The organism is Streptomyces sp. NPDC047971 (assembly GCF_040653355.1).
Lineage (GTDB): Bacteria > Actinomycetota > Actinomycetes > Streptomycetales > Streptomycetaceae > Streptomyces.
Window position 1 is genome coordinate 340,527 of record NZ_JBEZNW010000002.1, and the last position, 44,020, is coordinate 384,546.

Consider the following 44,020-nt stretch of genomic DNA (forward strand, 5'->3'; position numbering starts at 1 on the left):
GGCTGGCCGAGGGTGAGGTAGCCCAGGCCGACGTCGGAGAGGCGTTCGAGGATCTTGTGCGCCGCGGGGGTGCGGGCCTCTCCCGCTCCGAAGAACTCCTCGGCCTCGTCCACGGACATCGCGAGCACCTCGCTGATGTCGCGTCCGCCGAGGCGGTACTCCAGCACGGACGCCTGGAACCGCTTGCCCTCGCAGTCCTCGCAGGTGGTGGCGACACCGGCCATCATGGCCAGGTCGGTGTAGATGACACCGGCGCCGTTGCAGGTGGGACAGGCGCCCTCGGAGTTGGCGCTGAACAGCGCCGGCTTCACGTCGTTGGCCTTCGCGAACGCCTTGCGGATCGGTTCGAGCAGTCCGGTGTAGGTCGCGGGGTTGCTGCGCCGCGAGCCGCGGATCGGGCTCTGGTCGACCGCGACCACGTCCTCGCCCGCCGGGATGGATCCGTGGACCAGGGAGCTCTTGCCAGAGCCGGCGACGCCGGTGACGACGACGAGCACGCCGAGCGGGATGTCGACGTCGACCTTCCGCAGGTTGTTCGCCGTCGCTCCGCGGATCTCCAGGGCGCCGGTGGGCCGGCGCACCGTCTCCTTGACGGTGGCCCGGTCGTCGAGGTGGCGGCCGGTGACGGTGTCCCCGGCGCGCAGTTCCTCCACGGTCCCCTGGAAGCAGACGGTGCCGCCCGCCGTGCCGGCGCCGGGGCCGAGGTCGACGACGTGGTCGGCGATCGCGATCGCCTCCGGCTTGTGCTCCACGACGAGGACGGTGTTGCCCTTGTCGCGCAGCCGCAGCAGCAGGTCGTTCATGCGCTGGATGTCGTGCGGGTGCAGTCCGATCGTCGGCTCGTCGAAGACGTACGTGACGTCGGTGAGCGCGGACCCGAGGTGGCGGATCATCTTGACGCGCTGCGCCTCGCCACCGGACAGCGTGCCCGCCGGCCGGTCGAGCGAGAGGTAGCCGAGCCCGATCTCGACGAAGGAGTCGAGGGTGTGGCGCAACGCGGCGAGCAGGGGTGCCACCGACGGCTCCTTGAGACCTCGGACCCATTCGGCCAGGTCGCTGATCTGCATCGCGCAGGCGTCGGCGATGCTGATCCGCTTGATCTTCGACGAGCGGGCGCCCTCGGCGAGCCGCGTGCCGTCGCACTCCGGGCAGGTGGTGAAGGTGACGGCCCGCTCCACGAACTCGCGGATGTGGGGCTGCATCCCCTCCTTGTCCTTGGCGAGCATCGACTTCTGGATCCGCGGGATCAGACCCTCGTAGGTCATGTTGATGCCCGCGATCTTCATCCGGGTCGGCTCGTGGTGCAGGAAGGCGTGCAGCTCACGCTTGGTGAACCGGCGGATGGGCTTGTCGGGGGCGAAGAGGCCCGACTCGCTGTACAGCCGGTAGTTCCATCCGCCCTGCTTGTAGCCGGGGATGGTCAGCGCGCCCTCGTCGAGCGACTTGGAGTCGTCGTAGAGCTGGGCGAGGTCGAGGTCGGTGACGGAGCCGCGGCCCTCGCAGCGCGGGCACATGCCGCCGGTTCGGCTGAAGGTCGCCTTCACCGCCTTGCGTTCGCCGCGCTCGACGGTGATGGCACCGGCGGCCCGGACCGTGGGCACGTTGAAGGCGTAGGCGCTGGGCGGGCCGATGTGCGGCTTGCCGAGGCGGCTGAAGAGGATGCGCAGCATCGCGTTGGCGTCGGTCGCGGTGCCGACCGTGGAGCGGGGGTCGGCCCCCATCCGCTGCTGGTCGACGCTGATGGCGGTCGTCAGCCCTTCGAGGACGTCGACGTCGGGCCGCGCGAGGGTCGGCATGAAGCCCTGGACGAAGGCGCTGTACGTCTCGTTGATCAGCCGCTGGGACTCCGCGGCGATCGTGTCGAAGACCAGCGAACTCTTGCCGGAGCCCGAGACACCCGTGAACACCGTCAGCCGACGCTTCGGGATCTCGACGCTGACGTCCTTGAGGTTGTTCTCGCGGGCGCCGAGCACACGGATCACGTCGTGGCTGTCGGTGCCGCGCGGCGCGGGCGGCTGCGTGTTCGTCCTCTTGGCCATGCTCTTCGTGTCTCCATCTGTTGGGCGGGCCGCCTCGGGGCCTCGGCCGGCGTCGCCCGGCTCGCGTGGACGGTGCCGTCTCCGTACGGGTCACGCTAGTGGCGGTGCGGGGTCCACGCTTCTCGATTCCTGATCGGTCGCGCTCCGCCGGTCGCGCCTGCCCGGACGACGGCGAACCGGTCGGGCGCCACGACCTCCGGCACGGCGGCCCCGCCGACGAGCGCCTCTCCGCCCGTGCGTGCAGAGTGATGATCACGCAGCAGGACGCCGACCACGGGAGACCGCCATGACGGCATGGACCGATGCCGAACTCGACCGCATCGGGGCGGCCGAGGAGATCGAGCTCGAGTCGGAGCGCGGCGACGGATCGCTGCGCGCCCCGGTCACCATGTGGATGGTGCGGGACGGCGACCTGGTCTACGTGCGGTCCGTCAAGGGCCGCGAGGGTCCGTGGTTCCGCGGCACCCGGACGCGGTACCGAGGGCGCGTCAGCGCGGGCGGCATCACCAAGGACGTCACCTTCCAGGACGCCGACCCCTCGACGTACGAGCGCGTCGACGCGGCCTACCGGGCGAAGTACGGGCACTACACCGGCATCGTCGACACCGTCCTGACCCCGCTGTCCCGCGCCGCCACCCTGCGGCTCGTACCCCGCTGACCCGATCGAGGCGTGACGCGGCGCGACCGGGTCGCCGCTCGCGCGGCGCCGCGGCCGTCCGGAGGGGCCTCGGGGGTGCGCGGCGCGGCCGGGCGGCGGGGGACGATGGCGCGTGCCAGGGTAGGGACATATGCGCTGCGAAAGGACATTTTCATGATCACCACCGACTTCGTCCCCGGCTCCCCCTGCTGGATCGACCTCGGCGCCCCCGACGTCCCGGCCGCCGCCGCCTTCTACGGCGCCGTGCTGGGGTGGGACTACGAGCCCATGGAGGGTGCGGAGGACATGGAGGGCGGGGAGGACATGGAAGGCGGGATGTTCCGGAAGGACGGCAAGATCGTCGCCGGCCTCGGCAAGCTCACCGAGGAGGGCGCCCGCTCGGCCTGGATGATCTACTACGACGTCGCCGACGCGGACGCCACGACGCAAGCGGTCGAGCGGGCCGGCGGCACGGTGCGGGTGGCGCCGAGGGACCTCGGCGAGTGGGGCCGGATGGCTCAGTACAGCGATCCGCTGGGAGGCCAGTTCGCCGTCTGGCAGCCCGGATCGGACACGGGAGTCGAGCTCATGGACGAGCCGGGCTCCCTGTCCTGGACCGAGCTGTACACGACGGACGCCGCGGCCGCCAAGGAGTTCTACGGCGGGGTGCTCGGCTGGCAGTTCGGTGACATGGAACTGCCGGGCGGCGGAGGGACCTACAGCCTCATCACCCCCGCCGGACTGCCCGAGGAGCGGATGCACGGCGGGCTCATGGAGATGCCCGCCGAGGCGCTCACGCTGGCCGGCGGACGGCCGTACTGGCACCCGGTCTTCAACGTCACGGACTGCGACGCCGCCGTCGCCAGGGTCACCCAGAACGGCGGCACCCTCCAGATGGGACCGGACGACGCGGAGGGCGTCGGGCGGCTGGCCGTCTGCGTCGACCCGGCCGGCGCGGACTTCGTCGTCCTGACGCCTCCCCCGAGCGAGTCCTAGGGAGTGTCCGGAAGGTATCGCCGTCCGCCCGCGTGGGCGGGGCTCGACGGCGAGTCGGGCGAGACCTTCCGTAACGACCCAGGGAGCGTCCGGTGGGCCGGACCGGGGAGCGGCGCCGGGCGCCGTGGTGAGGCCGCGGACCGGCCCGCGTCAACGCGCGGCCTCGCGCTCCCTCGGGAGAGTGCGTCCGGTTGCCGCCGAGATCTGCCGCGCCCTAGGGTTCTGACCTGCTGTGACACCCCATGCCCCGACGACGGGGCCGGTCGACCGCACCCTCACGTGCGGCCCGGACAGAAGGACGCCCTTGGCCGCCGACCGGCCCGACGACGAGGATCCGGCCCGCGCCCTGGGCCGGGCGCTGCGCGAGCTGCAGCGGCGCTCCGGATGCACCTTGCGTTCCCTCGAAACGAGTGTCCGCATCAGTGACTCGTCGCTGTCCCGGTACTTCCGCGGCACCACCGTTCCCCCGTGGGCGACGGTCCGCGACCTGTGCAAGGCGCTCGACGGCGACCCCGCCGACCTCCGCCTCCTGTGGGAGGCCGCGGACCGGAGCCAGCGCGGACAGACACACGGCCCCGGTCCGCGTGAGGCGGACACCGCGAAGACCGGCGACGGCGCGCCGCCCGGCGCGCCGCGACGCCGGCTCCCCGTCCTGGGCGGGCGCACCGCCTGGGCGCTGGCCGGCACCGTGCTCGGGCTCGTCCTGGGAGCCGGGAGCGCCGCACTCGTGGAGTGGCGGTCCCCCACACCCGGTGAGGGCGCGCTCCCGGCCGCGCACGGCGCGTCGGCCTCGTCGGACGCTCCCCGGATCTTCGTGAGCCGCGCGACGGGGGCCTGCCTCGACGACAGCCTCGACATGGGCACCCGGTCCTACGCCTGCAACGGGATGTCGTACCAGCGCTGGACCGTCCGCCCGACGACGGACGGCAGCGTGCAGCTGAGGAACCACGCGACGGGCGAGTGCCTGGACCACCATCCCGACGGACTGCGCACCGTGCCCTGCGGCCCGTCCGCGTCCCAGCGGTGGACCGTCAGCGCCGGGGACGACGAGGCGGTCGAGGTCAGGAACACCACGACCCGGCGCTGCCTGGACGACAGCGCCGGAGGCGTCCAGGTCCTGGCATGCGACCGGACGCCCCGTCAGAAGTGGGCCTGACGCCCGGCCTCCTCGCGGTGACGCGGGACGGGGCTACGCCACCTCCACCGCGTCCAGCTCCGTGTGGCGCTCCCCCTTCGCGAGGCGCACGGTGTTCCACCCCGCGCGCAGCTCCTCCGGCACCTCCCGCGCCGTCCACGCGTCCCAGCCCGTGTACGGGTAGGCGACGACCCCGGAGTCCGCACCGTTGACCGTCAGCGCGTGCGTCGCCGCCGCGGGTGCGCCGGAGCCGTCGAGCGAGCCGTTTCCGTACCGCACGGTCAGGGTGTGCGGCCCGGAGGAGGCGGCGAAGACACGGAACTCCACGAAGCTGTCGGGATGGTCGATGTACCCGACGGCCCGGCCGCCCCAGGCGTCCTTCGCCTCGCGGACGGTCGCCCGGTGCACACGGGCGAGCTCGGCCTCGTGGGGGACCTTGCTGCCGCGCACGACCGGACGGCCGTCCGCGAACCCCAGGTCGGCGATGTGGAGCACGCGTCGTGAGCGGTCGGTGCCGTAGCCGTGGAAGAGGATCCGGTCCCTGCCGTCCGGGCCGGTCACGACGTCCTGTCCGCCCGGTCCGCCGATCGCTCCCGAGAAGGACGTCGTGGTCATCAGCGGCAGGTCCCCCTTCACATACGGCCCGGTGAGGGTGTCGGCGGTCGCCCAGCCCGTCGCGTACGCGTCGGTGCGGTAGTCGCCCGCCGAATAGAGGAGCACATAGCGGCCGCCCCGCTTGACGAGCGTGGGCGCCTCGACGAGGCCGCCCTCCCAGAGGCGGTCCTGCCTGATCAGCCGGACCGGATCGCCGGTGACGCGGGTGCCGTCCCACGAGACGGGCTGGACATGGAGCCAGGTGTCCTGCCCGCAGCAGTTCCCGTCGCTCTTCCAGAGCAGGTGGCGGGCGCCGTTCTCGGTGTAGCTCGACGCGTCGATCGACCCGCCCTGGTCGGGCGTGCAGACCAGGGGGCCGTCGCCGACCGGCCGGAACGGTCCGTCGGGGGAGGGGGCCACGGCGGTGCCGATGCACTGACGGCCGCCCGCACGGTCGCGGGCCGTGTACTGGAGCGTGAACCCGTCGCCGTTGTCGAAGACTTCCGGCGCCCATACGTGGTTCGGGGGATCGAGCGTGACCCACGCGCCGACCTCGGGCAGCACGTCCTCCGCGTCGACGGTCCAGTGGACCAGGTCGGTGGAGGTGGCGTGCTGGATGTTCCTGCCGTGGGCGTTGGTGGCGTAGGCGTGGAAGACCGCGCCGACCTTCACGACGTCCGGGTCGGCGAAGTCCTGGTCCAGGACGGGGGTGATGGGGGGCCTCGGGGCGGGCGCGGCGAGTCCGCTCGGCGCCCCGGACGTCGCCGGAGCCGCGGTGGTCACGGCGCCGGCGGGCATCGCGGCGAGACAGGCCACCGCTCCCACCACCAGGACCGCCACCATCCCCTTGCGGCGCGCGGCGGACGCCTGGCCCGACGCCACGAGCACCCGACGCGACGCGGCTGACCCCGGGCGGGCCGCGTCGGTCGCCCGGCGGCGCGCCGCCCGTAGCCGGCCGATCAGGTCATGTGCGGGACGGCGCGGTCCGCCTCCTCGCCCGTTCCGGTGGTCCACGCGTCGACTCCCTCGGCTCCGGTCGTACCGCGCTCGCGGACGACGTCATCGGCGACGCACCCCGCCTTCTGGGCACGCGGGGCACACCACGAGAACGACCCGGACACCGCCGCGTTGCGCGTGGGGCGAGGGCGGACGGAGCATCGGCGCAGCTGCGGGCCCCGACGTCCCGTCCCGGCTCCGCCCCCGTCCCGGGACAGCAGCGTCCACGCAGGTCAGCGGGGTGGGAATCCCGACTTCACCGAAGCGCCCGGGACACGCTTGCGGCCCTCTCCCCGCCCGGCACAGACTTCGGTTGTCCGGCCGCGGCAGAGCCCTCGACCGGATGTCCCGCCCCCGGCGGACGAGCGCCCCACGAGGGCGCACGGGCCTCTTCCCCTCCCCACGCCGACAGCCGGCCGGCGCCCTTCCGCGACAGCTCGCCCCTCAAGGGCGGTGCTCGTCACACTCCCTCACCGACCACCGCAGGAGGTCCCCCATGCCCCGGAACACCCGTGCCCGCCGCCCGCTCGTCGCCACCACCCTGGCGGTCACCGGTGCCGCCGTCGCACTCGTCGCGACGCTGCTGACCGGCCAGGGCGGACCGTCCGCAGGCGAGCGGACAGCCGGCGAACGGGCCTCCCCGGCGTACCCCGGCGGCCTGCCGGGGCGGGTCACCGAGGACGACCGCCTCCTACACGACGCCGAACAGCACCTGCTGCGCGACTGCATGCGCCGACACGGATTCACCTACCGGGTCTTCCCGCTCGACGAGGACCAGGGGGTGGACGCGTTCGTGTACGTCCTCGACGACACGGCCTGGGCCCGACAGCACGGCTACGGCTCCGCACTGCGTCGCGAACGGACCGCCCGCGCCCGGAGCGACCCGAACCGCGCCTACTTCGCGGCGCTGCCGGCGGACCGCAAGGCCCGGGCACTGGTCGCCGCCAACGGACCCTCGCCCGACGGCCTGCGCGTGACCCTCCCCGGCGGCGGCACCGTGCGGCGCAGCGATCGCGGCTGTGTCGCGGAGTCCCAGCGGCGGCTCTACGGGGACCTCGGCGCCTGGTTCGGCGCCTCCACCCGTGTGGAGGCCCTGCGACAGATCCGCCGGAGCCGCGTCATGGCCGAAGGGGACTACACGGCGGCGCTCGGCGACTGGCGGCTCTGCATGCGACGCGCCGGACACCCGTTCGCCACTCCCGCGGCCGCCCGGGCCGCCGCGCTCTCCGCCGCGCACCCCCTCGGCAAGGCCCGCGAGGTCGGCCTCGCCCTTGCTGAGGTGCGGTGCGCCGGGGAGTCGGAACTCGGCCGCACGGCCCGGCGCCTCGACGACCACCACGGCCGCCTCCTGGCGCGCGAACACCGCGCGGACGTGGAGGCGCGGGACCGGCTGAGGGCGGCCGCGCTGCCTCGTGCCCGTCTGCTCCTCGGCGACGGCCCGCAGGGCTGACCGGCCGGCCACCGGACTTTCCCGAACCTCCTGGCCGGCGGGCCTCGTCGCCCGCCCCCGACTCCGCCGCGGGCCCATGGCACCAGCGGCGGCCCAACGGCCGCGCCGCGACACGGCGGTGCGGCCACCACCCGAGAAATGGAGACACAACCATGCGAACCACACGCGCCCTCCTGACGGCACTCGGCGTCGCCGCCCTCACCCTGCTGACCGCGCCGGTGGCCGACGCCCGCGTCACCGAACCCGCGGCGGCCCCGCCCGTGTCGGTCACGGCACCGGGCGCCGTCTCCCCGGCGGCCGTACCCGCACCGGACGGGTTCCTGTACGCCTGGGAACACGCCCACGCGGGCGGCTTCCACTGCCGGTGGAACGGGGAGAACGCCAACTGGGCCGGCTGCCGCAACAAGGTCTCGGACGTCTGGAACAACGGATTCCCGGGACGTGCCGAGGACGTCCAGCTCTTCTACGGTCTCGACTGGACCGGCTCGTGGGTCTGCCTCCACCAGGGCCACTCGATTCCCGACCTCGGTCTCTCCGGGCTGAGGTTCTTCGGCCCCGGTGCGGGCAAGGGCCAGTTCGTCAACGACAACGTCTCCTCGCACCGCTGGGTCGACGCCTGCTGAAGTCCCCCTCGCTCGGAGCCGGTTCGACGGGCCGCCGCCCGCCGAACCGGCTCACCCATGGTGCCGAAGCGCACGCCGCGGCGCGAGCCGCGGCGAGGCGGCACCCGAGCGGACCCCCGCCCCGACGTCCGCCGGCTACCCCGGCCGGTCCACGCCCAGGGCCTCCGGAGCGCGGCCGGGCCGGGGCGGGAGCGCCCCCAGGACGAGGCGGGCGGCGGCCGACCAGGTGACGCCGGCGGCGAGGCGGCCGCGGACGACGTGCATGCGCTCGAACGCCTCCTCGCGGCCGGCCAGGCACTTCTCGATCCGCGCGGCCCATTCCTCGGCGTCGGCGTCGAAGTCGCCGGTGACGGGGACGATCAGATGGTCCGCGTCCGCGCCGAGGTGCTCGCGCAGCAGCTGCGCCAGTCCGCTCCGGTCGCTCACCAGCACCGGCACCCCGCGCAGGATCGCCTCCTGTCCGACCAGGCCGAACCCCTCCGAACGCGAGGGCATCACGACCAGCCCGGCGCGCAGGATGTCGGACTCCAGCTTGCGCGGGTCGGCCGAGTAGGGGCGAACCACCACGGACAGGCCGGGGTTGCCCGACCACGTCTGGATGAGCCGCTGCTGTTCGTCGGCCAGCTCCGGCGGCGCTCCGCGGACGAACAGCTCGATCTGCTCCCCCGCCGTCCGGGCCCGCAGCTCGTGCACCAGCCCGCAGGCCCGCGCGGCCAGATCGACGCCCTTCAGCCGGACGTCCTCGGTCCGGCCGACGAACAGCACCTTGTGCAGGCCGTCGGGAGGGGGCATGCGCCGCGCGGAGGTGTCCACCGGCCCCTCGGGCCCGGCCGCACCGGTGAACGTCGCCGCGTCGAAGCCCGGGTCGAGGCGGAGGGGTTCGAGGGCTCCGGAACCCCAGAGCTCGTTGGTGAAGCGGCGCGTCAGCGCCGGGCCGACGGCGACGACCCGGTGGGCGGTGGCGCCCAGTTCGCGCTCGATCTCGGTACGTTCCTCCGCCTGTCGGGCGCGTCCCCCGCTGTCGCCGAGCTTGTGCCACTCGATCTCGTCCGGTGCCATGTGGACGAAATGCAGCCGCCGCGCCCGTGGGAAGTAGTCCTCCGTCAGGTGGGCGGCCGCCGGCCCGGTGATGCGGGCGTGCCCGATCACCAGGTCGGGCTCCGTGCCCTCCGGGAGCGCCGGCCTGCGCGTCAGCCGGCCGTAGTCGGGTGCACCCGGCGCGCCGGCGTGGGTGAGGAGGGTGACGCCCTTCTCCTTGGCGTCGGTCACCTCGGAGGAGTCGGCTTCGAGCACGACGCAGAAGACCTGGGCACCCGCGGCCGCCAGCGCCACGCACAGGTGCCGGTTGAAGGTGCTCAGTCCGCCGCTTCCCGAGGACCATTCCGTGGCGACGACCAGCACGCAGGGCCGCGCCGAGAGCACGCGGGCGGCTGCGCGTTCGGTGTCCGTCACCTCGACGGCCGCCGGTCCCGGGACCGTTCCGGGACGCGTGTCGGCGCCGTCCGGCGCGGGCCCGGTGCCGGGCGAGGAGCCGGTCGAACCGATCATCTCGCTGTCGCGCAGAGCCCGGAGCAGGGACTCCGGCTCCGCGTGACTCGCATAGGCGCCGTCCCGCAGCATCTCGCCGAGGATCCGGCCGGCCGCCGCGTGCGTGGCGAGGTGTTCGAGGATGTACGGGTCGGCGGCGTCCCAGTCGCGTTCACCGGACTCCTTGAGCGGCACGCGGCGGACCAGTCCGCGGGCCATGGACCGCTGCTGTTCCCGGACGTCGCCGGGCGTCCTGAGGTATTCGGCCAGTTCCAGGTGGAAGAGCCGGTGGACGGTGGTGCCGTCACGCCGGGTCCTGTCGACCACAAGCCCGCCGGCCTGTTCACGGAAGCGCCGCAGGTCGTCGAGGGTGCAGGGATCGCCCGTCAGCTCCTCGACCAGGGGTGCCCACAGGTGGTCCGGCAGGCCCGCCCCGTAGGCGTGGGCGAGCGGGCACAGGACGCGCGCCGCCCGCGCCTCGCCGATGCCGATTCCCCGCAGCAGGCTCCGGAACAGCGACGGCAGGTCCTCGTAGCGGGGCGGATCGCTCTCCGCCGTCAGGGCACGGGCCGCCAGGTGCACCATCAGGAAGGAGTGTCCCGCCCTGCGGGCGAGGTCGTCCGCGTCCACCTCCGTGCGCGCGGCGGGGGAATCGCCCGGAGCGTGGGTCAGCAGCCGCTGGGCGACCTGTCGCACGGCGTCCTCGTCCCGGAATTCCGGAGCGTCCAGATCGAGGACCTCGAAGTCCTCTCCGAGCGAGCCGAGATGGCTCCGGCGCGCTCCGACGAGCAGGCGCACCGCGGGCGTCCTGCCGAGCGCCCGGACGAAGTCGACGAGCTCGCGGTCGTACGCGGACGGGGCGATCTCGTCGAGTCCGTCGAGGACGACGACGACCGGGTCGGTGCGAGCACCGAGCGCCGCCCGCACCCGCCGCGGGGGTGTGTCCACGGGGAGCCCGAGCGCGGTCGCCAGGTCGGCGGCGAGGGAGTGCAGTCCCTTGACGACGCGCCCGGTGAGCGGGATGACGGTGAGCCCCGGCGGTGGCAGGGTCTGGGGTGCGGTGTTCAGCCGGGCCGGGCTGTCGGGGTCGGTGAGGGCCAGGAAGCGTCCGAGGAGGGCGGTCTTCCCGGAACCCGGGTCACCGGTGACGGCGATCGGCCGCGCCGCCCCGTCCGGGGACCGTACCCAGTCCGCCAGCCGGGCCAGGGCGCTCGTCCGCCCGACGAAGAAGTCGCCCGGCTCGGCGCCGTGCGCCACGCCACGGCTGCGCGCGTCGAAGTGGTCGCGGTGCTCGTGCCGCAGCCGGGCCACACCCATCGGGTCGAGGGAGCCGCGGGGCGGGTCCGGCACGTACCGGGGGTTGGGGAAGAACGTCTCCGTCTCCCCCTGGCTGAAACCGTAGTACGAGGGCCCCCGCCCGGCTTCCCGGTTCCAGAAGTGCCTGCGGATGTCCTCCATCACGTCGGCGAGGGCGAGGAAGCGCTGCCGCGGCCCGGGGGACGGACCGGTGAGCACGTCCTCCCACGCGTCCGCGAGAGACGAGGAGTCGCCGTCGCCGAACCTCCTGATGTGCGCGACGAGGTGCAACGAGGTGCCGTTGGGCCGCTCGACGCCGTCCGGGACGGACGCCCGCACGTCCGCCTGGTCGCGGTGGCCCGTGCCGCACACGTCGAGGAGGGCGAGGGCCCCTCCGGCGTTGCTGTCGGCGAGCATTCCGACGAGGTCGTGGGCGGCCACGGACGTGTAGGGGACGCCCGCCTCGCTGTCCGAGCCGAACAGGCGGAGTCGCTGTCCGTCGACCGAGCCGTAGCCGGCGTAGTACACGACGAGCACGTCGTCGGGCCCGAGCCGGGACTCCCGGATCCACCGCAGGACCGCGGACCGCAGATCGTCGGCCTGGGGGGAGGCTCCCAGGTCCATGAGGACGCGCTCGTAGCCGAACTCCGCGAACAGCTCGGCCATGCGGTCCGCGTCCCGGCCGGCCTCCGGAAGGTCCGGAAGGCGTGACGAACGGTAGCGGTCGACCCCGATGGCGATCAGAAAGCGCCGCCCCGCACCCGCACCACGGCGGCCCGTGCCGGTCCCGTTCACGCCCGTCCCCCTTGCTCCGGCAGGCGGTCGGACCCCTCGTCGCGCCCTGCCGTTCCCCGCCCGCTCCCCGCGGGCCCGGCGCCGGTACGCCGTACCCCCGACCTTAGGACAGCGGGGCCCGCCGCAGGGAGCTCCATCGGCAACTCGCCCCGAACGGGATGATGTTCAGCCCCTCCTCCACCACCCCGTTCTCGCGCCCTCGGTGGACGCCGTCGTGCTCTTCGTTCCGTTCAGTGGGCCATCACCGTGCTCGGCACCCTCAGGCTGCTGCGGAGCCGGTCGGCGGATTCGGCGGTGACCAGGAGTTCGACCAGTCCGGAGATCTGGCCGGGGGCGTGGTCGATGAAGACGTCCTCGATGTTGACGCCCGCCGCGCCCACGTCGGTGAAGAGGCGGGCCAGTTCGCCGGGCTGGTCGCCGATCAGGACGGAGACGGTGACGTAGCTGCCCCGGGGTGCGCCGCGCTTCTGGGGCAGTCGACCGTGGCCGGCGCATCCCCGGTTCAGCAGGCCGGTCAGTGCTTCGGCGCCGGCGGCGCGGCCGGTCTCGTCCTCGGCGGTCACGGCGCGCAGCGCCGCGATGGCCTCGCCAAGGTCCTGGGCCAGTGCGTCCAGGACGTCGGCGACGCTGTCGGCGTTGGCGGAGAGGATCCCGAGCCAGAGCCCGGGGTCACCGCCCGCGATGCGCGTGACGTCTCGTACGCCCTGGCCGGACAGACCCACCTCGGCGTCGGTCGCGTGTTGCAGGCGGGCCGCCATGAGGCTGGCGACCAGGTGGGGGGTGTGGGAGACGAGCGCGACGGCCCGGTCGTGTCCCTGCGAGTCCATGACCAGCGGGGTCGCGCCGCACAGGTCGAGCATGCTCCGCACGGTCCGCCAGGTCTCCACGGAGGTGGTCCCGGTCGGTACGAGCGCCCACACACGTCCTTCGAAGAGGTCGGCTCGGGCGGCCAGCGGGCCCGCCCGTTCCCCTCCCGCCATGGGGTGGCCGCCCAGGAAGGTGCGCGTGTCGCAGCCGGCCGCCTCGATGGCGTCGAGTACCTGGGCCTTGACGCTGGCCACATCGGTGTAGGAACGGGCGACGCCGCGGCGCTGGGCGTCGGCGAGGGTGGTCGCGATGTCCGCCGGAGGGACGGCGAGTATCGCCAGGTCGACGGTGTCGGGGGGTTCTGCGGCGTGGCCGGCCCCGAGTGCGGCGGCCGTCAGGGCCGCCATGGGTTCCCTGTCGCTCAGGTAGACGGTGACGCCCTTGGCCGTCAGGGACAGGGCGATGGACGTGCCGATCAGGCCGGCGCCGACGACGACGACGGTGCGCAACATGGTGTGCCTCATCTGTTCCTCGTCGGCAAGGACGCGACCGTCCGGTCGCATGGGTGTCCCTGGGACGGTGGGGGTGGGGAGGTGACTGCTTCACGCCGCCGCGACGCCGGAGCCCGGGTACGGGCGCTATTCGGGCGACGGGTGGTTCGTGAGGTCTTCCGCGAACATCTCCCAGATCTCGGCGTAGCCGTGGACGAGCTCCGACATCTGCGCCTTGCAGTGGGCGGGGACACTCTCCACGAACCGCTGGCGGTCGCGGGCCACCTGGGCGGCGGCGTCCAGCATCCGCAGGATGTGACGGCCCATCTCGTTGAGCCGCATCGAAGGGTCACGGCGCAGGATGTCGAAGATCGACCCCAGTTCGGCGGGTGACTTGGTGGCTGCCGGACGGCGCTGCGGCGGCCGGTAGGCCGACTGCTCCTGGGCGCCGGCCACGGCGGCCGCGTGACCGCGCTGGCGGGAGGGGACGGGGTCTTCGCCGCGCATGACCCGGCTGCGGACGTCCGCGACGGTGGCGGGCGAGATGCCTGCCTGGCGGGCTATGGTCCGCAGCGAGGCCGTGGGGTTCTGCTTGACCAGTTCGCCGGCGAGCCTTCTGCCGTGGGTGGAGTCCACGGGTCGGGAGCGGCCGTCGAGCCCGATCCTGCGGTCGGGCTGGAGGAGCGTGCCGGCCGCGTTGTGGCGTATCTCGGCGACCTTGCGGGCGGACAGTCCGGCCACCGAGGCGACGGCCCGGTCCGACCATTCGGGGTGTGAGGCGAAGATGCGTTCGGCGGCGGCGGTGCGGTCCTCCAGGGACAGCGGGCGGCCGTGGGAGACGTTGAGCGCTACGGCGAGCAGATCGGCGTCGGTCGTGTCGCCGTCGAAGTAGCGGACCTTGATGAAGATCTGCCCGTTGGCCTGGGCGGCTCGCAGGCGGTGGACTCCGTCGACGACCCGCATGGTCGGGCGGTGCACGAGGATCGGGGGCAGTTCCGCCTCGACCTCGGCGAGCGTTCTGGTGTATTCGCTGTCCACGCCGCCCATGCGGGGGGTGTGGGTGACGTGCAGTTCGTCCAGGTGGGCGAGTTCTACGGTTCCGTCGTTGAGGCTCTTGTCACGCAGCGCGAGCAGGTATTCCGAACTGCTGCGTGTGCACGGTCTCTCAAGCTGTTCGGCGGTCATGTCGACACTTTCCGGTCGTGCGTGCGTTGCGGGCTGGGGCAGCTGTCCTACTGCCATCCGGAGTCCCGTACGTCGCCGGTGGTCGGGGTGGGGGTCTGCCAGCCGGAGTCGTCGTTGTCGTCGTCGCCCTCGCCATGGGTCGGGATGGGCGTCTGCCAGCCGGAGTCGTCCTTGCTGTCGTCGCCCTCGCCATGGGTCGGGGTGGGGGTCTGCCAGCCGGAGTCGTCGTTGTCGTCGTCGCCCTCGCCGTCGGTCCCGGCGACCTGGGCTCTCTGCGCGTCACCCGCGGTGGCGACGGTCGCGTCGGCGCCGTCCGCGGCCCAGGCGGCCGGTGCGCCCAGAAGGAGGGCACCGGCGGCGACGCTGCTGAGAATGAGCTGACGAATCATGGGGGATTTCCCTGTTCTGCTGGGGGGGCTTGCTGCGATGAACATGAGTGTTCTCCGCGGCCCATCGGGAGCAGAAGGGGCTTCGGGACGGGCAAAGCGGCCTTGGCACATTCAGTCCAGCCCGACCGTTTTTGGAGGCGTCAATTCCGCCCAATTTGCAGTGAAGTTCGCTCGAACGGCGCGGCTATTCGTCCGGGTTGGGACGGAACAGCGGCACCTCTGCGGAGACCAACTCCCACCGCGCGAGGGGCGGATGGGCCACGACGGCGCGCACCCATGCCTGTCGGGCGGCCGCTTCCGCCCGTCCCAGCGTCGGCGCATGCACGTAGACACCGACAACCGGGCAGGGCTCGGCGTCGGCATGCACGCTGACGTGCTCGATTCGGTCCGCGTCGAGGTCTCCGCCCCGCGTCAGCAGGGCCGCGGTGGAGTCGGGGAGCCGTTCGCCTTCGGGGTGCGGGAGAAGGCGGAGGTGGACAAGATACACAGGGGGAACCTTCCCGAGGGAAAGTGGAATCTCACGTACAAAGGGGCGGTAAGGGCGCTGCCGGTGGCGAACCGGGTGTCACCCAAAGGCCGTTCGGTACGCCGGGGCCGGATGGCCGCCAGAGGTCGGTCGCCAGACGCGCAGCCACCGGCGGCCCCGACTCGAGCCAATTCCACGGAGAGGGAACAGGGCGGCCGACAACGCCGTTGGTAGCAACGGGGGGCGAAGGGAAATCCCGGTGCCTTGAACGTTGCCTCTCGGATAGGGTTGGCAAGAACGTCCCTCGAACGCGTGTACGCAACCGTGGTGCGCTCGGTTGCGTCTGCCAGGACTGGAGCACTCAACGGAGATGGAAGCCAGATGCTGATCAACCTCGGGCTCGACGCCGTCGCAGAGACTGTCTACCGAGGGATGCTGGCGAATCCCGGCGACTCCCTCTCCGAGCTGGGCGGCCGGCTGAACATCCCCGAGACCGATCTGCGCGGAGCTCTGGACAAACTCAGTGAGCTCGCCCTGGTGCGGGCCTCCTCGGACAACCCGAGTCAGGTACACGCGGTCGACCCCCACCTCGGCATGGAAATCCTTCTGGCACGCCAGCAGGCCGAGTTAGCAGCCCAGCAGCAGCGCGTCGAATCGAGCCGCGCTGCTGCTGCCCGACTCATCTCCGAGTTCGCACACGAACACTCCTCCCGTTCCAATGCCTCTGTCCGATATCTCGAGGGTGTCGATACCATTCGGGACTACCTCGCAGCCCTGAACAGTCAAGTCGAAAGAGAATTCCTCACCTTCGCCCCTGGGGGCGCTCAGACACCGGCCAACATGCAGGCGTCACGCCCGCTCAACAGACGGTTGCTCGAGCGAGGAATCAGTATGCGCACGATATACCTGGACAGCATTCGCCGCGACCAGCCCAGTGTTGAACACGCAGAATGGCTCACATCCAACGGTGCGCATGTCCGAACGGCACCTTCACTGCCCAACCGGATGATCATTTGCGACCGCCGGGAAGCCATCATCGCCACCGACAGCGACAACACCGAAATGGGCGCGGTCGCCATCAGTTCACCCGGCCTGATCTCCTCCCTGTGCGCACTGTTCGAGAGCGAGTGGCGCTCCGCGCAGCCGCTGGGCGTCCCGCCCGCCCAGCAGCCCGGCGAGCTGACTCCGCAGCAGGTCACGGCGTTGCACCTGCTGGCCCAAGGGGCCACGGACGAATCGATCGCGAAGAAGCTCGGCGTATCTCCCCGTACGGCACGGCGCATTGCCACGGGCCTGCTCACGCACCTCAACGCACGCAGCCGCTTCCAGGCAGGCGTCCACGCCGTGCAGGAGGGCTACCTTCCGTCTTCCCCGGAATAACCGACAGACGAAGAACATCCCCTTGCTCAGGGCTTGTTGACACTCACCGCTTTCGCCCCCTCTCCTGACTCTGACCAGGCCCGGGGCGCATGTGTGGCCGACGTCCGAGGCTGACGGTCGCCTCTCGCGGGCCGACCGCGCCACGACCGGGCACCCGGGCGGCCGCGTGCCCGCCCACGTCCGCCCGAGGACCACGCCCCCCTTCCCACAGCGCTCCCACGTCGCCCCCGGCGTTCGCCCCTCGGCTCCCCCTGTTCCGACGGGCACTCCTCCGCGTCGATCATTCCGCGGTCCGCCGGAATATGGACACGTGCGAGCCACGGAATGCACGCAGTACATTTGGCGGCCCCGGGGCGGACTATTGCCCCGCCAATTCACCGGAACGGCCGACGGACTCGTCCGCCGCTGTCGACCTGTTTCGCTCAGCCGACGCAATTGCCGGCCGCCCGGTGACCCTTCCGCAACGACCCGGTGACACATTCACGAGGGGACACCCATGTCCGATCACAGGAGCGGTCTCGCCGTCGGCACCACCCTGCCGAGGCTCTCCCGCGCCGACGTCGACCGTGCCGCACGACACCTCGCCACAAGGGTGCTGCGCACCCCCGTCATCCGCAGCGACCAGCTGGACGCCCTGTGCGGCGCGCGACTGTGGCTGAAGGCCGAGAACCTCCAGCGCGGCGGGTCCTTCAAGGTCCGCGGCGCGCTGCTCGCCGTCGAGGAGCTGGCCGCCGCCGGCAGCCGGGGCGTGGTGGCCCAGAGCACCGGCAACCACGCGATCGCGGTGTCCCTCGCTGCCCGCGCCCACGCGCTGCCCACCCTGATCGTGCTGCCGTCCGACGCACCCCCCGCCAAGGTCCGGCGGGTCCGGGAGGCCGGTGCTCACGTGGTGTTCGCGGGAACGACGCTCGCCGAGCGCGTGACCGCCGTGGAGGACCTCCGAGACCAGCACGGCTACGACGTCGTCGACCCGTACGAGAACCCGCAGGTCGTCGTCGGCCAGGGAACCGCCACGGCCGAACTGCTCGACCAGGCGGCCGCGGAGGGCGTCCGCCTGGACACCGTCGTCGTCCCGGTCGGCGGGGGCAGCGCCCTCGCGGGCGCCTGCCTCGCCTCGTCCGGGCACGGGGCGGCCGTCGTCGGCGCGGAGCCGGAGGCCGTGCCCGCCTTCACCGCGGCGCTACGCGCGGGCGAGCCGGTCACGGTGGACGCCGCGCACACCATCGCCGACGGGCTGCGCCCCGACCGTATCGGCGCGCTCCCCTTCGCCCTCGCCTCCCCTGTCGCCGAGCGGGTGCTGACCGTCTCCGAGGAGGCCATCACCGATGGTCTGAAGGCCGCGCTGCTCCGGGCCCGGCTGCTCGTCGAGCCGGCGGCCGCGACGGCGCTGGCCGGAGCGATCGCGTTCGCGTCCGGGCCCGGTCGGGGCACCGACATCGGCGTTCTGCTCTCCGGCGGGAACGTCGAGCCGGGCCTGATCTCCGCCGTGCTCGCCGACCCTGCCGGCCTCGAACACCGAGCCGTCGCAAGCTGAGCGCCCTCCACACACACCTCGGCCCGAGGACGGTCGTCACCGTCTTCGGGCCGAGGTGTGTGTGCCGTGATGCCGGACTACTTTCCGGCCATGGCCTCGATCAGGCTCTTGGGGCGCATGTCGGTCCAGGACTTCTCGATGAAGGCGAGGCAGTCCTCCCGGCTCGCCTCGCCGTACACGGAATTCCAGCCCTCGGGCACATCGACGAAGACGGGCCAGAGGGAGTGCTGCCCCTCGTCGTTGACGAGGACCAGGTAGCTGGCATTGGGGTCGTCGAACGGATTCGTCACCACACTGTCCTTTCTCAGGTGAACAACTCTGATCACGCCGGTGACCACACCGGTGGCCCGGGTGCAGGAATTCCACACACACGCGATCCACAATTCAGATCTCGCGGAGCGCCACGGGTCCGCGGCGATTCACTATGACTCGCTTCGCATCGAGCCGACAACACCCCTAGGACTGTGCACCACTTCGGGCGCGCCCAACGGACCGCACAGGACGATCCGGGGTGTTCAACCGCGCCTGCGTATCAGTTGAACACCCCGTGATCTCTTGCCAAAAGGCGCTCCGCCCAGTAGCAGGACCCGTCACGTCGACTGCCGGCCGGCGCCCGGTTCCACAGGGGGAGTATCCACGGAATTCATGGAGACCGGGTCAGGCCGAACGCTGTATGTCAGATTCCCCCTCCTGCTCCTTGAACTGGGTGTGGTACAGCGAAGCGTACTGACCCCCGTGCGCCAGCAATTCCTCGTGCGTGCCCCGTTCACGAATGCGGCCCGCGTCGACGACCAGGATCTGGTCGGCCTCCCGAATGGTGGAGAGACGGTGTGCGATCACCAGCGACGTACGCCCCGTCAGCGCGCTCCTGAGGGCCCGCTGGATCGCGGCCTCGGACTCCGAGTCCAGATGCGCGGTGGCCTCGTCGAGGACCACGATCGGGGGCGATTTGAGCAGCAGCCGCGCCAGGGCGAGCCGCTGCTTCTCACCGCCGGAGAGCCGGTGTCCACGATCACCGACGACGGTGTCCAGACCGTTCGGCAACGCCGAGATCGAACCCCAGATCAGCGCTGCCCTGCACGCCTCGACCACCTCCTCCTCGGTCGCATCGGGGCGCGCGTAGAGGAGGTTGGCGCGGATCGTGTCGTGGAACAGGTGCGTCTCCTGGCTGACCACACCCACCGTCTCGCTCAGGGACTGGAGCGTCACGTCACGCACGTCGTGGCCACCGACCCGGACGGTGCCGGAGGTCGCCTCGTACAGTCGCGGCACCAGCTGGGTGATCGTGGTCTTGCCGGCACCGGAGGGGCCGACGAGTGCCGTCAGCTGTCCGGCAGGAGCGGTGAAGCTCAGTTCCTTGAGGATCCAGGCGCTGTCGCCCCTGTCCTGCTCGCGCAGGGCTATCGGTTCCAGGGAGGCCAACGAGACCTCCTCCGCGGTCGGGTAGCGGAACGACACCCGGTCGAACTCGACCTCCAGACCACCGGCCGTCGCGTCCGCGCTCGCGGCCCGGTCCTCGTCGGCGGAGGGGAGCGCCTGCGCGCCGGGCTTCTCGGCGACGAGCGGCTTCAGGTCCAGGATCTCGAAGATCCGGTCGAAGCTGACGAGCACCGTCAACACCTGAATCTGCAGGCCGGAGAGCTGGTTGATCGGCCCGTACATCCGGAACAGCAGCGTCACCATCGCGACGAGCGTGCCGATCTGGAGCGTTCCGGCGATCACCAGGTTCCCGCCGAAGCCGTACACGATCGCCGTCGTCATCGAGGTGAGCACCGTGATGACGATGAAGAACATCCGACCGTGCACGACGTTCAGGGCGGTGATGTCACGGACGCGGCCCGCCTTCTCCTCGAAGAGCGCCGCCTCCGAGGCGGGCCGGCCGTACAGCTTGGCGAGCTCCGCGCCCGAGACGTTGAAGCGCTCGCTCATCATGGAGCCCATCTCACCGTCGAGGTTCATCCGCTCGCGGGTCAGCCGCTGCAGCTTGCGGCCGATGATGCGGGCCGGGAAGAGGAAGAGCGGCACCATCGCCAGGGCGACAAGGGTGATCTCCCACGACAGATAGATCATCGTGCTGACGACGATGGCCAGGGTCAGGAGCGCCGACACCGCCTGTGTCAGAAGTGAGGTGATCGCCTGCCGGGTCCCGGCGATGTCCGTGTTGAGCCTGCTGACGAGCGCTCCCGTCTGCACCCTCGAGAAGAAGGCGAGCGGTTGCCGCTGCACATGCTCGAAGACCTCGGTCCGCAGGTCGTAGACGAGTCCCTCGCCGATCCTGCCCGAGCAGCGGGCCTCGATGTAGAGGACGAACGACTCCATCAACGCCAGCAGCACGATGCCGAAGGCCAGCATCACGACGATCTCGAACCTCTTCGGCACGATGCCATCGTCGATCATGAACTTCAGCATCAGCGGGCTGGCGGCGGTGATCGCGCCGCAGGCGATGCTCGCGAGGACCAGGACCGCCAGTTGGTTCCGGTAGCGAACAGCGTACGGGACTATGCGCCGCAGCGTGCCCGGCCTGATCTTCTGGCGGCTCATCCTTCCTTTCTCGAGAGTGGTTCCGGAGGTAATTCTTGGGCCGCCTATGAGGGCCATGGAGAAAACTCCTCGCTTGTGGGTGTAAGAGCCCTTTCCGTCCGATCGGAAGGCGGTGCGGCGGCCTGAAGGACGGCCGCTGCCGACGCGTTGCGGTGGAGTGGGGTGCCGTGGAGTGGGTTTCGCCCTGTGCGCACAAGGCGCTCGGGGTCGCCCCGGATGGTGGCGCCGGCCGCATCGGAATGCGGCTCGGCGGGAGTCGGAACGGTCGTGTTCGTCACCATGGGCATGTACGTTCTGCGCTTTCTGTCGCCCGGGGAGGTCTCTTGTGGAGAGGCCCCGGGTCGGTGCGGCGAAAGGCCCGCCCGTCAGCCGTTGTTCTCCGGCTTCGGGGTGTCGTGAGTGAGCTCCTGGGCGTAGAAGTCCTTCACTCGGGAGAGGAATCTGCGGCGGCTCGGCTTGGCGGCCGTGCCGGGCCGCGGCCCCGGGTCAAGGGCGTCGAGGATCACCTTGCGCCGGATCTCGGCGACGGCGACGGCGTCGAGGGCAGGGTCGGCGACCGGCCGCGACGGGGCCTCGCCGTCCGCCGTGGACGGCGTCGCGGCGAGGGCCTCGGGAGCCGGGGCCTCGGCTGGCCGGGCCTCACCGCCGGGCGGGGTGGCGCCGACGCGGCGGTCCGGCTCGGCGGCGGAGGCGGTCGAGGGGGCGGAGGACGGGATCGCGAGAGACATGAGAAGTACGCCTTCTGTCGCCAGGAACGGATGGAAGTGAGGTCGTTGAATCGCCCGCGAACCGAAGTGAGTGGTCTGCCGGCGGCACGGGGTGCGGGCGGACCCGGTGGCCGTGGAGCCGTCGGGGACCGCCGGCCCCGAAGGACCGTGAGCGGCCGGAGGCCGGCGGACCCCAGAGCGCCGTAGAGGCGTCGGAGGCCGTCGGCCCCAGGGGGACCGTGGAGCTGTCGGAGACCGGCGGCCGGCTCCAAGGGCCTCGGAGCGATCGGGGACCGGCGGACCGCCGGGGCCGACCGCCGGGCCGCAGCGGGCCGGGGCGTCGGAGAATCGGGCCGTTGGCTCGTCGGGGAGTCGGGCCATCGGAAAGTCGGGCAGTTGGACCGTCGGGCTGTTGGACCGTCGGCCTGTTCGGGGCTTCGGGCTGTTGGACCGTGGGGCTGTTCGGGGCTTCGGGCTGTTCGGGTCTTCGGTAGACAGGGCCCCTTCGTTCAGGGCCTGCGTCCTCGTGCCTTGCCTGCGCGCGCGGAGACCGCGCTCGTTCCGGGGACGTCGACCGGTGCTCGCACCGGCCGACGCACCCCCTTCGTGCTACCGCTGGGCCAGCCAGGCGGCCACCGCGGTCCATACGTCGGCCAGCGTCTCGGGCTTGGCCATCTCGTAGTGGGTGCACGGAACACCGGTCTCCGTGATCTCACCCGTGATGTAGGGCTTCCAGAGCTCGCCGGTCGCCTCGCCCTCCGGCTTGCTCTGCTCCGCCACGATCAGCAGCGCGTCTCCGTCGAAACGCCCGTGCTCGTGGTCGGCCCGGATGGTCCGGTGGTTCTGGAGGATCCGGGCGAACGTCCGGTACTCCTCCTCGGTTGCCGCGCCGAGGGCGCCTCCCGCTTCCCTGCGCACGACCTCGATCAGCCGGTCGACCTTGGCGTCCAGGTCGACCTCGCTCTCGTCGGCGTGGTCGACGGCCTCGCCGTCCCGACGCTGCCACGGGTACTGGTCGAGGATGACCAGCGCCGAGACCTCGTCCCCCGCCGCCCGCAACTGGACGGCCATCTCGTGGGCGACCGCCCCTCCGTAGGACCAGCCGAGCAGCCGGTAGGGGCCGCTCGCCTGCACCGAGCGGATCCGCTCGATGTACTCCGCCGCCATCTCCGTTACGGAGCAGGCGAGTTCGGAGGTGCCGTCCAGGCCGCGGGACTGCAGACCGTACAGCGGGATCTCCGCCGGTACGTGTCGCGCCATCGGCATGTAGCACCAGCTCAGGCCGCCCGCCGGGTGGATGAAGAAGAACGGCGGCTCGCTGCCCTGCTCCCTGATCGGCAGCAGGACGTCGAGCGCGTCGCGGATCGAGGAGAGGCTCATCCGCTTCATCAGCTCGCCGACGCTCGGCGCCGCGAACAGGTCGCGCACCGCGATCGACACGCCCCGCTCCCGCAGCGCCTCCACCAGCCGCACCGCGAGCAGCGAGTGCCCGCCGAGCGCGAAGAAGTCGTCGTCGACGCCCACGTCGGGCACCCCGAGGACCTGCGCGAACGCCTCGCACATGTTGTCCTCGAACGACGTCACCGCCCAGTTCGCCGCCTCGGCCACCGCGCCGCCCTCCGGGACGGGCAGGGCCTTGCGGTCCAGCTTCCCGTTCGGCATCAGCGGCAGCCGGTCGATGACGACCACCGCCGACGGCACCATGTAGCCGGGCAGCCGGTCCTGGGCCAGGCCGCGCGCCTCCCGGGCGATCCGGTCGGCCGCCGGCTCCGACTCCTCCTGTGCGGCCGCACCTCGGTTCGGCACCACGTACGCCACCAGGCGCTGGTCGCCCGGGGTGTCCTCGCGGACCAGGGCGACGGCCTGGCCGACCGAGGGGTGCGAGGCCAACGCGGCCTCGATCTCGCCCAGTTCGACACGGAAGCCACGGATCTTGACCTGGTCGTCGGAGCGCCCGACGTACTGCAGCTCCCCGTCGGAGGTCCACCGCACCACGTCACCGGTGCGGTAGATCCGCGCCCCGGGCTCCCCGAACGGGCCGGCCACGAAACGGCTCGCCGTCAGGTCCGGACGGCCCAGGTAGCCGCGCGCGACGCTCTTGCCCCCGATGTACAGCTCGCCCGCCACGCCCGGCGGAACCGGGGCGAGGGTGTCGTCGAGCACGTACACCTGGGTGTTGCCGATCGGGCCGCCGATCGACGTCGCGTCGGCCCCCTCCCCCGCCAGCTCCTTGGCGGTCGACCAGACCGTGGTCTCGGTCGGACCGTACAGGTTCGTCAGCGTAGGCGTCCTGGCGAGGAGAGTGCGGGCGAGGTCGCTCGGCAGCGCCTCCGCACCGATCATGGCGCGCACCCCCGACCAGTCGACCGGGTCGTCGGCGTCGGCGATCAGGCCGCGCCACAGACTCGGCGTCGCGTGGACGATGTTGGCGCCGGTGGTACGGATCAGGGAGCGCAGCGCCCACGGGTCGAGCACCTGCTCCTGTGAGGCGAGCACCATCCGTGCCCCGTTGAGGAACGGCAGGTAGAACTCGAAGCCCGCCATGTCGCAGCCGTGGGTGCTGACCGCCAGGAGCCGGTCGTCCGCGCCGAGCGCGAACCGGTCCTGCATCGCGCTCAGGAAGTTCACGATCGCGCGGTGCTCGACGAGCACTCCCTTCGGACGCCCGGTGGACCCGGAGGTGTAGATGACCCACATCGGGTGCTCCGGCCGCAGCGCCGCCGTGCGCTCGCCGTCGGCCAGCGGCCCGTCCGCGATTCCGGCGAGCCCCTCCACGACCTCCGCGCCGTCCAGCAGGAGCACGGGCACCTGCGGACGGTGCCCGGGCTCCGCCGGGCGGGCGTCCAGCTCCTCGCTGGTGAGCACGCACATCGCGCCGGAGTCGGCGGTGACGTACGCGATCCGGTCGGCGGGGTAGGCCGGGTCGATCGGCAGGTACGCGGCGCCCGACTTGATCACGCCGAGGAGGGCGACCACCAGGTCGACCGTCCGCTCGAAGACCGCCGCGACGACCGTCTCCGGGCCGACGCCACGGCCGGCGAGGTAGCGCGCGAGCCGGTTGGCCCTCGCGTCCAGCTCGGCGTAGGTCAGCTCCACGTCGCCGTGGACCAGGGCGACCGCGTCGGGCGTACGGGCGACCTGCGCCTCGAACAGCTCGACGACCGTCGCGTCCGGCACCTCGGCCTCGGTCGCGTTCCACTCGGTGAGCATCCGCGTACGCTCGTCCTCGCCCAGGATGTCCACCTCGCCGAGGCGGATCCCCGGTTCGGCGGCGAGCGTCGCGAGCACCCGGCTCAGCCGCTCGGCGATCCGCTCGACCGACTCGGGGTCGAACAGGTCGGCCGCGGCGACGAGCGAGCCGCGCATCCCCGCCGGGGCGCCTTCGGCGTCGTACAGCTCGGCGACGCTGACGTCCAGGTCGAACTTGACGACCGCCTCGGGACGGGCCGCCACGGTCCGGGCCGCCGGAGCCCCGCGCCGGGCGTCCACGCCCTCCAGGTCGAGCACCGCCTGCTCGTTGTTCTGCAGGAGCAGCATGACCTGGAACAGCGGGTGACGGGCCATCGACCGCGTCGGGGACAGCTCCTCGACCAGCCTCTCGAACGGCACGTCGGGGTGTGCGAACGCTCCGAGACCAGCCTCCCGTACTCGTCCGAGGACCTCCCGGAACGTCGGGTCCCCCGCCAGGTCGGTACGCAGGACGAAGGTGTTGACGAAGTAGCCGATCAGGTCGTCGAGGGCCTCGTCCGTGCGGCCCGCGATCGCGGAGCCGATCGGGACGTCGGTGCCCGCGCCGATCCGCGAGAGCAGGACGGACAGGGCGCCGTGCAGCACCATGAACATCGTCACGCCCTCGGCCCGTGCCAGCTCCGCCAGCCTCGCGTGGACGTCCGCCGGGATGTCGAGCGGCACCCGGTGGCCCCGGTGCGAGGCGATCGCCGGCCGCGTCCGGTCGAACGGCAGCTCCAGCTCCTCCGGCAGCCCGGCCAGTGTCTCTCGCCAGTAGGCGACCTGCTGGGAGATCAGGCTCTGCGGGTCCTGACTGTCCCCGAGCACCTCGCGCTGCCACAGCGCGTAGTCCGCGTACTGGACCGGCAGCGGCTCCCACCCCGGCGCCCGGCCCGCGCTGCGGGCCTCGTAGGCGATGGACACGTCACGGGCGAGCGGCGCCCACGACCAGCCGTCACTGGCGATGTGATGGACCACGACGACCAGGACGTGCTCCTCGGGCCCGGCACGGAACAGCCAGGCACGGACCGGTACTTCGGCCGCGAGGTCGAAGGTGTGCGCCTTCGCCGCCGCCACCGCGTCGGCCAGGGCGTCCGGCTCGACGTCGGCGACGGTCAGCTCCCAGTCCAGGGCGTCGATGTCGACGATCCGCTGGTACGGCTCGCCGTCGGCGACGCCGAAGACGGTCCGCAGCACCTCGTGCCGCCCGAGCAGGTCGCGGAATGCCGCTCCCATCGCGTCGGCGTCCACCGCTCCGGCGAGCCTGGCGGCCACCGGGATGTTGTAGGTGGGACTCGGCCCGTCCATCTGGTTGATGATCCACAGCCGGCGCTGTCCGTACGAGAGCGGAAGCCGCTCGGGACGCTCCATGGCCGTCAGCGCGGCCCGTGCCGCACGGGCTCCCGCCAGCTGCTCGGCAAGGCCCGCGACCGTGGGTGCTTCGAAAAGCGCCCGGATCTCGACCTCGACACCCAGGACCGCACGGATCCGGCTGACCAGACGCACCGCGAGGAGGGAATGCCCGCCCAGCTCGAAGAAGTCGTCGTCGACACCCACCTCGGCAAGACCGAGGACTTCCGCGAACGCCATGCACAGGATCTCCTCCTGCAGCGTGGCCGCACGACGCCCACCGGAGACGAGAGACGAGGAGTAGTCGGGTGCGGGCAGGGCCTTACGGTCCAGCTTCCCGTTGCCGGTCAGCGGCAGCGCGTCCAGGACCACGACCGCCGACGGCACCATGTGCTCCGGCAGCCGCTGCCCCGCGAACTCCCGCAGAGCAGGCACCAACTGCACCTTCTCCTGCGGCTCCAGATCATCCGCCACCACATACGCCACGAGCCTGCGATCACCCGCGACATCCTCGCGGGCGACCACGGCGGCCTGGTCCACCAGCGGATGCCCGGTCAGCACCCCTTGGACCTCACCCGGCTCGATCCGGTAGCCGCGGATCTTGACCTGGTCGTCGGCCCGGCCGGCGAAGACCACCTGGCCGTCAGCCGTCCACTTCGCCCGGTCACCCGTCCGATACATTCGCCGACCCGACTCGAACGGGTTCGCCACGAACCGCTCCGCCGTCAGGTCCTCTCGCCCCACGTAACCGCGTGCCAGGCCGGCACCGGACACGTACAGCTCACCCACGACGCCCGGCACAACCGGGTTCAGGTGCTGGTCGAGCACGTAGAAGCGGGTGTTGGCGACCGGCGATCCGACCGGAACCGCCTCCCCGGCGACCCGCTCCGGGGTCAGCCGGATGGTGGCGACACCGATCGTGGTCTCCGTCGGCCCGTAATGGTTGTGGACCTCCCGGTCGCCCGCAGCGGTGATCAGCTCCCGCAGCCACACCGGAGAGGCCGCCTCACCACCGAGGACGAGAGAGCGCGCCGGCAGCACGCCTTCCATGCCACCGGCCGCCGACAGCGCGGCCAGGTGCGAAGGCACCGCCTTGAAGTGATCGATCCGACGCTCGGCCAGGTACGCCGCGACCGCCTGCGGGTCGGTCACCGCACCCTCATCGAGAATGTGCAGCTCACCACCGGTCGCGAGACTGGCGAACACCACCGTGTTACCAAGGTCGGTCGCCTGCGCCTGCAGCAGCGCATATCGCGCACCAGGCCGGCCGAAACCGACCCGCTCCGGCACGGAACCCACATAGTTCGCCACACCGCCATGAGTCACCGCCACACCCTTGGGCTGACCCGTCGAACCCGACGTGTAGATGACATAGGCCAGCGACTGCGGTGCAACATGACGCTCGGGACGGTCGGTCGACGCCGCCGCGAGCTGCATCCCCACGAACGCGTCATCGATCGCGACGAGCCGCGAACGGCCGGCCGGCAGCTCGTCCAGAATCTCTTCGGTCGTCAGCGCAAGCGCCGCCCGGCTGTCACGCAGCATGTACGCGATCCGGTCCGTCGGCTGCCCCGGATCCACCGGCAGATAGCCCGCACCCGCCTTCCACACACCCAAGATCGCCGCGATCATGTCCACACCACGCGGCAGACACAGACCCACCACCGACTCCGCACCGATCCCCTGACCGATCAGGTAATGCGCGATCCGGTTCGCCCGCACATCCAGCTCCGCGTACGGAAGTTCCACACCTTCGCTGACGATCGCGACGGCCTCGGGGGCTCGCGTCGCCTGCTGCTCGAACAGCTCGTGCACCAGGGCCGGTCGTCCGTCGGTCGCCGTGTCGTTCCAGCCGACCAGCACCCGATGGCGCTCCACCTCGTCGAGTGCCGGGACACCGCTGAGACGGGTCTGCGGGCTGTCGCCGAGCAGGTCGAGCACGCGCACCCAGGACCGGGCGATGCGCTCGGCCCACTCCGCGTCGAAGAGGTCGGCGGCGACCGTGACCGAGCCGCGCAGCCCGGCCGGGGCGCCGTCGACGTCGTACGTCTCCCCCACCATCACGTCGAGGTCGAACTTCGCCGCACGGGTACCGGTGGACATGCCACCGGTCCACACGACCGGTGTGGCCAGCGCGTCGAGACCGGCACTGACGGTGTTCTGCTTCGTCAGGACGACCTGGAAGAGCGGGTGGCGGGCCATGGAGCGGGCCGGGGCCAGCTCCTCGACCAGCCGCTCGAACGGAACGTCCTGGTGGGCGAAGCCGGACAGGCCCGCTTCCCGGACCCGGGCGAGCAGCTCGGTGAAGGCCGGGTCGCCCGAGAGGTCCGCCCGCAGCACCTGGGTGTTGACGAAACAGCCGACCAGATCGTCGAGGGCCTCGTCGCCGCGGCCCGCGTGCGCCGAACCGATCGGGACGTCGGTGCCCGCTCCCAGCTTCGAGAGCAGCGTGGCGAGAGCGGCCTGGAGGACCATGAACACGGTCACGCCCTCGGCGCGCGCCAGCTCCACGAGGCGCGCATGCACCTCCGCGGGTACGTCGAGCCCGACACTGTGCCCCAGGTGCGAGGCGACCGCCGGCCGTGACCGGTCGAAGGGAAGATCCAGCTCTTCCGGAGAGCCTGCCAGCGTCTGTCGCCAGTAGGCGAGCTGACGGGCGATCACACTGTCGGGGTCCGACTCGTCCCCGAGCAGTTCACGCTGCCAGAGCGCGTAGTCGGCGTACTGGACCGGCAGCGGCTCCCACTCCGGGGCGCTGCCCCCGACGCGCGCTGCGTAGGCCGTGGAGAAGTCCCGGGCCAGGGGCGCCCGCGACCAGCCGTCGCTCGCGATGTGGTGGACGAGGACGACGAGGACGCGCTCGCCCTCCCGGGTCTCGAACAGGGTGGCCCGGATCGGTACCTCGACGGCAAGGTCGAAGGCGTACCGCGCGGCTCCGGCGACCGCGTCCTCCAGCCCGGCCGCGTCGACCTCCGCGACATCCAACTCCCATTCGAGAGACTCGATTTCGACGACCTGCTGGTACGGCTCACCGTCCGCGACACCGAAGACGGTCCGCAGGACCTCGTGCCGCCCGATGACGTCCCGCAGCGCCGCGTTCAGGGCCTGCCGGTCGACCTCTCCGGACAGACGGAGGGCGATCGGGCTGTTGTACGTCGAGCTCGGGCCCTCCAACTGGGAGATGAACCAGAGGCGTTGTTGGGCAAAGGAGAGCGGGACGCGTTCCGGTCGTTTCCCTGCGGTGAGTGCGAGGCGGGCCTGTCCGGCACCGGTCAGCCCGGCCGCGAGACCGGCGACGGTCGGGGTCGCGAACAGCGCCCGCAGCGCGACCTCGACCCCCAGGACCGTACGGACCCGACTGATCAGACGCACCGCGAGGAGCGAATGACCGCCCAGAGCGAAGAAGTCGTCGTCCACCCCGACCTCGGGCAGCCCCAGCACCTGGGCGAACACCCCACACAACAGCTCTTCCTGCAGGGTCACAGGGCCTCGACCGCCGGCACCCGTGACGTACTCGGGAGCGGGAAGCGCCTTTCGGTCCAGCTTGCCGTTGACGTTCAGCGGCAGCGCGTCCAAGGGCACGATCGCCGACGGAACCATGTAGGACGGCAGGCGGCGGTCGGCCAGTGCGGTCAGGATCCGGGGCAGCTCATCGGCCACTCCTTCCTCGGCCGGGACCACGTAGGCAACCAGGCGCTTGTCCCCCGGAATGTCCTCGCGGGCAATGACGACCGCCTGCGCAATCAGGGGATGCCCGGCCAGCACCGACTGGACCTCGCCCAGCTCGATACGGAATCCACGGATCTTGACCTGCTCGTCCGCCCGGCCCAGGTACTCGATCTGGCCGTCCGTGTTCCAGCGCACGATGTCACCCGTACGGTAAAGACGACCACCCGCGTTCGAGAACGGGTCGGCGACGAAGCGCTCACCCGTCAGCTCCGGTCGGCCCAGATAACCACGGGCCAGACCCGACCCGGCGATATACAGCTCTCCCGGAACCCCGGCAGGGACGGGGGTCAGCGCGCCGTCCAGGACGTAGACCCGCGCGTTGGAGATCGGCCGGCCGATCGGGACCACGCCTTGCACGTCGGTGTCGGAGTACCAGGCGGTCGTGTAGACCGTGGCCTCCGTCGGCCCGTAGATGTTCGCAACCCGGGCACCGGGAATCGCCGACCGGATACCCGAAACCGCATCCGCCGTCAGCGCCTCACCCGCCAACACCACCGTCCGAGGGCGGGCCTGGATAGCACCGGAGGTCACCATCTGCGCGAACGCCGACGGCACACCACTGACAAGACTCACCTCCCCCACACCAGCATCCGCGTCAGCCAGCGCCAGGAGATCCGGCACCACCTCGACACTGCCGCCCGAAACCAGCGGGCCGAACAGTTCGAAGACCGACACATCGAAATTGAAGGACGTCGACACCAGCACCCGCCGGAAGTCCTCACCCGAGAACTCCGCCGCCGCCCAGCCCAACAGACCCGCCACCGAACGGTGCTCCACCACCACACCCTTCGGGCGACCCGTCGAACCCGACGTATAGATCACATACGCCGGCTGCTCAGGCCGAATCACCGTCCCCAGCCCACTGCTTTCGAAGCCGGCCAGATCCAGACCATCCAGCAGCACCACCGTGGCATCCGACGACACAACCGCCGCAGCCGTGCCCGCCGAAGCCAGCACCACCACCGGGTTCGCATCCGCCAGCATGAACCCGACACGATCCACCGGATAGCCCGGATCAATCGGCAGATACGCACCCCCGGCCTTCAGCACCGCAAGCAGCGCCACCACCGACTCAATGCCCCGCTCCAGACACACACCGACAAACGACTCCGCACCCACCCCCCGACCGACCAGGTAGCGCGCCAGCCGATTCGCACGAGCATCCAGCTCCGCGTACGAAACCTCGACACCACCCGACACCACAGCCACCGACCCCGGCGCCCGCGCCACCTGCGCCTCGAACAACCCCACCACCGTGGCGTCACCCGGCACCACAACCCCGGTGTCGTTCCACTCCGTCAGGACCCGGTGCCGCTCGGTCTCGTCCAGGACCTGGACCGTGCTCAGCGGCAGGTCCAGGCCGGACACCAGGACGGTTTCGAGGGCGGAAACCAGGTTCTGCGCGGCCGTGCGCAGGAAGAGGCCCACCGTCTCGGGGTCGATCGGCGCTACCGCGTGGACGGCCAGCGAGATCCGGTCGCCGTTGTCGTCGACCGAGACCATCAGCGGGTAGTTGGTGCGCTCCTCGAAGAAGACCCTCCTGATCCCGTCGAGCCGCTCGTCGCGGACCTGAGGGGCCTCGGGCTCGGTCGTACCGCCGCCACTGTTGTGGCGATAGTTGAAGAGCGCGGTGAACAGGGGTGCGTCACCCGTCACCCCGCTGGCCTGCTGCGCCACCGTGAGCGGCGCGTGCTCGTGCTCGAGCAGTTCCGCCAGCTGGCCGCGCATCGCGGACACGGCTGTGAGAACTCCGAGTTCGTCGGTGCGCACGCGCACCGGCAGGGTGTTGAGGAAGGGACCCGGCACGCGGTCGGAGCCCGTACCGGCGTTCATGCGACCGAACAGGACCGTGCCGAACACCACGTCCTCCCGACCACTGACCGCGGCCAGCACGCGGGCCCACGCCAGGTGCATCAACGTCGCCGGGCTTGCGCCCAGTCGACGCGAGACGTCGAGCAGGCGCGCGTGCAGCTCGTCGTCGAAGACGACCCGGGAGCGGGTCGTGCCCGTGCCGTCGCCGTGGACGTCGACCAGGCCGAAGGGGGCGGTGGGCTCGGTGACGTCACCGAGGAGTTCGGCGAAGTACCGTTCGTGCTCGCCGGTGGTCACCCCGGCGCGGGCCTGGGCGACGAAGTTGCGGAAGGGCAGCGGCTCCGCGAGGGTGCCGTCGCGTCCGGTGAGGAACGCGTTGACCTCGGCGAGCATGACCTCCAGGGCAGTGTGGTCCTGCACCATGTGGTGGATCCGCACCAGAGCCAGCCACTGGTCGCCGCCGGGCACGCGGCCCGCGAGGACCCGGATCAGCGGGGCCCGGCCCAGGTCCATGGACCCGCCGCCGGCCGCGAGGAGCTGCTGCACCGGGTCGCCGCCCTCGGCGTCCAGAGTGACGAACTCGACCGGCAGGGCCGCCTGCCGCCGCACCACCTGGACCGGCTCGCGCAGACCCTCCCACACGATGGACGTGCGGTAGATGTCATGGCGGTCGACGACGCTCTGGAGTGCCTGGGTGAAGGTGCCGAGACGCTCCCGGGTGTCGAACTCGACGACCGTCGGCATGACGTACGTGTCCTTCCCTCCCTCGTTGAGGAGGTGGTGGAAGAGCAGGCCCTCCTGGAGCGGGGCCAGCGGGTACACGTCCGCGACGTTCGCCGCGCCACCGCCGACAGTGGCGACGACCGTGGCCAGTTCGTCGGTGGTGAGGTCGACGAGCGGCAACATCTCCGGCGTGATCGCGGTCGCGCCGACCGGGATGAGGTTCGCCGGGACGGCCACCGGCTCGGCGCCCGCCGAGGCGGCAAGCCCGGCCGGGGTCGGGGCGTCGAAGAGAGCCCTGATCGAGACGGAGACACCACGCGTACGGAGCAGGGCGACCAGACGGATCGCGAGCAGCGAGTGGCCGCCGAGCCGGAAGAAGTCGTCGTCCACGCCGACCCCGTCGAGGCCCAGGACCTCGGCGAAGGCCGCGCACAGGATCTCCTCGCGGGCGTTGGAAGGCCCGCGGCGGCTGCCGGTGACGTACTCGGGGGCGGGCAGTGACTTGCGGTCCAGCTTGCCGTTGACGTTCAGCGGCAGCGCATCCATGACCACGATCGCGGACGGGACCATGTAGGACGGCAGGCGGTCGCTGACGAACTCACTTATGCGGAGCGACAGTTCAGTTGCTGCTGCCTCCTCCACCGGGACTACGTAGGCGACGAGGCGCTTGTCCCCCGGGGTGTCCTCTCGGGCGATCACGACCGCCTGAGCGACCTCCGGGTGGCCGGCGACCGCGGACTGCACTTCGCCCAGCTCGATGCGGAAGCCACGGATCTTGACCTGCTCGTCAGCACGGCCCAGGTACTCGACCTGACCCTCGGCGTTCCAGCGGACCACATCACCCGTGCGGTAAAGACGACCACCAGTGACGGAGAAGGGGTCGGCGACGAAGCGTTCACCGGTCAGCTCCGGTCGGCCCAGATAGCCACGGGCCAGACCCGCACCCGCGATATACAGCTCACCCGGAACCCCGGCAGGGACCGGGGTCAGCGCCCCGTCCAGAACGTAGACCCGCGCGTTGGAGATCGGCCGGCCGATCGGGACCACGCCTTGCACGTCGGTGTCGGAGTACCAGGCGGTCGTGTAGACCGTGGCCTCGGTCGGCCCGTAGATGTTGGCGACCCGGGCACCGGGAATCGCCGACCGGATACCCGAAACCGCATCAGCCGTCAGCGCTTCACCCGCGAGCACCACGGTCCGCGGGCGTGCCTGGATAGCACCGGAGGTCACCATCTGCGCGAACGCCGACGGCACACCACTGACAAGACTCACATCACCCACACCGGCATCCGCGTCAGCCAGCGCCAGGAGATCCGGCACCACCTCGACACTGCCGCCCGAAACGAGCGGGCCGAACAGTTCGAAGACCGACACATCGAAGTTGAACGACGTCGACACCAGCACCCGCCGGAAGTCCTCACCCGAGAACTCCGCCGCTGCCCAGCCCAGCAGACCCGCCACCGAACGGTGCTCGACCACCACGCCCTTCGGGCGACCCGTCGAACCCGACGTATAGATCACATATGCCGGCTGCTCAGGCCGGATCACCGAACCCAACGGTCCACTCTCGAAACCGGCCAGCTCGGCGTCCTCCAGCAGCACCACCGTGGCATCCGACGACGCAACCGCCGCAGCCGTGCTCGCCGAAGCCAGCACCACCACCGGGTTCGCGTCCGCCAGCATGAACCCGACCCGCTCCACCGGATAGCCCGGATCGATCGGCAGATACGCACCCCCGGCCTTCAGCACTGCCAGCAGCGCCACCACCGCATCGACACCACGCTCCAAGCAGACACCGACGAACGACTCGGCACCCACCCCCCGACCGGCCAGGTAGCGCGCCAGACGATTCGACCTGGCATCCAGCTCCGCGTACGAAACCTCGACACCTCCCGACACCACAGCCACCGACCCCGGCGCCCGCGCCACCTGCGCCTCGAACAACCCCACCACCGTGGCGTCACCCGGCACCACAACCCCGGTGTCGTTCCACTCCGTCAGCACCTGACGCAGCCCCGCCTCGTCCAGCACCTGAACAGAGCCGAGCGGCACGTCCTCGTCGTGGTCGAGGACCGATTCGAGCGCGGAGACCAGGTTCCCGGCCGCCGTGCGCACGAACTCGCCCACCACGCGCGGATCGATCGGAGCCACCGCGTCCACCGCGAGCGTGAACAGGTCGCCGTTGTCGTTGACCGAGACCATCAGCGGGAAGTTGGTGCGCTCCCGCGTGAAGACGGCCCGCATGCCGTCCATGCCCTCGTGGCGCCGCTTGTCCGCGCGCTCCTCTGCGCTGCGGCCCGGGTTGTGCCGGAAGTTGAACAAGGCGGTGAACAGCGGGGTGTCTCCGGTGACGCCGCTGGCGCGCTGCGCCACGACGAGCGGAGCGTGCTCGTGCTCCAGGAGCTCCGCCAGCTGGCCGCGCATCGCGGAGACTGCAGCGCGGACACCGGAGGCGTCCGTGCGGACGCGGACGGGGAGCGTGTTCATGTACGGGCCGGGGACCTGGTCCGCGCCCTCGCCCGCGTTCATGCGGCCGAACAGGACGGTGCCGAAGACGACGTCCTCGCGGCCGCTGACCGCCGCGAGCACCCGGGACCACGCGACGTGCATGACGGTCGCGGGGCTGGCGCCGAGGCGCCGCGAGACTTCCCGGAGCCGTAGGGTCAACTCCGAGTCGAACGGGACCACTTCACGTACGGCTCCGGCACCGTCACCGCGTACGTCCGCGACGCCGAAGGGTGCGGTGGGCTCGGTGACGTCGCCGAGCAGATCGGCGAAGTACCGCTCGTGCTCCGAGCGCTCGACGGCACCGCGCGTCTGCGCGACGAAGTTGCGGAACGGCAGCGGCTGCGCCAGCTCCCGCCCTCGGCCTGCGAGGATCGCCTGCACCTCGTTGAAGACGATCTCCAGCGCGGTGTGGTCGCGCACGACGTGGTGCGCCCGCAGCAGCCCGAGCCAGCGGCCGTCGCCGGGGATCCGAGCCGCGTGCATCCGGATCAGCGGGGCCTCGCCGAGGTCCATGCGCAGGCCGCCGGCCGCGAGGAGCTGCTCCGTCGGGTCGCCGCCCTCGGGGTCGAGGGTGACCTCGGTGACAGGGAGGGTGACGTGGCGCCAGACGACCTGGACCGGCTCGCGCAGGCCCTCCCAGACAATGGACGTGCGGTAGATGTCGTGGCGGTCGACGACCTGCTGGAGCGCGTCCGCGAAGGCGTCGAGCCGGTCGCGGGCATCGAACTCGAGCACGGTCGGCATGACGTAGGCGTCGTCTCCACCGTCCGCGAGGAGGTGGTGGAAGAGCAGGCCCTCCTGGAGCGGGGCGAGCGGGTAGACGTCCGCGACGTTCGCCGCGCCACCATCGACGGTGGAGACGACCGCGGCCAGTTCGTCTGCGGTGAGGTCGACGAGCGGCAGCATGTCGGGCGTGATCTCGGTCGCGCCGACCGGGATCAGGTTGTCCGGCACCTCGACCTGGACGGCGCCCACGGAGGCGGCGAGGCCGGCAGGCGTGGGGGCCTGGAAGAAGGAGCGGACCGAGACGGAGACGCCGCGCTTCTGCAGGAGGGCGACGAGCCGGATGGCGAGGAGCGACTGGCCGCCGAGCCGGAAGAAGTCGTCATCGACGCCGACGCTCTCCAGCCCCAGGACTTCGGCGAACGCGGCGCACACGATCTCTTCACGGGCGTTGGAGGGACCGTTCCCCACGCTGACCACGTGCTCGGGGGCGGGCAGGGCCTTGCGGTCGAGCTTGCCGTTGGCGGTCAGCGGCAGCGCGTCCAGGACGACGACCGCCGAGGGGACCATGTACTCGGGCAGGCTCCGCGCCACGAACTCCGCGACCGGCTCGACCGGTTGACCGCTGGTGACGACGTACGCCACCAAGCGACGGTCGCCCGGGGTGTCCTCACGTACCACCACCGCGGCATGCGCAACCTGCGGATGCGCGGCAACCGCCGCCTGGACCTCACCCGGCTCGATGCGGAAACCGCGGACCTTCACCTGGTCGTCGGTGCGGCCCAGGAAAACCAGCCGGCCGTCCACCGTCCACCGCACACGGTCCCCGGAACGGTACATCCGCTCACCCGAGACCGAGAACGGCGAAGCGACAAACCGCTCCGCGGTCAGCCCCGCACGGTTCACATAGCCGCGGGCCACACCCGTACCGGAGACATACAGTTCACCGGCCACGCCCACCGGGACGGGCCGCAGAGCCTCGTCGAGGACGAAGACACGGGCGTTGGCCACAGGCCTGCCGACCACGACGGCGGCCGACTCGGAGAGGCGGGCGATCGTGGTGTCGACGGTCGCCTCGGTCGGACCGTAGAAGTTGAAGCCCTCCACCCCGTCCAGCGACCGCAGCCGCTCCCACAGACCCGCCGGAGTGGCCTCACCACCCACGCCGATACGGGCGGGGTGCTGTTCGTTCTCGAAAAGACCCTCATCCACGAGGACTTGGAGATACGAGGGGGTGATCTCGGCGAAGTCGATACGCGAAGAACGCATCCACGCCACCACACGCCCCGCGTCCAGCCACGTGTCCGCGTCCACCACATGCAACTCGTGGCCCGTGAACAGAGCCGCCAGCTGATTCCAGGACGCGTCGAAGGACACCGACGTCGTCAACGCGACCCGCAGCGGCGCCCCGTCCGTGACGAACACCGTCCGGCCGTGCCCCTCACACAGGCTCACCGCACCACCGTGTGTGACCACCACACCCTTCGGACGGCCCGTCGAACCGGAAGTGTAGATCACGTACGCAGGGTGCTCAGGCCGAATCCGGATGCCCAGCGGGCCGTCGTCCAGACCCGCAAGCGCGGCCGCCGTCTCCGGGTCGTCAAGCAGAACCACGGGCGCGTCCGTCGCGGGCACCACCTCGGCCGTCCCGACGGAGGCGAGCACCGCCGCGGGGGCGGCGTCCTCGACCATGTACGCGAGGCGGTCGGCCGGGTAGTCCGGGTCGAGCGGCAGATAGGCGCCACCGGCCTTCAGAACCGCGAGCAGAGCGACGATCAGATCCGCACCCCGCTCCAGACACACCCCCACCACAGACTCAGGACCCACACCCTGAGCAGCCAGGTAGCGCGCCAGACGACCGGCACGGGAATCCAGCTCGGCATACGAGAGCCCCACACCGGACGCGACGACCGCAACCGCCCCCGGCGCACGCGCCACCTGCGCCGCGAACAGCTCCGGCAGCGAACCAGCCACCACCGGAACAGCCGTCTCGTTCCACTCCGCCAGGCGCCGACGCTCGCCCTCGTCCAGGACCTCGACCGCGCTCAGCCTGGACTGCGGGGCCGTGACCAGCAGCTCGATGGCCTGGGCCCAGCGGGCGACGATGCGCTCGGCCGTCTCGACGTCGAAGAGGTCGGCGGAGGCGACGACCGAACCGCGCAGGCCCGCCGGAGCGCCCTGGGCGTCGAAGACCTCCGTGACCGAGGCGTCCAGGTCGAACTTCGCCGCGGACTCGCTGGTCGCCGGGCCGTCGTGGGTGGCGGACCTGCTCGGGGCGGCGGCACCCGCGCCCGCCGTGCCCGGCAGGTCGAGGACGGCCTCGCCGGTGTTCTGGACCTTCAGCATGACCTGGAACAGGGGGTGCCGGGCCAGCGAGCGGGCCGGAGCCAGCTCCTCGACCAGCTTCTCGAACGGCACCTCCTGGTGCTCGAACGCCGCCCAGTCCGTCTGCCGCACCCGTGAGAGCAGCTCGGTGAAGGTCGGGTCACCCGACACGTCCGTGCGCAGGACGAGGGAGTTGATGAAGAAGCCGACGAGGTCGTCGAGGGCGACGTCCGTACGCCCGGCGACGGTCGTGCCGATCGGGATGTCGGTGCCCGCGCCGAGGCGGGAGAGCACGGCCGCGAGGGCGGCCTGCAGCACCATGAAGGGGGTCACGCCCTCGGCCTTGGCCAGCTCGGCGAGGCGCGCGTGCACCTCGGCGGGAACGGTCAGCGGCACCTTGTGGCCCCTGCGGGAAGGAAGGGCCGGCCGCGAACGGTCGACGGGAAGCTCCAGCTCCTCCGGGACATCCGCCAACACCCCACGCCAGTAGGCCGTCTGATTGGCCATGACGCTCTCGGGATCCGACTCGTCGCCGAGCATCTCGCGCTGCCAGAGCGTGTAGTCGGCGTACTGGACGGGCAGCGGCTCCCACTCGGGAGCCTTGCCCTCGCTGCGCGCCGCATAGGCCGTCGAAAGGTCGCGGGCCAGCGGGCGCTTGGACCAACCGTCGCTTGCGATGTGATGCGTCACCAGGGCGAGCACCTGCTCGTCGTCACCGCTGGAGAACAGGGATGCGCGGATCGGTATCTCGGCCGACAGGTCGAAGGTGTGGCCGAGGACGTCGGCGATCGCGCCGTCGAGCTCGGCCGGCTCGACCTCGGCCACCGTCAGCGCCCAGTCCAGGTCGGCCGCCTTCAGGATGTGCTGGTACGGCTCGCCGTCCGCGACCCGGTAGACCGTGCGCAGGACCTCGTGGCGGCCGATCACGTCCCGCAGTGCCGCGCCGAGCGCGGCACCGTCGGTGTCGCCCGAGAGGCGCAGTACGACAGGGATGTTGTAAGTGGAGCTCGGGCCCTCGGACTGGCTGAGGAACCACAACCGACGCTGCGCGAATGACAACGGAATCATCAGGACTCCTCCTGGTTACGCATCGGCCGCAACGCCGGCCTTGCTGTCTTCTGGTTGGCAAGTTGTTGTGCGAGTGCTGCCACGGTCGACGCCTCGAGGAGCACGCGGAGCGGGACCTCGACGCCAAGCTCGGCGCGGATCCTGCTGGTCAGGCGGACGGCGAGCAGCGAGTGGCCGCCGAGTGCGAAGAAGTCGTCGTCGACACCGACTTCGGGCAGACCCAGGAGTTCGGCGAAGGCCGCACAGAGGATCTCCTCCTGGCGGTTCGCCGGTCCGCGCCCCGCCGTGACGGAATGCTCGGGAGCGGGGAGGGCCTTGCGGTCGAGCTTGCCGTTACCGGTCAGCGGGAGGGCGTCGAGCACGACGACCGCCGCCGGGACCATGTGCTCCGGTAGTCGCCGGCCCGCGAACTCGCGTACCTGGGTGCCGATTTCGGGATCGACCTCGTCCTGCTCGGTCGGGACGACGTAGGCGACGAGGCGGGTGTCCCCCGGCACGTCCTCCCGAGCGATGACAGCAGCCTGCGCGACCTCGCGATGCGCAGCCACCACCGCCTGGACCTCACCCGGCTCGATCCGGAAGCCCCGAACCTTCACCTGCTCGTCCGCACGGCCCAGGTACTCCAGCAGACCGTCACCCGTCCACCGGGCCACGTCACCGGTGCGATACATCCGGCCGCCGGGCTCGAACGGGTTCGCGGTGAAGCGCTCCGCAGTCAGACCCGGACGCTTCACATAACCGCGCGCGAGCTGGACGCCGGCGATGTACAGCTCACCCGCGACACCCGGAGCGACCGGCTGCAGACGATCGTCGAGGACGTAGAGGCGGGTGTTGGCGATCGGGCGACCGATCGGCACCGACTCACCGACCTCCTGCCCCGCCGTGATCTCGAAGACACAGCAGCCGACCACCGCCTCCGTCGGCCCGTACTCGTTCACGACCACCGACCCGGGAGCCCGCGACAGCCAGTCACGCACCACCCCACCGGGCAGAGCCTCACCACCGACGACCCAACGCCGGGCAGCCGACGCCGTCTGCTCCGCGGTCAGCATCTCCGCAAGCAGCGGCAAGTGGGCGGGGACCGCCTTGACCAGACCGAAGCCACCGCTCTCGCGGATCAGCTCCGCCAGGCCCTCAGCCCCACCCGTCTCACTCGCCACCACCGCGGAACCCGCGACCAGCGGCACCAGAACGCTGGTCACCGTCAGATCGAAAGCCAGCGAGGAGTGGAGCGGCGCACCGCCTCCCTCACTCATTCCGTACGCGTCGGCAGCCCAGGCGACGTAGTTCGCCAGACCACCATGCGTAACCGCCACACCCTTCGGCCGCCCCGTCGAACCCGACGTATAGATCACATACGCGAGCCCATCAGCCGCGACCTCGACACAAGGAGACTCGAGCGACGCCACCGCGAGCTGCATCCCCACAAGCGTGCTGTCGAGAGCCACGAACCGGTTCCGACCAGCCGGGAGATCATCAAGGATCTCCTCCGTCGTCAGCGTGAGCACCGCACCCGAGTCGGCCAGCATGAACCCGATCCGCTCAGCCGGATACTCCGGATCGATCGGCAGATATCCCGCGCCCACCTTCCACACCGCGAGAACCGCCACCACCGCATCGACCCCACGCGGCAGACACAGACCCACCACCGACTCGACACCCACCCCCTGACCGATCAGATAGCCGGCCAGCCGATTCGCACGGGCGTCCAGCTCCGCATACGAAACCGACCCACCATCCGCGACGACCGCCACCGCACCCGGCGTCCGCGCAGCCTGCGCCGCAAACAGCCCCGGCACCAGCACCGATCCCAGATCAGCGGCCGTGTCGTTCCACTCCACCACCACCCGACGCCGCTCACCGGCATCGAGGACCTGGAGCGCACTCAGCCTCGTACCGCTGTCGCCCACCAGCAGGCCAAGCACCCGAATCAGGCGCTGACCGAGCCCCTCGACCGTCTCCCGGTCGAACAGGTCAGCCGCCGCGACCACCGAGCCCCACACGCCGGCCGGGACGCCGTGCTCGTCGAAGGACTCGGATACCCGGACCTCCAGGTCGAACTTGGCCGCCGCCTTCGCGATCCCGACGCCCCCGGCTCGTGCACCGGGGAGATCGAGGACTGCCTGGGCGTTGTTCTGGAGGTCCAACTGCACCTGGAACAACGGATGGCGGGCCATCGAACGCGACGGGGCAAGCTCCTCCACCAGCCGCTCGAACGGCACCTCCTGGTGAGCCAGGGCCGACAGGCTGGCCTCCCGCACCCGGCCCAGAACCTCACGGAACGTCGGGTCCCCCGACAGATCCGTACGTATGACCAGGGTGTTGATGAAGAAGCCGACCAGGTCGTCGAGAGCTTCGTCCGTACGGCCCGCGTTCGCCGAACCGATCGGAATGTCCGTACCCGCGCCGAGGCGGGAGAGCGTCATCGCCAGGGCTGCCTGGAGGACCATGAACGTGGTCACACCCTCGGTCCGCGCGACCTCCACCAGCCGGGCGTGTACCTCGGCCGGGACGACCAGGGGAACGCGGTGGCCGACGTGCGAGGCGGCCGTCGGCCGTGACCGGTCGAAGGGAAGCTCCAGCTCTTCCGGTGAGCCTGCCAACGTCTCGCGCCAGTAAGCGAGTTGGCGGACGATCACGCTGTCGGGGTCGTTCTCGTCGCCGAGCAGCTCGCGCTGCCACAGCGCGTAGTCGGCGTACTGGACCGGCAGTGGCTCCCACTCGGGCACCCGACCCTCGGCACGCGCCGCGTAGGCCGTGGACAGGTCCCGCGCCAGGGGGGCCGTCGACCAGCCGTCGCCCGCGATGTGGTGCATCACGATCACGAGCACCTGCTCGCTGGACCCCGCCTCGAACAGCGTGGCCCTGATCGGCAGCTCAGAGGTCAGGTCGAACTCGCCGGCAGCGGCGGTCGCGACGGCGCCGTCCAGCTCTTCGGGCGAGGCGTGGATGTGCTCCAACTGCCAGGCAAGTGAGCTGAGTTCGACTACGTTCTGGTACGGTTCGCCGTCTTCGGTCGGGAAGACGGTCCGCAGGACCTCGTGCCGCCCGATCACGTCCCGCAGGGCCAGTCCGAGCGCGTCCCGGTCGACACCGCCATCGAGACGGAGGGCGAACGGGATGTTGTACGTCGAACTCGGACCCTCCAACTGCGCCAGGAACCAGAGACGTTGTTGGGCGAAGGAGAGCGGGACACGCTCCGGGCGTTCCCCTGCGGTCAGGGCGAGCCTGGCCTGACCGGCACCGGTCAGAGCACACGCGAGACCGGCGACGGTCGGGGTCTCGAACAGGGACCGCAGCGGGACCTCCACGCCCAGGACCGTACGGACCCGGCTGATGAGACGCACCGCGAGCAACGAGTGGCCACCAAGAGCGAAGAAGTCGTCGTCCACCCCGACCTCGGGAACCCCGAGCACCTGGGCGAACACCCCGCACAACAGCTCTTCCTGCAGGGTGACCGGACCCCGACCACCGCTGCCGGCGGCGTACTCCGGGGCGGGCAGGGCCTTACGGTCCAGCTTGCCGTTGAGGTTCAGCGGCAGCGCATCCATGACCACGATCGCCGACGGGACCATGTAGGACGGCAGCCGCTCACCCGCGAACTCGGCTATGTCGATTCGCAGTTCATCCGCAGCCTCGCCGTCGTTCGGGACGACGTATGCGACCAGGCGCTTGTCCCCCGGAATGTCCTCACGGGCGATCACGACCGCCTGCGCGACGAGGGGATGCGCGGCCAGCACCGACTGGACCTCGCCCAGCTCGATACGGAATCCACGGATCTTGACCTGCTCGTCCGCGCGGCCCAGGTACTCGATCTGGCCGTCCGTGTTCCAGCGCACGATGTCACCCGTACGGTAAAGACGACCACCCGCGTTCGAGAACGGGTCGGCGACGAAACGCTCACCCGTCAGCTCCGGTCGGCCCAGATAGCCACGGGCCAGACCGGCACCCGCGATATACAGCTCTCCCGGAACACCCACCGGCACCGGTGAGAGCGTGCCGTCCAGGACATAGACCCGCGCGTTGGAGATCGGCCGGCCGATCGGGACCACGCCTTGCACGTCGGTGTCGGAGTACCAGGCAGTCGTATAGACCGTGGCCTCCGTCGGGCCGTAGATGTTGGCGACCCGCGCACCGGGAATCGCCGACCGGATGCCCGAAACCGCATCCGCCGTCAGCGCCTCACCCGCGAGCACCACCGTCCGCGGGCGAGCCTGGATAGCACCGGAGGTCACCATCTGCGCAAACGCCGACGGCACACCACTGACAAGACTCACATCCCCCACCGGCGTATCAGCATCCGCCAGCGCCAGGAGATCCGGCACCACCTCGACACTGCCGCCCGACACGAGCGGGCCGAACAGCTCGAAGACCGACACATCGAAATTGAACGACGTCGACACCAGCACCCGCCGGAAGTCCTCACCCGAGAACTCCGAAGCCGCCCAGCCCAACAGACCCGCCACCGAACGGTGCTCGACCACCACACCCTTCGGCCGCCCCGTCGAACCCGACGTATAGATCACATACGCCGGCTGCTCCGACCGGATCACCGAACCCAGCCCACTGCTTTCGAAGCCGGCCAGATCCAGACCGTCCAGCAGCACCACCGTGGCATCCGACGACGCAACCGCCGCAGGAGTGCCCGCCGAAGCCAGCACCACCACCGGGCTCGCATCCGCCAGCATGAACCCGACCCGATCCACCGGATAGCCCGGATCGATCGGCAGATACGCACCCCCGGCCTTCAACACCGCAAGCAGCGCCACCACCGCATCGACACCACGCTCCAAGCAGACACCGACGAACGACTCGGCACCCACCCCCCGACCGACCAGATAGCGCGCCAGACGATTCGCACGAGCATCCAACTCCGCGTACGAAACCTCGACACCTCCCGACACCACAGCCACCGACCCCGGCGCCCGCGCCACCTGCGCCTCGAACAACCCCACCACCGTGGCGT

19 protein-coding genes (1 of these 19 running past the window's edge) are annotated in these 44,020 nt (G+C 71.1%); 7 read left to right on the forward strand and 12 right to left on the reverse strand.

Going from position 1 to position 44,020, the window contains the following annotated elements; all coding sequences use genetic code 11:
* A protein-coding gene (locus tag AB0D99_RS04035; protein WP_362356612.1) for an excinuclease ABC subunit UvrA crosses the window boundary here: on the reverse strand, positions 1-2,039 show its 5' portion. 343 nt of this gene lie to the left of the window's left edge; only the first 2,039 of its 2,382 coding nucleotides appear in the window; the start codon lies at positions 2,037-2,039; the stop codon falls past the left edge of the window.
* 286 nt (positions 2,040-2,325) lie between these two features.
* On the opposite strand from AB0D99_RS04035, the gene AB0D99_RS04040 reads away from it, so the two are divergent.
* From AB0D99_RS04040 to AB0D99_RS04050, 3 genes are all read left to right on the forward strand, one after another.
* Positions 2,326-2,697, forward strand: a complete 372-nt coding sequence (locus AB0D99_RS04040; RefSeq protein ID WP_362356614.1) for a DUF2255 family protein — start codon at positions 2,326-2,328, stop codon at positions 2,695-2,697.
* 153 nt (positions 2,698-2,850) lie between these two features.
* Positions 2,851-3,672, forward strand: coding sequence for a VOC family protein (locus tag AB0D99_RS04045; protein ID WP_362356616.1), 822 nt, complete (start codon positions 2,851-2,853; stop codon positions 3,670-3,672).
* 304 nt (positions 3,673-3,976) lie between these two features.
* On the forward strand, positions 3,977-4,828 hold the full coding sequence (locus tag AB0D99_RS04050) for a helix-turn-helix domain-containing protein (RefSeq protein WP_362356618.1): 852 nt from the start codon (positions 3,977-3,979) through the stop codon (positions 4,826-4,828).
* A 33-nt stretch (positions 4,829-4,861) separates the two neighbouring features.
* On the opposite strand, the gene AB0D99_RS04055 is transcribed toward AB0D99_RS04050, so the two are convergent.
* Positions 4,862-6,283 carry a family 43 glycosylhydrolase gene (locus AB0D99_RS04055; protein ID WP_362356620.1) on the reverse strand — a complete coding sequence of 474 codons (1,422 nt, stop codon included), beginning with the start codon at positions 6,281-6,283 and terminating at the stop codon, positions 4,862-4,864.
* A 610-nt stretch (positions 6,284-6,893) separates the two neighbouring features.
* Here AB0D99_RS04055 and AB0D99_RS04060 point away from each other — a divergent pair.
* Complete coding sequence (locus AB0D99_RS04060) at positions 6,894-7,847, forward strand: hypothetical protein (RefSeq protein ID WP_362356622.1); 954 nt, start codon at positions 6,894-6,896, stop codon at positions 7,845-7,847.
* A 152-nt stretch (positions 7,848-7,999) separates the two neighbouring features.
* Entirely contained in the window at positions 8,000-8,470 is a 471-nt protein-coding gene (locus AB0D99_RS04065; protein ID WP_362356624.1) for a peptidase inhibitor family I36 protein, read from the forward strand.
* Between the two features lie 135 nt (positions 8,471-8,605).
* Here the strand turns inward: AB0D99_RS04065 and AB0D99_RS04070 are convergent, their stop codons facing one another.
* From AB0D99_RS04070 to AB0D99_RS04090, 5 genes are all read right to left on the reverse strand, one after another.
* Positions 8,606-12,088: a glycosyltransferase gene (locus AB0D99_RS04070; protein ID WP_362356626.1), complete on the reverse strand. Its 3,483-nt coding sequence runs from the start codon at positions 12,086-12,088 to the stop codon at positions 8,606-8,608.
* A gap of 230 nt (positions 12,089-12,318) precedes the next feature.
* Positions 12,319-13,419, reverse strand: a complete 1,101-nt coding sequence (locus tag AB0D99_RS04075; RefSeq protein ID WP_362356628.1) for a prephenate dehydrogenase — start codon at positions 13,417-13,419, stop codon at positions 12,319-12,321.
* Positions 13,420-13,533: 114 nt separating this feature from the next.
* The gene (locus tag AB0D99_RS04080; protein WP_362356630.1) at positions 13,534-14,571 is read right to left on the reverse strand and encodes a transcriptional regulator; all 1,038 of its coding nucleotides are present in this window, start codon (positions 14,569-14,571) and stop codon (positions 13,534-13,536) included.
* A 47-nt stretch (positions 14,572-14,618) separates the two neighbouring features.
* Positions 14,619-14,960 carry a hypothetical protein gene (locus tag AB0D99_RS04085; RefSeq protein WP_362356632.1) on the reverse strand — a complete coding sequence of 114 codons (342 nt, stop codon included), beginning with the start codon at positions 14,958-14,960 and terminating at the stop codon, positions 14,619-14,621.
* A gap of 184 nt (positions 14,961-15,144) precedes the next feature.
* Positions 15,145-15,447, reverse strand: coding sequence for a hypothetical protein (locus AB0D99_RS04090; RefSeq protein ID WP_362356634.1), 303 nt, complete (start codon positions 15,445-15,447; stop codon positions 15,145-15,147).
* Between the two features lie 360 nt (positions 15,448-15,807).
* Here AB0D99_RS04090 and AB0D99_RS04095 point away from each other — a divergent pair, with 360 nt between their 5' ends.
* Complete coding sequence (locus AB0D99_RS04095; RefSeq protein WP_362356636.1) at positions 15,808-16,806, forward strand: LuxR C-terminal-related transcriptional regulator; 999 nt, start codon at positions 15,808-15,810, stop codon at positions 16,804-16,806.
* A gap of 496 nt (positions 16,807-17,302) precedes the next feature.
* Positions 17,303-18,340 (forward strand): pyridoxal-phosphate dependent enzyme, encoded by a 1,038-nt coding sequence (locus tag AB0D99_RS04100; protein WP_362356638.1) that lies wholly within the window; start codon positions 17,303-17,305, stop codon positions 18,338-18,340.
* A 77-nt stretch (positions 18,341-18,417) separates the two neighbouring features.
* Here AB0D99_RS04100 and AB0D99_RS04105 read toward each other — a convergent pair whose 3' ends face one another.
* From AB0D99_RS04105 to AB0D99_RS04125, 5 genes are all read right to left on the reverse strand, one after another.
* Positions 18,418-18,630, reverse strand: coding sequence for an MbtH family protein (locus AB0D99_RS04105; protein ID WP_362356640.1), 213 nt, complete (start codon positions 18,628-18,630; stop codon positions 18,418-18,420).
* A 367-nt stretch (positions 18,631-18,997) separates the two neighbouring features.
* Entirely contained in the window at positions 18,998-20,881 is a 1,884-nt protein-coding gene (locus AB0D99_RS04110) for an ABC transporter ATP-binding protein (protein ID WP_362356642.1), read from the reverse strand.
* Positions 20,882-21,246: 365 nt separating this feature from the next.
* Positions 21,247-21,609, reverse strand: a complete 363-nt coding sequence (locus AB0D99_RS04115) for a hypothetical protein (protein ID WP_362356644.1) — start codon at positions 21,607-21,609, stop codon at positions 21,247-21,249.
* A gap of 588 nt (positions 21,610-22,197) precedes the next feature.
* On the reverse strand, positions 22,198-39,054 hold the full coding sequence (locus AB0D99_RS04120; RefSeq protein WP_362356646.1) for an amino acid adenylation domain-containing protein: 16,857 nt from the start codon (positions 39,052-39,054) through the stop codon (positions 22,198-22,200).
* Positions 39,054-44,003, reverse strand: a complete 4,950-nt coding sequence (locus AB0D99_RS04125; protein WP_362356648.1) for an amino acid adenylation domain-containing protein — start codon at positions 44,001-44,003, stop codon at positions 39,054-39,056. Before AB0D99_RS04125 ends, AB0D99_RS04120 begins: the two co-directional genes overlap by 1 nt.
* Positions 44,004-44,020: the final 17 nt, after the last annotated feature.

Coding starts and splice junctions, on each gene's coding strand:
- AB0D99_RS04040 (WP_362356614.1), top strand. CDS start 2,326: ATGACGGCATGGACCGATGCCGAACTCGACCGCATCGGGGCGGCCGAG.
- AB0D99_RS04045 (WP_362356616.1), top strand. CDS start 2,851: ATGATCACCACCGACTTCGTCCCCGGCTCCCCCTGCTGGATCGACCTC.
- AB0D99_RS04060 (WP_362356622.1), top strand. CDS start 6,894: ATGCCCCGGAACACCCGTGCCCGCCGCCCGCTCGTCGCCACCACCCTG.
- AB0D99_RS04065 (WP_362356624.1), top strand. CDS start 8,000: ATGCGAACCACACGCGCCCTCCTGACGGCACTCGGCGTCGCCGCCCTC.
- AB0D99_RS04075 (WP_362356628.1), bottom strand. CDS start 13,419: ATGAGGCACACCATGTTGCGCACCGTCGTCGTCGTCGGCGCCGGCCTG.
- AB0D99_RS04080 (WP_362356630.1), bottom strand. CDS start 14,571: ATGACCGCCGAACAGCTTGAGAGACCGTGCACACGCAGCAGTTCGGAA.
- AB0D99_RS04085 (WP_362356632.1), bottom strand. CDS start 14,960: ATGATTCGTCAGCTCATTCTCAGCAGCGTCGCCGCCGGTGCCCTCCTT.
- AB0D99_RS04095 (WP_362356636.1), top strand. CDS start 15,808: ATGCTGATCAACCTCGGGCTCGACGCCGTCGCAGAGACTGTCTACCGA.
- AB0D99_RS04100 (WP_362356638.1), top strand. CDS start 17,303: ATGTCCGATCACAGGAGCGGTCTCGCCGTCGGCACCACCCTGCCGAGG.
- AB0D99_RS04110 (WP_362356642.1), bottom strand. CDS start 20,881: ATGAGCCGCCAGAAGATCAGGCCGGGCACGCTGCGGCGCATAGTCCCG.
- AB0D99_RS04115 (WP_362356644.1), bottom strand. CDS start 21,609: ATGTCTCTCGCGATCCCGTCCTCCGCCCCCTCGACCGCCTCCGCCGCC.
- AB0D99_RS04120 (WP_362356646.1), bottom strand. CDS start 39,054: ATGATTCCGTTGTCATTCGCGCAGCGTCGGTTGTGGTTCCTCAGCCAG.